Source organism: Vibrio sp. D401a (assembly GCF_030248515.1).
GTDB lineage: Bacteria > Pseudomonadota > Gammaproteobacteria > Enterobacterales > Vibrionaceae > Vibrio > Vibrio rotiferianus.
This window is the reverse complement of the sequence record NZ_JAHGAI010000024.1, coordinates 1-57,671: the sequence shown is the minus strand read 5'-3', so window position 1 is coordinate 57,671 and position 57,671 is coordinate 1. Positions and strand designations below refer to the sequence as shown.

Genomic DNA, 57,671 nt, shown 5'->3' with positions numbered 1-57,671 from the left:
TTTCAATGGCACTAATAATCGTGTCGTTAATGTACGCGCCGACTTCTCCTGGTTGAGAGAAATCGAGTAACGTCGTAAAGAAGCTCGCAGATTTGATACGCTTCTTCATGCGCTTAGCTGCGTAATACGCCACGGTGCTCGCCAGTACCGTACCACCGATGCAGTAACCCGCTGCGTTGATCTGCTCTTGACCTGTGATGTCTTCAATTGCAGTAACGGCTTTTGCGACGCCTTCCGTCACGTAGTCACCAAACTCAAACTGAGCTTGCTCTTTACCCGGATTGCGCCAAGACATCATAAATACACTGTGGCCTTGCTCTAGCAGCCAACGAACCATAGAGTTCTTCGCCGTCAGATCAAGGATGTAGTATTTGTTGATAAATGGCGGGACGATCAACAGTGGCGTTGCATTCACTTTTTCTGTCAAAGGACGATATTGAATCAACTCAAACAGTTCGTTTTGGAAAACCACGTCACCCGGCGTTGTAGCAACATCATCCCCCACGCGGAAGGCATTATTGTTGGTCATGCGCACTTTGAGAATATCGGCACTCGACTCAACATCTTCTTTTAGCTTTTCTAGCCCTGTCAGCAGGTTTTCACCATTTTGCTCAAGAGTGAGTTTAAGCAGCTCTGGGTTAGTCGCAATGAAGTTAGATGGAGAGAGTGCATTGATAGCTTGGCGAGAAAAGAAAGTAATACGTTCTTTCGTCTTCTCATCAAGACCTTCGATAGAATCGAGCGTCTCAAGGTATGTCTTGCTGAACAATAAGTAGGATTGTTTGATGAAGCTGTACATAGCTTCTTGTTGCCAAGCATCGTTTGAGAAACGCTTATCGCCCTTCTCTGCTTCGATGATTTGTGTTTGGTTGCCCGCTAGTGCCACGTTCTGCCATATTTGAAGCTGTTGCTCCCACCATTCGGCTTGCAGCTTTAAAATCGCTGCTGGCTGGTTTGCCGCTTGTTCGAACAGTTTAGCAGTATCTTCGAAGTTCACTTCTTGCATGGCCTTATTCAAAGGAGAATTCATGACTGCCTTGTTCACTTCGAAATCATGCCACCACTGATGATTGGTTTCCTGAAGCTTTACAAGATAGTCCGAAAAGAAGTGTTGAAACATAGTCTTACTCCTGTATTCGGAAAAAACAACGCCGCCCAAGATCTCGGGCGGCGATAAGCGGACGTATTACGCAGGAGTAACAGTCTTTAGGTTTTCCGAAGTCATTTGCTCAACGTCTTCTTTGAATTCTTTCGCGATAGATTGCAGCTTGTTGCTGTCGTCCATCATTTGCTGAGAAAGCTTAGTAAGAACAGCTAACTGTTGGCTGTTGAAAGCCGTTAGAGAAGTCACGTCTTTGATTTCAGACGCTGCTTTCATTTGGTTTAGGCCAACTTCACTGTAAGTGCGGATTGCGTTCAGTTGAAGCTCTGTAAGAACTTCCACGTTCTTTGTCACTAGCTTGTTGAACTTCAAGTATGGTTCTAGATTCTTTTCAGTTTGATCGCTAAAAGTTTTGAAGAAATCAGTGTACATGGTTTATCTCCTAGAGAAAGAATTAAAAATGTCCGTTTAAATAACTACTTAACTGCTTTTACAACCACAGCCGTGCCCATACCGCCGCCTACACAAAGTGAAGCAACACCGTACTGACCGTCTTGTTTGTGAAGTTCGTGTACTAGCGTAACCAGAATGCGGTTACCCGATGCACCGAGTGGGTGGCCCAATGCGATAGCACCACCATTAAAGTTGGCTTTATCTTGAATTGAGCTCACTGGTACTTGGTTGGTTTCTGCCAGTTTATGAATCACACCTAATGCTTGTGCAGCAAAGGCTTCATTCAGTTCATAAACATCAATGTCGCTGGTTTTCAGCTCGGCTTTTTGCAGCGCCTTGTTCACTGATTCCACAGGACCAAGACCCATAATCTTAGGATCCAAACCGGATTGAGCGTAGCTCACTACTTCAGCAATTGGCGTCAAACCATGCGCTTGAACCGCGCTTTCTGACGCTAAAATGATGGCACTTGCACCGTCGTTGATACCTGAAGCGTTACCTGCGGTTACTGTACCTTCACGGTCAAACGCAGGACGTAGCTTGCTCAAACCTTCTAGTGTCGCGTTCGCTTTTGGATATTCATCTGTATCAAATACCACAGTTTCGCGGCGCTGCTTAACTTCTACTGGGACAATTTCATCTTTGAACTTACCCGCTTCAATCGCAGCCACGGCTTTCTGCTGGCTTGAAAGTGCATATTCGTCTTGTTGTTGACGCGATAAGCCCACTTCCTTAGCCACATTTTCTGCGGTCACGCCCATGTGGTATTGGTTGTAAACGTCGGTCAAACCGTCAGCAATGAGGAGATCTTTCAACTCCATGTTGCCCATCTTGTTACCATCACGTACGACGCTAGGCACAATGAATGGGATTTGTGACATCACTTCTACACCTGCAGCCACAACGATTTCTGCGTCGCCACTACGAATATGAGAAACGCCATCCATGACGGTTTTCATACCACTGCCGCAAACCATGTTGACGCCGTATGCAGGGACTGACTCTGGAATGCCAGCAAACAATGCCGCTTGACGCCCAACACCCATGCCTTGCCCTGCAGCAATCACGTTACCAACGATCACCTCATCAACTTTCTCGCCAGATAGCGATGCGGCCTCAAGAGCACCTTTGATCGCAACCGCAGCTAGATCGCCTGCTGATGTGTTTTTTAAGCTTCCGCCAAACGCACCGATAGGTGTGCGTTTCGCTGCAACGATAAATACTTTTTCCATCATCCCACTCCTTAGCTCATGTATAGGCCGCCATTCACTGACAATGTCTCGCCAGTGATGTACGCGCCGGCATCACTCACTAAGAAGCTTACTGATGCTGCAATTTCTTCAGGCGTAGCTAAACGCTTCATTGGAATTTGGTTAGTAATAGACTCAAGCACTTCCGGCTTCATCTGTTCAACCATTGGCGTGCCTGTGTATCCCGGAGCAATCACGTTAACGGTTACGCCAGAACGAGCACCTTCGTACGCCAATGCTTTAGAGAAACCAATCATGCCAGCCTTAGCCGCTGAGTAGTTTGCCTGACCGAACTGGCCTTTAAGGCCATTTACAGAAGAGATGTTAATGATGCGACCACCACCCTTTTCGCACATCGTTGCGAATAAAGGCTGTGTGACATTGAATAAGCTGTTGAGGTTGGTGTTGATTACATCGTTCCAAGCTTGTGCAGTCATCTTTTTAAACACGCCATCACGTGTGATACCTGCATTGTTGATCACGACATCAACGGTTCCTTCTTCCTCAAGCAAAAGTGCTAATTTTTCAGCACATTGCGCTGTGTTGGTTACATCCAATTCAAAAAGGCGTACCTGATCTTTCGTAAACCCTTTTTCATTAAACCATTCCAAAGCACATTCATAATTACCGGTATAATAAGTAGCTATTACTCGATAACCATCATTCACTAATTGAGAGGAAATAGCAGAACCAATTCCGCCTTTTGATCCAGTGATCAAAGCGACTTTCTTCATTGAAGACTCCATTCTTAACGGCATTTAAAAAGCAAACTAATACACTGGCGAAATGATTCGCCAACTGACGTGTTTATTTATTCTTTCGACAGTAAGTCCTCTACTGCCTTTTATTTAAACTTAACTTAGAAATGTTACATTTCAAATAAAAAACTTATTTGTTTGCATAAGATTGATTTAGATCTCAATCGCAGTGAAATGTTATGGAAACGTTAACTTAACATAAGCTCATGTTTCAAAAGAAAAAACCTTAACTACAATGTCATTATTAAATTTAAAAAACACTGCTTATTCAGTAAGTTGCACGCATTTTTATGTGCGTTACATTGACTAAGAGTTTAAGATCATCCTTCTTCAATCAAGTAATAAATTGCGATTAAATCATTGGAGCAATACTTCTAACCGACTTACTAATAAATATGAAATATATCATTTGGTTAGCATTTTATTGAGTATTTAATTTATTAAAACAAACGTCAATTGGTGATAAATTTGTTTATTGGGAAAATATTAAATATCACGTAAACATTCTTTTAACCTTAATTCCAATCAGCCACGTTTATTTATAAATGTCATTCTTTGGTGCAATGTCGCACTAATATGTCGCATGCATTTAATTACTATTTAAGTTTTATTAAATAATTGAATGTTAACTCTATACTGGCGCGTTCAAGATTGTTTAGAGGTGGCATCTCTTCTCCTTTTGCACTATCTTTGTGGCCTAGTTGTTTACTTATACAATCATCAATATTCATGAATACAGCCTTGTTAACCATGTTCATCCCCACCTTCTTTTTTGTCTCTATTACGCCTGGGATGTGCATGACGCTTGCTCTAACACTAGGGATGAGTGTCGGATATCGACGAACCCTATGGATGATGGCAGGCGAATTAGTTGGTGTTGCTCTCGTTTCTGTCGCAGCAGTACTCGGTATCGCAGCCATTATGCTTAACTACCCTTGGTTATTTACCGCACTTAAATTGATTGGTGGTGGTTACCTACTCTACTTGGGTATCGAAATGTGGCGCTCAAGAGGCAAACTCGCGATCAATGTTGAGAACGTTGATGTCCCTACCAGCGGCAACTGGGAGTTGGTCTTGCAGGGCTTTGTTACCGCTATCGCGAACCCGAAGGGCTGGGCGTTTATGATCTCTCTTCTGCCTCCTTTTATCGATCAGAGTGCTGCTCTTGCACCTCAGCTTGTCATACTGGTTTCTATTATTTTGATGTTTGAGTTCATTTGTATGTCTCTTTACGCAACGGGCGGCAAAGGATTGAAGCGTTTACTGGGGCAATCAAAAAACGTACGCTTAATGAACCGAATCGCTGGCACCTTGATGATGGGTGTGGGTGTATGGCTATTAATGAGTTAGAAAAGCCTAAGTTATGAAGAACATTTTAAACAAGCTCAAGCAATCTATTGGTGAAGTGTTGGATTTTCAGGCCCGAGTGTGGGTTGTCAACGTCTACGCCGGTGAACATAAAGGAGAGTCTTATGTCGTCAATGAAGACAGTTTTTCTGAGCCATTACAATGGATGAAAAAGAAAGGGTATAAAGAGGCGATGCTTACCAAAGTTGAATCAATGAAGCGTTCGCAAATCATTGAATTTGATTTAGGTGCAGTCAAACATCGCTTGATGCGCGTGAAATAGCCCCTCTTCTATTTTCTATTTCGTTTCTCGTTTCTCGTTTCTCGTTTCTCGTTTCTCGTTTCTCTAGATAAAAAAGCGCCACTCAAATTGAGTGGCGCAAGCACTTTTACCTTAAACACCAAGCATTATGGTGCAGTGTCGATCTCTACTGGTAGGTAGTGTTTTGGTTCTAGCTTCAACCATTCAGGAAGCACCGTACCAATCGAGATGGATGACCACGTACCTGAAAGTACGCCAATAAACATCGCTGTTGAGAAGCCAGCCAGAGCCGAGCCGCCCATAATCCACAACGCCCCAACAGTGATCAGAGTCGTACCTGATGTCACCATTGTACGAGAGAACGTCGCCAATACCGCTTCGTCGTTGATTTGCTCTGTTTTCCAGCTTTGCTTAGCCACCAGCAGTTCACGAATACGGTCTGCGATGATGATCGAGTCATTGAGCGAGTAACCAAGGATCGCCAGAATCGCCGCAAACACCGTTAGGTTGAACTCCATTTGTGTAATCGCAAAGAAGCCTAATACCAAAATAACGTCGTGGGCTAATGCGAATAGAGAACCACTCGCTAAACGCCATTCAAAGCGGAAACATAAGTAACCAAGAATCGTTAGTACCGATACTAATAGTGCCAAACCACCTTGATCGAACAGGTCTTGACCCACTTGAGCACCAACGATGCTGTTACTCACCACATCCACTTGGTGTGAAATAGGCTTAAGCACATCAGCTACGCTCGGTAGTGTTTGACCTTCTGCAGGCGCGGAGTAGCGAATCACCCAACGGCCATCTTCACCTGAGCGTGTTACTGATGTTGACTCACCAAGCTTAGGTTGAAGTGCGTTAAGCAGATCATGGTTAGTCAGTTGTTTATCGACTTTCACTTCAGTAACCATACCGCCAGTGAAGTCTAGACCTAGGTTAAGCCCTTTCATACCAAGAGCAACCAGAGCAATAATCGTTAGAATTACCGATACTACAGTCGTGAAGTAACGAATCTTGCGGATATTTTGTTTTAGCATTTCGACCATGATTAAACCCTCACATCACGACGGCCATCGCGGCCCCAAATTAAATTGATCATTGCACGAGAAGCGAATACGCCAGTAAACATACTGGTCATCAGACCCAAGCCTAGCGTTAGCGCAAAGCCTTGGATCGGACCGTTACCAATCGCGTATAGAATCACGGCAGTGATCATGGTGGTGATGTTGGCATCAAGGATAGTTGCGAATGCACTGTCGAAGCCTAGGTCGATCGCTTGAGCGAAACTGCGACCTTCACGCATTTTATCTTTGATACGTTCAAAGATGATTACGTTGGTATCTACCGCCATACCGACAGTCAGAACCAAACCGGCAATACCAGGAAGCGTTAGCACGGCACCAGGAAGCAGTGCGATTAGACCAAGCAAGCAAAGCATATTTGCGCACAATGCTACGTTTGCTACCCAGCCTAAACGACGATACCAAAGCGCCATAAATAGAAGGGTTAAGCCCATACCTAGCGCTAGTGCTGCGAAACCATTTTGAATGTTTTCTGCACCAAGCGATGCTCCGATAGTGCGTTCTTCAACAATAGTCACTGGCGCAGTAAGCGAGCCAGCACGCAGAAGTAGCGCAAGCTGTTGTGCTTCATCCATGCTGCCAGCACCTGTGATACGGAATTGGCTACCAAGCTGAGATTGGATGGTTGCAACACTGATTACGCGTTCACTACGCTCTGTCATACCGCGTTCGTTTGTTTTGTACTCGCGGTAGACCGTTGCCATTGGCTTACCAATGTGAGTTGCAGAGAAGTCGCTCATCTTCTTACCACCAGCGTGATCGAGAGAGATGTTCACTTCTGACATACCCATCTGATCGACACCCGCGCGAGCATTCACAATATGCTCACCAGTAAGAACCGGACGCTTTTGCAAAATAACGGTGCGACCATCGTTATCTTTAAGAACCAAATCTTGGCTAGTGCGCGCTTGGCTCGCATCTTTTACTTCATAGAAGGCAAGACTTGCCGTTGCACCAATAACGTTTTTAGCTTGTGCAGGGTCTTGAACACCTGGTAGCTCAATACGGATGCTCTCTTTACCTTGGCGCTGAACCAATGCTTCAGTAATACCTAGCTCTTCGATACGTCCACGCATGATCTTCAAGTTTTGTTGAAGTGTCGTAGTTTGGAATTCTTGGATGTTCTGTTCGCTTGGTTGAAGTTCGAAGCCGCGGTCAGAGCTGGTCATTGTCCAACCAGGGTAGTTTTGACGAATGAACTGGCTCGCCGCTTTTAGACCTGCTTCGTTTTCGCTGTTTACTGCGATATGGTTGTGCGCTTCTGCACGAACTTGAACGCCACGAACACGATCTTCACGAAGGCTTGCTTTGATCTCGTCTACTAATGCATCACGTTGTTCTTCGAAAGCTTTGTTCACATCTACGTTCAGAAGGAACTGCACACCACCGCGAAGGTCAAGACCAAGTTTGATAGGGCTAAAGCCCATTTCGTTCAACCACTCAGGTGCAACAGAAACGTAAGAGAACGTAATGTTGTCATCTTTGTCTAGCTGTTCGTTAAGCAATGCACGCGCTTTACTTTGTGCGTCTTCACCATCAAAAACGATGGTGGTTTTGCCGTCTTTCTCAATGATCTTAGACGCAGGAATGTGGTGCGTTTTCAGCAATTGGTCTAACTGAACCACAGACATTGCGCTGTTGTTTTGGTCAGCAAACGTCACCTGAATAGAAGGCTGCTCACCAAACCAAGTTGGAATAGCACTTAAGGTTAAAATGATAATGGTCGTGATAAGTACGACGTATTTCCATGCTGAGTAATGATTCAGCACTTTTCTGGTTTTTTGTGGTTTTGGTGTTTTCTTCATGTAAACATCATCCCTTCACTAAACAGTGAAGTTTTCAATAATTGGATTCAAGACACGACAAAACGCTCACCTGATTAAAAATGCAGGTACAGAATGCCCAGAGCTTCAATCGCTCTGTCGAAGAGTTGTCGTGTTAAGAACGCACAAGATGTGCAGAGTGATGGTGCTTACGCAGAAAACTGACTATTGAGGGCGACGTACATGGCATTGGTTTCTTTCCAGCCGGAAAGACGATGGTCGCTAACGAAGTGATTAAACGTAGAGCGGTTTTGACGCCATACTGTAGTGTGCAGTCCGTAAGCGTAGCCTGCATCGGCGTAAAATGGCGAGGTTAAATCGGAAACACTATCAACATGTTCATCATCGATATTTTCTCTTAGATGCGACGTAAATCGTTGATAGTTAAAAATAGCGTAGGAGTCTTGGCTGACATGCCCTTCAGATACTGGAGATTGAACAGGCTCTTCTTCTGTCAGCTCTTTAAAATCAACAGGTTGGTTAACTTGATTGGAGACTACAGGTTTTACTTTGATTTTAACGTGGCTTGGTACTGAAACCTCTGTATCAGAAATTGCTGCATATGCAGGCACAAACGCCATTGCACAAAGCAACAAAAAGAGGTGTCTAATGAAATACCAAGGCATAACTGCTCACTTAAAATAAAAGAGTCGAACTCAACCAGTCCGACCCTTGAATAATATTCTCATCGTGTATAGTTAACAACTAAAAAATTCTAAATTCATAATTAAGCTAGAAACAATACTCTGGGAATGGCTCATCGATAGAAAATATCGCCGTTATCGACATCAAGATAGATTTTGTTCTCTTGCTCTATCCCACCACAATATATGAAGTAAACATTACGTGTCTTGTAAGTCACCGAACGTACCCATCCACCTAATTCCTCAAAGTCTTCTGGCTTGCAAGTACCGTCTTTTAGTAGCCTCTGAGTTGTGCTGCGAAATACTTTTCGATGTTCTTTCAAGTCATCGGATTTACCTAGGTAGCTGTCCAGAATCTCAAGACGCTCTTGCTCTTTAATGACAGGGGCGGCATCTGAAAGCCCTTGAGAATCTATCCACTCTGCGGTTTCTTCACCGCCTTCATGATAAACAATGTAAGCAGAAATTCTGAACCAGCCATCTTTTTTTTCGAGAACAGAGAGCTTTTCTCCCTTGTATAGAGAGTCAACGATTAAGCCATCTTCACTTGGTTCGTTATAAACACTGATCTTTCTTTCAATTACGTAGTATTCCGTTATTTCCTTAGGTTTGGCTTCTAAGTCCATTATAGGCTTAGGTGCCTCAGTGCTCTCAGTGGTAACAGGTACAGGCTCAGCAACAGTAGCTTCCGGCTCATCACTCTGCATGAAAAAGAAATAATAGCCCGCGCCTGCGCCGCCTAATAGAAGCAAAATGAACACAGCAATTATGATTTTCTTCATGTTCTTTCCCTGTAATGTTTTGGCTAATGAGCGACATTAAAGATGCATCCTATAATGGAAGGAGCGCCTATTGCGAAGTAGCTCATTATGCATTCACTTTTTTCACAATGGTTAGTCATATCATCAATAACGTGTTGTTCTTTTGCTCTATTCGCGAAAGAACAGCCTCAATGTAATGAAAATTCATGGAATAATAATCTTACCCAATTCAATAGATTAGAGTCTACCTACAATCGACACGCAACCACCTACAACCAACTTCTAAATGAACACAAGCAGCGCCGCTTATTAACGCAAACCTTCTCAGAGTCAGATATTTCGCTGCTATGGCAGTCAGAAAGTAAGAAAGCCTTATTAAAAAATCAACTGAATGCCGCTCGACTTTTTGTCAATAAAGTCAAAGAAAACGCTAACCTCGTTCGAAAGCTGTCTGGCGTTTTAGTTAGTAACGCTAACAACTGGCAGAAAATCGCATTGGGATGCCAACAAGAGCAATACCAAGTAAACCAGATCGTAGCTGATTGGTATCACACGCAAGCGTTAGAGCTAGGTTCACAAATCAACCAACTGACAACTCAATTTGATGCGCTCAAAGCGCAGTACGACAGAGAAGTTGCTACCTTATTACGTGTACAAAACCCATCCAATTGAATCTATTAACGGTATTTTACTCCCCCTTCCAATTTACGGTCAGAATTCAACCAATCAGACCTAAAATTAGCGACACACGTCACAATAATGCTTTACTTACGTCCACTTTTTGGGTACTTTATCCATTAACAAAATTAAATAAAAAGTCATATTTGGCTGGAGATAATGCAAACCATATGATTATCAATCGTTTGAGTAACATGGATTGTCCTAATGCTACTAAAGCCAAGTTTTTGTCAGTAGTTAGGCACGTTAAACAATTCGGTTCAATCAATGATTTGGACTTGTGTAAAATCTTTGGAGAAACAATTTGGAGTGACGGTAGGGAATACCATTCAGCTGCATTTTCATTCAAGGTAGACAGAATGACTGGTGATTGTGAGATATCACAATATAAGAACCAATAAGGCTTAAAAGTTCTTAGGCGGAGTTAGGAAACTGACTCCGCTTTTTTGAGCATAACCACTGTAAAATCATGATCAGAATACCCCTCTATCAAATAACTCTCCGGACATAAGAGTCTACAATACCGAAGTACGCCCTCTTTATTATGTGATGCCAATAGCCTCATCGCAGGTAGTTTCTCTTGATCGAGCAAATTGAAAACACACGCAACATTCGCTAAATCATACATTTTACTGATCATATCTACGGTGTGATTCGCATTACTCGTTTGATAGTTCAAAGAGCCCGAGGCAAACACAAAATCATATTTTCTGAGGATCATCTTGCTGAAGTCTCCTTTTAAGAAGGTAGATTTTGTAAAAAACTCCCTCTTCTTAGCCGCAGACACAAAACTTCGCTTCAAATCAACGCCAGTATAAGCTCTAGGAAAGCGCTCTGTAGATTCCAAGTATGCGAGTAAATCACCGTATCCACATCCAACATCTAAAATGGAGCGGTCGCGGAAGCAAAAGCCACCACATAATGCTTCAAATCTAGATATCTGACTATTTAAATCCTGCCACCCCAAAATCTGAGAGTGCTCACCATCAAACTGCTTCTCACGTTTATGATGGTAATGAGAGATCCTAAGTTTATCTATAAATTTCACACTAGTTCCTGGTCAGTCGTTCCGAGGGCAAAAGGCTATGATGTTTTATCAAATGGCAGAGCTTAGAGAAAGATAGGTAATTCCCCACTCCCCTTTACTTGGCGGATGGCAAGATGTGTATGAATATCTTTTACATTCTCTAACCGCTGAAGTTTTCGAGTAAATACTTCGTAGTTTTTTAAATCTTGACTGACGACCTCTAGCAAATAGTCATAAGCGCCAGAGACTACGTGACAAGATATTACCTCTTGCATTGAAAGTATCGCTACCTCAAATTCGTCTATCGAATGCGCCTGATGGTTATTTAAGCTAACTTCTACAAAAACAGTCATTGCAATGCCCACTTTTTCTCGCTCAAGCATCGCATAATAGCCGCTAATATACCCTTGTTGCTCGAGGCGCTTCAGCCGCCTTGCACAAGGTGATGCCGAAAGCCCAACCATATCAGCCAGCTCTCCCGTGGTTAGCCGCGCATCTTGCTGTACCAGTGATAACAGCTTTTTATCGATCCTATCCAAAGAGCCCTCCTTGACGATATACACCAAAAATGTGTCAAACATTAGCAAAAGCAACCAACCAACACTTAAAACACGCTCAAGTTTGCCACCATTCGTCCCTCAACACACGTAATAATTACAATTCATTTACATTAACGGATTTCTACCATGATGCTTGGTTATTGCGCTATGTTTGCAACGCTCCTAGTCTGGGCTAGTTTTTTCATCTCTTTGAAATTTGGCGTACATTCACAGCTTGAGCCTGCAGATATCGCCATCACTAGATTCATTATTCCTAGCTTGATCCTCATACCATTTGTTGTGAAGCATTTACCTTCGATCAGCGCCGTACCAAAGCGATATAAAGCCGGTCTTATTATTGGTAGTGGGCTGCCTTACCTAATAGTTGCAGGAACAGCAATGCAGTTTGCACCCGTTTCACACGGAAGCGCACTAATTCCGGGTACTCTACCCATGTTTGTCTCTGCAATCGCGGTCTTGTTTTATAAGCAACCATTATCCAATCATCGCGTTCTAGGGCTCTGCGCAGTTTTATTCGGAGTGATACTTTTTTTGATGTCTAACATTGGCGACGAGTACAACTGGCAGCAACTCAAGGGCCATACCCTGTTCTTGCTAGGTAGCCTTATGTGGGCCGGTTTTACAATTAGCGCTAGAGTCAGTAACCTTAACGCTTATGCCTGCGCTGGATTTGTCTCTATTTCTTCTCTCGTTCTATTAAGCTTGGCAATCACCTGCGGGTGGCTAGAAAGTTACTTGATGAAAACCCCTATGACGCAATGGCCTTGGCGCGACGTAGTGTGGCAACTGATGTTGCAAGGCATCGGTGCCGGGCTCGTTGCTTCATTCACTTTTCTCTATGCCGTTAAAAAAATTGGGGCGGAAGCTAGCGCTGCTTTAGGTTCACTAACTCCGGCTTTAGCCACTCTACTTGCCATACCTTTGCTATCAGAAAAGCCTGATATAGTGACCATAAGTGCATTAGCATTTGTCACTATCGGTAGTATTGTCGCGAGCAATGTCTTGATGAAAAAACACCACCAAGACACTTATCGGCCACCGCAATTTTCAAGCTCAAAACGAGCGCCTTAGTAAGCCAACCATCCGTGATATCTTGCACAAAATGAGATTTGGCCACGAAACAAAGCGCATCGCTGATAGTGTTGCGCTTGAAAAGAACCAAGCTTTAAGTAATCTTTATTTATCAAAGACAAAACAGCCATAATTATGCCATCGACTCACACTAAGGAAGACCTGAACAAGTTCCTAATAGGTGGAATCAAACTCTCCGTCACATTAGAATTTGGGCCAATTGAGAAGTACACCTACCCAGCAACCTTCATCGGCTTAAAAGAAGGTGCTTTTTTACTCTTGGATGTCCCGATTCGACTTATTGAAGAGCAAGCACTACGAAAACTCGACAATATTGATGTAGTAATTCGAGGTATTTCAAAAACCGATTTAGGGCATGTTATTGCTTTCAAGACGACGGCGTTATTTGTACAACAAAGGCCATCTCCTCTTCTCTTTTTAAGAATTCCAGCGTCTTTTGTTTCAAAGCCTGTTAGAGAACATGAGCGCTATAAAATAGAGCTAGACTGTACGCTGAAACATGAAAATGACGTGTATGAGGGAACGTTGGTCGATTTTTCAATTTCAGGATGTGGGTTTACTAGCCTTGTTGAGCCTGAGTTTGAGGTGGGCGATGTAGTATCTATTTCATCACCGCTTGATGAATACCTTGAAGCAGAGCACCCTTGTTCCATAGCCAATATCAAAAAACTGCATAAGGGGTGGATGATTGGTATTAAGTTCACTTCAGAAGTAACACTGAGCAATGAGCTTAAAGTTCAGCTTTTGGAATATTCATTTGCATCAGGTAATTTGTAAAGACAAACAATGTCATCGTTATGATTCGAATCATGAAGCCAGCAATCCAATCATAACGATTTATACCCAAGTCATTCTCGATGAACCAAGCATCTTGCGGTTACTTGGGTATACCTATCCTACGCCTCTTCCTCGATAAATCGATTCTTGAAGTCCGTAAATGCAGCATGCAGCGCCTTTTCTTTAATTGGCTTAAGCAAAACATAGTCTGCGCCTGCTGCCATAAATGCTTCACTTGTTTCTTTCATCGTATCTGCGGTACAAGCATAAATTGGTGTTGCAATCTTAAGGACGTCTCGAATGGTTTTGGTTGTCTCAATACCACCTAAATGCGGTAGTTGATTATCCATTAGAATCAAATCATAGCGATGCTGTTTTACCTTCTCAATCGCCTCAATTCCGTCTTTTGCCCAATCAACTTCCATCTGATATTTCTTGCAAAAAGCCTGAAGAATAAAGGCATTAGTATGGTTATCTTCCACCAGCAACACTCTTAACGCATCGCTAAACAGCTTTTCTGCTGGAAGCCTTAGTGTTTGTGTTAATTCCTCGACTTGTCGCAGTCGGTCTTGCACCGGGATGGTAATAACAAAAAGTGTCCCTTTACCTTTATCACTCCTAACTTGAATATCACCCTCAAGCATTTCAACTAAGTTTTTAACAATGGTTAAACCTAGCCCACTACCACCGTATTCACGTGTTGTTGTTGCCTCTTCTTGAATAAACGGCTCAAACATTTGGTCTAGTTTATTTGAATCAATCCCGATCCCTGTGTCTTCAACTTTTATCACGAGCACACTGCTATCGTGACCATGGAAATGCTCAAGTGCTGAGATAATCTGGATGCTACCCGCAGGGGTAAATTTCACCGCATTACTAACAAGGTTGAAGAGCACTTGGTTAAGTCGAACTTGATCCGTAAATATCTCAGTGTTTTCTTCAACCTCATTATCAATAATCAGTTCAACACCTTTTTTTCGGCAGATAGGGCCGTAGATATTAGCGATAGTGCGCATGGTATCGGCAAACAAAAACTGATGTTTTTGAATATTAAATTTGCCTTGTTCTATCTTGGAAAAATCCAAAATATCATTCAGCACCGCGAGTAGATGCTCTCCGCTGTTACACAACACATCGACTTGTTTACGTTGTTCATCATGTTCAACAGAATCTTTAAGCAATTGAGCGACACCTAAGATCCCATTGATGGGCGTGCGGATTTCATGGCTCATTTTCGCCAAGAAATCGGCTCTGGCTTGGGCAGATTTTTCTGCTTCTCGTCGAGCTAAGGTGCTTTGTTTCTCAGCTTCAATCAGAGTTGTAATATCTTGTCCCTGAACGATGATTCCACTGATCCCTCCATCAACACGAATTGGTGATAAATTCCAGCGAAATACCTTGCCATCGATTGGTACATTAACCCCCGTCAACGTAGCGCCTTGCGCCGACATCTTTAAGTGAGGTGTCAATTTCTCTTTAAACTTTTGGAATACTGGGTGCATGGCCTCAAGACTAGTATTGCCTTGACCAATCACAAGCTCGCGCTTTGCTGCAGGGTTCATTTGAATCAACACTGCACTCTCAGACCAAACCATAATCGGTGATAATGCAAAGTTAAACAGATCTCGGAATGACTTTTTCTGCGAATCCAGCTCTTCAAACGTACTTTCTAAAGTTGAGCCGATATGGTTGAACTCTTCGATATCTGAACCAACGAATCGTTTAAACCGGTCCTCGTCGCTGGCTGATTTTGTATAGGACATTAGCGTATCGAGCGCAGCTGCAACCTTGCTTTCCATCCACTCTTTTGCCATCAATGCGATCATCAGCAAACCAATGATGGATGCTAGCATTGCCAGAACATGTTGAATTTGTAGAGATACAACGCCTTGGTTGTCTTGAACCGACAGTAAACATAGCTCAGTCATCGAAGCATTCACCATGATTGGCGTTTCAATAACCAGCAGTTTATCTAGCCTTTTTGTCGATCCACGACGCGCAATAATATCTGCCGCTGAGTAGTCCTCTTCATCATCAAAAGAGTTCGCAAGCATTTCATTATTTGCAATCAAAAGGACGTTATCTACATTGCTCTCACTTTTCAGTTTTTCCATCAATGAAAAGTTATTATCTAGAACAATCGAAATAAATGAGTAGCCTAAGACTTCACCAGTGGACGTATTGATCACTGGTACACGCCTTAGCAGCATATGCCGCTGCCCCATCAGCGTACGTACATTCATATAGTACCAGTTACTGCTAAAAGATATTTTCTTCGACATCTTCTCTAAGATAATGTCATTCACACCATAAAAGTGAGCATTACCATCATCCCAAATAATACCGTGGTGATCAGTTAGGAATCGAAACTCTGGGGTATGTGAAGGGTCACTTTGATCAATGCCCAAATAAAAGTAATTGAGCATTTCAGCATTTCTATCGGAATAGAAATCGCGAATGGGTTCACTTTTGGAATTGCTGTCGTGGTGAATTTGAATCGCCGCAAAATGGTTATCAAAGATATTATGGATCAACGAAGAGGTTTGCTGTTTGTTGCGATCGACCTCCTGCCAAATAATTTGTTTGGAGAAGTAATAGCTCTGGACGAAAATACCAAAGATAATCGGCGCTAGAACGACGACAATTATGCGGGTTATCAGCGTCGCCAGAGAGCGACGCTTGGTTGAGTTTAACTGAGCTGACATCAATTATCTGAGTATCTAAATGCGCGTTTCTTGAGTTGTTCAATTCGTTCAGGTGCGTCTGACTTAGTCACCACCTCAAAATCACCAGAAAATACGGTTGGTACAGACTGTCCTTCTAAATCCCACTTTATCGCTTCAGCCATTGCAATACCTGTATCATCATTCATTCGCATAACAGTAAAATCAAGCTGACCACGTTGAATAGCATTAAGCTCCGCCGAGCCGCCACCCCAACCATTAATCATAATATCATCGCGACCAAGATCATCTAACGCTTCAGCTGCACCAAGTGCCACGTCGGTTGAGCAGGCATACATAAAGTCAATATCAGGGTACTTTTCTAAGCTCAGTTTAGCTGCTTGATACCCGGAAGATTTTGTCGCTTTTGTATAGAAGGCCGACTCCAGGGCAAAACCATTGTCACGAGTAACCTGCTCAATAAACGTATCCCCTCGGACATCACTAATGTATCCCTCAGAGAAATACAACACACTGAATTTACTCTCTTTTTGGAATCGTTTTCCAAACTCTTTGGCTAGTGCACGACTCCCTTCAGCATGATCAAAACCAACATAGAGAAATGGCTGCCTTTTCTCCCACTCTCTCACTGGTGTGGTGATGTTCTGCAAAATGAGTTTGGTTTCTGATGAGTCTAGAACATGCTCAATAAATTTACGATGGCGAGTCGTATCAAGCGTAAAAATCAAATAGTCAGATTTACTCTTGAGAGCTTCCATTAATGACATGCTTTGCTGCTTGATATCAGCATTTGGCCGCGTAAAAACCTGGTTAATCTGGTAGCTAATCTTCAGCTTATCTAGCCTTTTCTCAAAAGCTTCAATATTTCTCACCCAGTAATCAGAGACTTGTTGCCCAGGATAAACAACCGATATTTTGAGAGGGTGTCGTTGCTCTGTTTTGAGCGGAACCGGATAATTTCTAACAGCATCCCCCAACTTTTCAGTGAGAGCTCGCTGGTTTGGATATTGTTCTAAATACTCCTGATATGCCCAGTACCCGTCTAGTACCTGGGTTGAGTAGGCGTTTGAAGAAACACCAATTAAGGAGAATAGCGAAAATATAAGCGCTTTTTTCATTCTATGCTCTTGTTATTTTGCCGCCATCATTGTGGGGCTTAATTCTTAGTACCTAGCCAAGCATTCCATTTCGAAAGTACGCTGTATCCATATAACGCAAGACAAATTCCATACTTATATTTGATAAATTTTTGTGAGGAATTTGGTTTCTATTATGAGCTAGAGTCCAATAAATTGGTACCTACAAACAAGAAAAAACCGCCGTATAAGGCGGTTTTGTTAGCTAAGTAAGGTAATGTACACCTAAGTCATCACAACTGAGAGTCGCGTCCCCTATCACGATTTTTTCTTTCTTGTTTTTAGGTAACTGCTTTATGAAATATTCGACTTTCATTGCGTATATTTTTGACTCAAAGCTTTTTGACCATTCCAACACCAAAGGCCCTTTCCCTTTTAAAGCTTTGGCTCCTTTGCCACTTTGATGCTGGTTAAAGCGTCGTTCAATATCATTGGTAACACCACAATATAAGGCATTGCGATTATTCCGAATCAAATAGACGCTCCAACTCTGCTTAGCGGTGTCACTCATGAAAGTAGTGATTCGACCTGTTCTTTTAAGGCTGCAAGTTCTGCTCGAAGTTCTGCCACTTCTTGCTCTAGTTGGGTGATGCGCTCTGAACCCGCAGAAGATGGTGCAGCACTTGCCACAGCCAATTCACTAATATCCACCTCTCCGCAGAATAGGTGCATATAACGTGATTCTCGCTTGCCAGCTTCACGAGGCAATTTGACGACTAACGGACCCTTTTCTTCACTAGCAAGGTGTTCGAGCACATTTTCAACTTCTTTCACATCATTGAATGCCGCTAAGCGGTTAGTGCGCGTACGAATTTCACCCGGCGTTTGTGCGCCACGAAGCAGCATACAACATACGATGCCCTTCTCTTGTTCCGTTAACTTCAAGTCGCCAAACTCAGTGTTGCAGAATCGGTGTTGGTATTTGCTTACGCGGCTGTTGAAGGCACTTTCATCGCTGACAAGACGACGTTCGATGAGTGCATCAACCGCGTCTAACACGTCTGCTTCAGACAATGACATGACAGGCTCGCGGTTGCTTTTTTGATTACATGCGTTAGTCAGCGCGTTAAGGCTTAGAGGGTATTGGTCGGGGGTGGTGACTTCTTTTTCGATTAAGCAGCCAATTACTCGTGCTTCAATTGCCGTTAGCTCAACTTTCATAATGCATTTCCTTATTATTTTTGCATTTGAATTTGGGTCTCAGGCTAAAGCATAGTGCATGGACCTGACACCCTTTGCGAATCGGGTTAGGTCTCAATGCTCTGATAAAATCGACACTTTGGTCATTTTTCCATTCTCATCCACCACCATTATTTTCGACCGATTAAGTTCGACTTCGGTGATTTCGAGTTGTGTTCTTGCGTCTACGTACGCCGCTTTTAGTTTCTCAGCCAAAGATTCATCCTTTGTTTCAAGGTCTTGGCTTTCAGCCGGCTCCGCAATAGTCCCAGAGTTCATTTCGAGCTTCATTATTTGTAGTAATTAACACAGATGATATAACCAGAACTTCACTATGACAACGCATCTCACTGCTCAAGTGAACAACAATCGTGCTTTTTCGCCGTGTTTGTTAAAGCCACATCAGAATTGATGAATAAATGTTCAAGTCAACGTGGCGTTTGATCTTAAGACTGTTATGCCACGGGATGTTGTGCTTTAATCGAATCAGATATTCATAAATTAGGAAAGGGAACCATGAGTAGCGTATTTGAAATCGTGAACCAAGCTCGTCGTAAAAACAAACTAAAACGTGAGCTGCTTGATAACGAAAAGAAAGTTCGTGACAACCGTAAACGTGTAGACCTACTAGAAAACCTACTAGACTACATCAAACCAGAAATGTCTCACGACGAAATCGTTGCAATCATCAAAAACATGAAAGCAGACTACGAAGACCGCGTTGACGATCACATCATCAAGAGTGCAGAGATCTCTAAAGCTCGCCGTGATATCAGCCGTCGTATTCGCGAACTGACTGAAGAAGACAAGCAAACTAGCGGCAAAAAATAAGCGCAACTAGTTCAGTTTTCCAACCCCGAGCAGGGACACCTTGCTCGGGGTTTCTTTTTGTCACTTTGTTGTACAGTGTGTACAATAAAATCAACTTTTGTTCCCAAAACACGCAACATTCCTATGCCTTCGAACTCTTCTAACGCACAACCAACGCTGGCAAAACAGCTGTTTACTATGACATGGCCAATGCTGTTTGGTGTGCTGTCGCTGATGAGCTTCCAGCTTGTCGATAGTGCTTTCATTGGCCAACTCGGTATCCTGCCTCTTGCTGCACAAGGCTTTACGCTGCCACTGCAGATGGTGATCATTGGTATCCAAGTTGGCTTGGGTATCGCCACTACTGCAGTCATCTCCAAAGCGCTGGGTGCAAACGATACCCGATACGCGAAACAGTTGGGTGGCTTGGTGCTAATGATCGGCTCCGTTGGCGTAGCCATCTTTGGTCTGCTTATTTGGTTTCTGCGCTACCCTATTCTTTCTTTACTTAGTGCACCAGAGAGTGTCATGCCAATCATCGACAGCTATTGGCCTTGGTGGCTAATAAGCTCATGGGTAGGTGCCGTGCTGTACTTCTACTATAGTATCTGTCGCGCGAACGGTAACACTATGCTGCCCGGCACTATGATGATGGTCACCAGCGGCGTGAACTTGGTACTCGATCCACTGTTTATTTTCACTTTTGATTTGGGCATTAATGGGGCTGCAATTGCGACCATTATCGCTTTCAGCTTCGGTATCTTGGTTGTCGCACCTCGCGTGCAGAAGAACCACTGGGCCACATTCCAATGGCAAGACTTAAATGTACTCAAGAGCGTGACATCGATTGGCAACATTATGGGGCCTGCGATGATAAGCCAATTACTGCCACCGCTATCCTCTATGTTAGCAACCAAGCTGCTTGCTGGCTTTGGTACAGCTGCGGTTGCCTCTTGGGCTTTGGGCTCGCGCTATGAGTTTTTTGCCATTGTATCGGTATTGGCGTTGACCATGTCGATGCCCCCTATGGTCGGACGTTTATTAGGAGCGAAAAACTACACCGATATTCGTGCGCTAGTATCTATTGCCGTTAAGTTCATCCTTGGTTTCCAGCTATTGATTGCACTATTGACGTTTGCCGCCGCTAATCCGCTCGCCTTACTTATGACAAGCGATACACAAGTAGAACAAGTCTTGCGCATGCACTTAATGATCGTCCCAATCAGTTTGGGTTCGCTTGGGGTGTGTATGCTGATGGTGTCAATTTGTAACGCGTTAGGAAAATCTTATACCGCACTGACAATCTCTGCCTTGCGCCTGTTCTTGTTCTTTTTACCTTGTTTATGGGTCGGTGCTCAGATGGGTGGCATTCAAGGGCTACTGATTGGTGCCAGTATTGGTAATCTGATGGCTGGGTTCTCGGCTTATATGACTTATCAAAAAACGATTCGTAAGCTAGCTTCCGCTCCAGTAACAGCTTAAAAAAACACATATAACAAAGCCCTCGTTGTGAGGGCTTTGTCGTTTCTAAAGTTAAGAGATCAAGTTAGCGAGATAAAGACATCTCGTCAGCAGGGAAAACCACGCCAGTTTGTCTTCTTACTTCGGTCAACACTTTTGCGACGGACAATGAGCGCTGCTTCATTTGCTGATCAATCACACCCATTTTAAGTTGTTTCGCAAACGCCTGCGCTTCATAGAACATATGGTTCTCTTCTTGAGGTAACGTCAGCACTTCTTTGTCCTGCCCTCGCAAAATACGTTCTACACCACGCCCTGTAGCGATCATGTCCACCAGCACGCTGCCCTGTTCACCTTGAAATTCACTTGGGATGAGTGAATCGCTCACCTTCGAATGCAATAAATTCACGTTGAAGCCATCGTAAACCAGAGTCACGCTGCCACAACCATCAACACCAGAAGGCAAAAGATGAGCACTTGCTTGTACGCTGTTAGGTTCACCAAACAGCTCAACAGCAGAACCCACACAGTAGTAGCCAATGTCCATGATAGAGCCATTGGAAAACTCTGGATTGAAGGTATTTGGGTTCTCACCGTTCAGGTATTTCTGATAACGAGAAGAGTACTGGCAGTAGCTAATCGTTGCATGGCGAAGAGGAGCAATCGTCAATAGGCTCTCTTTCAACACTTGGAAGTTTGGCGTGTAGGGCGACATGAAAGCCTCAAACAACACGACATTATTCTCTTCCGCTGCTTTAAACATGGCTTGAGCCAGAAGAACATTTGACGCCATCGGTTTTTCACAGATAACGTGCTTGCCATATTCGAGCATTTTAATAGCCTGTGGCGCATGCAGCGAGTTAGGGCTTGCGATATACACTGCATCAACGTCTGAGTCTGCCCCTAAATCATCAAGGCTATCGTAGTAAGATACCGCATTGTAAGGTGCGCCAAATTCACGCGCTTTCACGACATCACGTGAATAAACCGCTTGTAGACAAAATTCTTTAGTCTGAATCGCCGCTTCAACAAATTGTTGAGAGATCCAGTTTGTCCCAATCACAGCAAGTTTGAACATGTTACTTCCTTTCCTTTATCGTTCTAAAGCCGGAGAGAGTCCGGCTTTTAGGGGCGATTTAAGCAAGCTTTAGCTCTTTAAACAACTCAAATAACTGATGCGATTTATAAGGTTTTGGTAGGTAAGCGTCCATTCCAGCTGAAAAACACTTTTGTATGTCCTCTTCCAAGACACTCGCAGTAAGCGCAATGATTGTGGTTTTGTGTTTTTTCGTTTTATCTTCCCAACGGCGAATCTCTTCCGTTGCGGTCAAGCCATCCATCACAGGCATCATGCAGTCCATCAATATTGCATCAAATTCTCCACCTTGAGTGATCGCATCCAAGGCTTCTTTGCCATTACTCGTGATAAGATAGTCATATCCCGCCTTTTCTAGGAAAAAGCTCGCGATTTTCTGATTCATTAAGTTATCTTCGGCGATGAGAATTCGTTTATGTTTACCAGCAACATACTGATCCAAAGGCTGTGCGTTTACCGCTATTTCTGCAAGAGATTGAGATTTTCTCAGTTGGATTTCCGCCAACTCAGAGATTGCTGCCTGGAAACGCTTTCCTAAAAACGGTTGAGTTAGCAGGGCATGTACTCGATCTAAACTGATATGTGTGGAAAACAAATGATGCTGACAAACAACAACCTTTTCGAGTGGAAAACGAGCCTCCAACTGTTCAAGATCTTTATTGATGTTTTGGTGTAGGCTGTAGCAATAAAATACGACGTCGAAATCATCCTTTAAGTCGCAAGCACCTTTTGCATCATCAACACCCTTTAGTTCAATGCCTGCTAATCGACATTCTCGTTCAAGCTGAGGCGAGTAGCGATAATTGTCAGAAATGAGTAGACCACGCTTTACGACTTGTGAGCGCCAGAGCTGGCGGCTTACTATTTCAACCTCAACAGAAAATTCAAAACTACTGCCATACCCTTTACTAGATTGAGCTTTAAGCTCTCCCCCCATCATTGAGACAAGCTGACGACATATAGCTAGACCCAATCCAGTCCCTCCGAATTGACGAGTAATACTGTCATCTTCTTGGGTGAAAGGTTTAAATATGTTGCTCAATTGACTTTCATCAATACCGATGCCAGTATCAGTGACTTTAAAATGTAACTCCCCTTTAGAAGCACTCTTTCGCTGATATCCAACATCTACAGATATATACCCATCGTCCGTAAACTTGATCGCATTACTAAGTAAATTGGTAATGATTTGTTTGATTCGATGATCGTCTGCTTTCACCAAAGCCGGGATACTTTCATCAAGGTTAACGTGAAGCTCAATATTCTTGCTGGTCGCTTTTGAATGGAACAGAATCAATGACTGGTAAATAACCTCTCGAATATCAGCTTCTGTCAGTGAAAGGTTGAGGTTACCGGATTCAATTTTTGAGAGATCTAAAATATCATTGAGTAGAATCAGTAATGAATGCGATGAAGTATCAATGTTTTCTAGGATCTCTTGCTGGTGACTGTCTAACTCACTGTGCGAAAGGATCTCTGTCATCCCAATAATGCCATTAAGTGGGGTTCTGATTTCATGGGACATATTGGCAAGAAAAACAGATTTTGCTCGATTCGCTGCAATAGCTGACTCGCGAGTTTTAACCAGCTCATCTGTTTTCAAACTTTGCTCTTCAATGATGTTATTCAACTGCCGTGCAAACTCGGTAAACTCATCATTACCGTCTACCGTGATTTTTGCACTGCTGCCTCTTTCATCCCTCCCACGAAGAGCATGAAGTATTGCCCCCAGCTTTGAATGGACGCGAAACCAAGTTGTTCCTCCCAAAAAGCATAGTAAGGTCACCACCAACAAGACAGTAACATTGATGATCACAAGCTCTCTTTTTTCATACTCTACTGCAGACATCAAACGCTCTTCCGCTTGAATAGAAAAACCTTTGATCAACAGAAGTAGCCGTTGCAGCCGGTAATCTAAATCCACAAGATAGAACTGAAGTTCGACTTGAGACATTTTACCGTCAATCAACTGAGAACGACTCTGTACATTCTGCCGGTAGCGAGTTGATTGAAAAAAATCGAGTAACTTGAAAACTTGCTGGCTATCCGCCCCTAAAAGCAAAAAGCTATCTAGACTTTCTTGCTGTTTATCGACCACCTTGATAAGAGTGTCCCTGTTCGGTTGTGTGTAACCGCTGATTGCAAGGGTATAGGTTAGCCATGCTTCTTTTTGCGTCCAGAAAGACAGCTCAGCCAAATGGGCTATGATGTCTTGAGTCCATTGAGAATCATCGCTTTCTAATTGGTGGTATTCCCGATTCACCGACTTGAGCATTAATGCCATCATTTGATAGGCAATATCACCCGATTCAACGACTTCATCCAGCGGAGATGAAAACACATTGAGCGCTTCTTCTTTCCACTCTAAAGCAAAATCACGTGTATTTGGGTTACGAGCAAACTGGTTATAAAACTGCTGAACTTCTTGCTGATGTAGCTCCAACTCAACAGAAAGCACATCTGTTTTTTGATGTTGTCGCTCTCGCACAGAGCGATATACAAAGTTGGCCGCATCCGAGATAGTCTTTAACGTATGAATATTGTTGACTGTTAGGTTCAGTCTTTCCACCTGCTGTGTCGTATGTGAAAACTGGAGCAATGCGAACCATGTGATAACCACGATAGGCATCATTGTTAGTAAAGCTAAACGACTCTTTATTGATAATTTCGTTATCATTTGGCTTTGCGAACCGAAAAAAAACTGACGTTCTAAAATACTAGTCCAGTTTCATACTGTCGTCGTTTTGGTCGAGTCAATCTAGAGTAAATTCTTTGTTTTGAAACACCTAAAAGCCCACTCTCTCAAGAAATCTGGTGTGGTGCAGATTTGTGTGACTTAACACAAATTTTTGAAAACCTATTTTCCTACTTGATGCCCTGAGCGACTTGTACTTAAGACTCTCTAGGAATTTCTTTGTTAAGCCCGACTTATGATTACTATTTTTGTTTACAAACAGATTCGCATCTCCTTTTTACTGAAACGGGAAATTGCATCCATCAGTTCAAATAAGACTTAGATCGTTATCATCACGAATTAAGTATCTAATTTTACTAAAGTCAATATCACTAATTGCTATACAAATCACCCTACATTCAACAGTAAATACCTAAGAATGCGGTGATTTATCTCATATTATTTTTCCTAGCAGAATAAGAGGTCACACCGTACAATTCGCACACAAAATTATTACAACCACATTACATAACAAACTCTCACACTTTACCGGTGAGGTAACAGAAGAGAGTAAAGTCAGCCCCAAAACGTGAAAGGTCCAAAACAACAATGAGTCCAGAGAAATATCTCCAAGACTGGCAAACAAGCCAAACGATTGCCGAATCTATTTCCCCTCTTATCGGTAAGCTATATCGTCAAAAAGGCATTGAAGTCGTCCTCTTCGGTAAAACACTGATCAATGCAACCACCATCGACATTCTCAAAACTCACCGAATTGCCCGCCGTTACACTGGTTCTCCCCTCTCTCTAGAACAAACCATGCCGATTATCCAAGCGCTTTGCGAAATGAGCATTTCGTCTTGTCGTGTGGATGTAGGTCAATTAGCAAATATGTACTGGCGAGATCATGATGATGCGTCCGCACTTGAAGATTTTCTTCAAACGGCGCTAAACGGCGCACGTGATGCAGATTCATCCCTCGAGGCCCGTGACGTCGTGCTTTACGGTTTTGGGCGAATTGGTCGTCTACTAACCCGTCTTTTAATCGAGAAAAGTGGCCCTGGCTACCCGCTGCGCTTACGTGCAATCGTTGTTCGAGGTGGTAAAAAAGGCGATTTGGAAAAACGTGCTAGCTTACTAAGACGTGATTCTGTTCATGGTCAATTCAACGGTAGCATTGTGGTAGATGAAGAGCGTAAGGCTCTGATTGTAAACGGCAACTACATCCAAATTATTTACGCTAACCAACCAAGCGATGTCGACTATTCAACTTACGGCATTCACAATGCACTTGTGGTTGATAACACTGGTGTTTGGCGTGATGCAGAAGGCCTAAGCCAGCACCTAGCATGTACAGGTGCTGAGAAAGTACTGCTTACCGCCCCAGGAAAAGGTGACATCAAGAACGTGGTATTTGGTGTAAACGAGTCCGTAATTAAGCAAGATGACACTATCATCTCAGCAGCAAGCTGTACGACCAACGCAATCACACCTGTGCTTAAAGCGCTAAACGATAAGTACGGCGTGCTTTCTGGTCACATTGAAACGGTTCACTCTTACACTAACGACCAAAACCTAATTGACAACTTCCACTCTGGAGATCGTCGTGGTCGTAGTGCATCTCTAAACATGGTTCTGACCTCAACAGGTGCGGCGAAGGCAGTAGCAAAAGCCCTACCAGAGCTAGCTGGTAAGCTAACGGGTAATGCTATTCGTGTCCCAACACCTAACGTTTCAATGGCAGTTGCCAACCTAAACCTCGGTGAAGATGTCGATCGTGATTCATTGAATGAGTACTTACGAGGCATGGCGCTCAATTCAGAGCTATCCGCTCAAATCGACTACACAGACTCAACGGAAGTTGTGTCTAGTGATTTGGTAGGTTCTCGTCATGCTGGCGTAGTTGACGGTCAAGCAACTATCGCACAAGACAAGCGTTGCGTACTGTACATATGGTACGACAACGAATTCGGTTACAGCTGCCAAGTCGTGCACTGTATGGAACAAATGATGGGTGTTCGTTACCAGACTTTCCCTCAATAAGGTCAACTTTGCTCCACAACGTTAACCACAATGTGTAGCGATCTATCACCTCATTTGTTGTCAAACAATAATAACTATTATCCCCCGTTTATACGCCTGATGACCCTCAGGCGTTTTTTCTTTTTTGGGCGGTTTGACATTCCTCAGACAAATCGATGCGAAATTGAACGTTAGATACCCAAATGACCTCAATATTCAGAATTCAGAGCGTTGTTACTAGCGCTAGTTCAAAGATAAATCGCTTGCGTAATAGTTCACTATTGCCGAGGGATTTATCAAAGAAATGGCGTTAGTAACACGCTCCCTAGGGCAAGTTGTCTTGGCTCGAATACTTTGTTGACGATTCTCGATTTAGAATCACTAGAACTTCAAATCGTCGCCGCGTCTACGAACCAAGACAATCTTGCTGAAACTAGAATTTTGAGGTTATTTGGGTATATTCATGTTTCGTTCATGTTCAGATTACTAATATGAACCCATAGATTGAAAGAGAGGTCATGATTATGAATCGAATTATCGTTACTGCACTAGCACTGATTACTGGCTTTTTTACTTTGGTATTTAGCCTAATCATGGCGATTCCATTGACCATCGCAGCACTGATTACTGGTAAACGTATTGAAAAACGCGTGAAGCAAATGCAACAAGAAATGCATGAAGAGTATGAATTCAATACGGGTAAGTCCGACGCAATTGAAGGCGAGTTTGAAGAAGTTCGTCGTTAACGCTTCTGAAGGTTTCACACTCCCCCTATGTTCCTGAGTAACCTTCCTTGCTGACATCCTATCTCGTTTAGAGCTAGGATGTTTTTTTGCTATATACAAAAAAGGCTACCATCTCGGTAGCCTTTCTGCTTTTTATATAATGCGTTCGACTTGGTCAAATCGTCACAACCACTCGCACTGCTAATAGCATTAAAACGATGCCAGACAGACGGTCAATCAGCACCGCTTTTGAACGAATACGATCAACGACACGTGAGTTGGATAATACCAACGTGATAAAGGTATACCACAGACCATCGACAACAAATGGCGTAGCCACGATGATCATTTGATTACTGAGATCATTTCCTAGTGCCACAAATTGGCTAAATAGTGCGATAAAGAACAAAGCAATTTTCGGGCTTAAAATCGAAATAAGAAAGCCTTCTCGCGCCGATTGTAAAACTGTCGTCTCTTCACCGGATTCGAGCTTCGCTGCCACACCACCTTTTGAGCGCAGTGCATTAAAACCGAGATACGCCAAGTAAGCAGCACCTGCCAAACTGATAGTCTTAAATAGCAATGGGCTTTGTTGAAGTACCACTGCCAAACCTATCAAGGTAATGAACGCATAAATACCGATACCAAACGCGTGCGCCCATGCGGTTGCCAAACCATTCATGCGGCCACCAGCTAACGAGTGCTTAGCTACAATCGCTAAACTCGGACCTGGCGACATTGCCCCCAATAAACACACGGTAAAAAGTGATAACCAAACTGTTAGTGTCATAAGAATCTCCCCTCTTTGACGCTAATCTATCAACGGAACAGGTATAATTAGAAATCAAAGTTTTTCATACTAACCATGATTTCAAATCATAACCTAATAAGGCATTTATTATCGGATGGAATACTCTGAAATCTGCATGACTGAACGAATCTCTTCGCGCACCCATTTATGCGCTGGATCGGTATCGTATTTTGGATGCCACATTAACCAATACTGATGAATAGGCGTTTCGAGAGGCAGTGCTTTATGGGCTAAGTCCCAGTGCTTCGCAAGATTGACCGCAATATGTTCTGGAACCACCATCAGATGTTCACTAGAAACTAAGCGATTGATGGCAGCAGAGAAGAAAGGCACTTTGAACGTAATATGACGTGTATGCCCTAGCTCTCTTAAGGCTAAGTCAGTGTAGGAATCTTTGTCCCCACCACCTGTAACTTTAATGTGGGAGTAAGAAATTAAATCTTCAACACTGATACTGTCTTGCTTTGCTAACGGATGAGAAGCTTTCATCAAACAAACTGATGAGTCTTCACCAATCTTCACACTGGATACACCTTGAGGTTTCTCTGGATACATGGAAGACGCGATATGAATACCAGTCTCGTGAAGCTTATCGAGAAAGTCTGGCTGCCACAGTCGGTACGCCATATCTAACTGAGGAGCAAAGCCACTCAAATGAGAGGCAATGTCAGGGAGGACGTATTGAGCGACATAATCACTTGATGCAAATACTAACTCCGCTTTCCAATCCTCAGGTTCAAAAGGCTTGTCATCGAGAAGGTGATCGAATTCCGCTAATAAGTCATCTAACTTCTCTTTTAGAAGCAATGCTCTTGGTGTTGGAATGAGTTGGTTACCCTGTCGAACCAATAAAGGATCGCCGCACAATTCACGTAGCTGAGCCAACTGGCGACTGACAGCCGACTGCGTAATGTGCAACCGCTCAGCCGTTCTACTTACATGGCACTCTTCGAGTAAAACATGCAAAGAACGTAATAAATTTAGGTTGATATTATTCAGCACGCTCGACCCACTTTGAACGCCACTGTGCTGCAGCGTACTCTTCTGGCCAGTATTCGACTTGCTTGCAAATCAGCCCCTCACGCACAGTGTGGAAGGTAATTGCTCGATCGGTTCGAACACCATCACTCACCACCACATCGGTAACCACTTGCTCGCCATCCGCCAAAATACGTTCAATGGTGAAGGTCCACTCACCTTCTGCGGGGTATGCAGAATTGAGCTCCGCAAAGTTCTTTCTGCCTCGAATCACTTCTTTTGTTAACGGCCAAATCACTTCACAGTCTGGTGTGAGGCACTCCGCCGCCGCAAAGAAATCATTACCCTCCATCGCTTTCCAGAAGTTGAGGACGATTTCTTTCTCTGTCATTTTACGAACTTGCTCCCTGTGGTATTAAAAAACTCAGTCAGCACAGTATGTGTCATGACATTACGAAGTTCTGGGTAACGTTGAATATGATCTCGAATCTCATTAAGGCGGGCAATATTGGGCACTTCAACAAACAGCATCATATCCGTTTCACCGCTAATGGCATGACACCACTTGACCCCATCGATTTTATACAACTCATTCGCGTAAGCATCACAATGGTGGCTGGATGCAGATGTATCAAATTTCAGCGCCAGATACGCACAAATCGTCGATTCTTCCGATGTCGCTATATCAGCGTGATAACCGAGGATGACTTTATCGGTTTCTAACTTTTTTATTCGAGCCGTGACTGCCGAGCGTGACAAACTCACATGCTCCGCTATCTCTGTAATTGAGAGACGGGCATTTTGACGTAATAGATCTATGATTTGATGATCAAATTTGTCCATAAACTCACCAAGCTTTCCTTAATTTTTCCATTCTACTCCATTACAACTTATTGAAAACCGACAATTTGAAGGTTGTCAGCATAACAACCGTCATTTTGACGGTCGACAACATCATATTGTTGTGCAGAATTTAGCTATGCTTGTCACTCGCACCATATGGAAGTTCGAGGCAGTTATGGAACAACTCAACAAAGACATCACTCTGATATCAGGCATTGGCCAACTCTCCACCACGTTAATGGGAACGGGGTTATTTATGATTCCGGCAATTGCAGCTGGCATTGCTGGGCACTTTTCTCTGTGGGCTTGGATTGTATTGTTCGTGGCTATCTGCCCTATTGCGCTTACTTTCGCACAACTTGGCAAGCGCTACCCCAACGCTGGAGGCACTGCCTTTTTTGTCCGTAAAGCCTTTAGTCCCAAATTGGAAAGCAGCGTAGCGTGGTTATTCGTTAGCGTGATTCCTGTCGGTGTTCCTGCCGCCGTTGCTCTGGCTGCGGGCTTTTTGCAACAACTGTTACCAGAGGCAATCAGCAACCACCGTTTCGCACAAATTATTACGGTCGCTCTCTTAGTTTTTGTTAATTTGCTTGGTACTAAATCATCCGGACGTCTGCAAACCATTATTGCATTGAGCATTTTTGCATTGGTTGGCGCGTTTTTATGGAAGGGCGATGTTGGAACTGCCGATCTTACGATGCCTGCAATCACTATGGATTCCACTTGGTCGATTGCCGCAGCTCTTGGGGTAATGTTCTGGTGCTTTGTCGGCATAGAAGCCTTTGCACACATGGGAGAAGAATTTAAGAATCCACAACGAGACTTCCCTATTGCTATTATCGTTGGCTGCTTTGTCGCTGGCGCAACCTACTGGGCATGCTCAGTGGTGATCCTAAAGTTTGGCGCATATGGTAGTACCGAGTTAGACAGCGCTTCCATCCCTTGGTTAAGTGCGCATCTTTTTGGTGACCATGCCAAATGGCTAATTAGTCTAATAGGTTTCTCAGCATGTTTTGCTAGCATCAACCTCTACACCCAAAGCCTAGCTCGTATGGTATGGGCACAGGCAAGGGAGTACAAACCAGCAAGCGCCATTGCTCGCGTATCGGTTCGTGGCGTGCCTGCTAATGCCACGATGATCGTTGGCGCTATCTTGCTCGCATCTTGCCTATTGGGCTCACTCTCTGGATTGGATCTGGAATTTTTCCTTAAGCTTGCCAACGGAATTTTTGTTTTGGTTTATCTACTTGCCATGCTCGCTGCATATAAATTACTGCAAGGAGCAGGCAAACTTCTCGCAGGAGTTTCGCTACTCTTATGTACCGCAGTGTTTATCTGCTTAGGCTGGTCCATGTTGTACGCCATTACTATTTTTGCTGTCCTTTCATTGCCATGGAAACAATGGCGAAAAAAGAATCATGACCAGGTGATAGAGCAGAAATAACGTTGTTTCTGCCCCATTTCTTGATAGTGATACGACTCGCCAGTCAGCCACAGCTATGCTGTTCTTATTGAAGCTAGAATCAGAATCCATTCAACTCGCGTTCTGTTAATAAACGAAACGCTTGCGAGTAAAGGGCTAGGTATTCCAACTCGTCGATTTCAAGTTACCGAATAATTTTCATCCCATTCGAGTAATAAAGGTTTGATCATCATCCACAAAAGCTACAAAGCCGCCGTGATAAATAAACACCCGACCACGTCCCTCAACTAGGCACGCTAGCTGTGGGTTCAAATCTTCTTCGTTATCCTGGCTTTGAAAAGTGCCTGTATCAGTGATTACGCCGCTGAGTGTAGGCAAATATCCATAAGCACGTTTAGCTTGATCAATCAGGCTCAATTCGCTGTCAGTAGAGAAGCAAGAGGGGATCTTACCAGCGTCTTCGATGAATATAGGTTTCAGTTCTTCAAAAGCTGTAATCACCAGCCAGTCGATGCCGTTAACATGATGGATAAACATAGAGTTTCTCGATAATTCTGATGCGGAGATTCTATCACTATCAGTTGTAGAGCGTAGTAGAAATTTAGTTACTAAAGGCGGTAATTCTCTACCAATTCCAGACACTCTCTAGGCAACTTGAAACACCTTTCTGTCCAACACCTTATTTCGGTTATATTTCGAAGCTTATACACCACTCACTTAAAGATACTCTCCCCCGTAAAGAAAGAAGGAGCCAAATGGCTCCTTCTTGAGTTTTCACTGTAGTTTATGCCGCCTCTATTTTTACGCGGAAGAAAATGGCGTAAAACAGCGGAATGACGACCAAAGTAAGAATCGTGGCAAACAGTAGACCAAACATAATGGTCACCGCCATACTCTTAAAGAATGGATCAATCAGCAGTGGGGCAACACCCAAGATTGTCGTGAATGCGCCCAGTAAAACCGGACGGGCACGGCTTAGTGCTGCATCAATTATCGCAGTATATGGCGATTTACCTTCACGAATTTCAACATCCGCTTGGTCAACCAATACAATCGCGTTTTTCACCATCATACCAATCAAGCTTAAAAAGCCGAGAATGGCCATAAACTCGAACGGTGTTTGGAAGATGATAAGCCCCACGGTGACACCAACAACCGCTAGCGGTGCCGTTAGCCAAATCACCAGTGGCTGACGCAGTGCGTTGAACATAAAAATTACCGAAAGAATCATCGCAGCAAACCCGTATGGTGCTGAAATTACAAGTCCCTCGTTGGCATCTTTCGACGCTTTATATTCCCCATACCACTTCAGCTCATACCCTGCTGGCAGCTCAATGGCTTCAATTTGACTGCGAACTTGCTTGAATGCGTCTGCCGTCAATACACCCGGCGCTGGATCCGCTTGCACCAGAATCGTCGGCATGCGATCAATTCGACGCAAGATGGCGTCTTGGTATACCATATCAACAGAGTTCACGAGTTGACTTACTGGAATATAAGCACCCACTGTCGGACTGAAAACTTCTGTATTTTCAATCGCGCGTTGGTGGCTTCGCTCACTTTCCGGCGCGCGGACAACGATTGGGATCAAATCATCTCCCTCTCGATATACACCTACATTCCGACCCGTTAAGGTTTGCGCGATAGCTTGGTTAATCTCCATCGTAGTCAGCCCATATCGCTGGGCTTCTTCTGCAGAATAGACAGGGCGAAGCACAGGGACTTGTTGACGCCAATCATCCTGAACCGCAATCAAGTTACTGTCCGCCAGCATGATGGCTTTCGCTTGCTCTGCCAGTTGGCGCAACACCGCGCTATCCGGGCCTTTGAAACCGGCTTCAACCTTCTTACCGCCTCCTCGACCAAGCATGAACTTCCACACTTTGATTGACGCATCTGGGTATTTGGCTTCTAACTCACTTTGTAGCTCACCCAGTAGCGGAGCGATCTTTGTGTAATCGTCGATATCAATCAGCAGTTGACCGTAACTTGGGTTACGAGCTTCTGGCGCGTAGGTCAGCATAAAGCGTAAGCCGCCACCACCAATAAAACTGGTGATGTTCGTAATTCCCTCTTTGGCTTTCACATCTTGCTCAATACTCGCGACCACAGTTTCAGTACGTTTGATATCAGAGCCTTGCGGTAAGTAAACATCCACAACAAATTGTGGGCGTTGAGATTCTGGCATGAAGCCAGGTGGCACAAACTTCACCCCCCAAATCGCTGCTGTCATCATTCCCAGCAACAGTGCACAACTGATGATGCGGTATTTCAATACCCATGCGAGCAGTACTTTGTAACTAGCCACTATGCGACTAGGTTTCTTATCAGCATTTACCGCTTTTACTTTGAGGAAATCGTGACACAGCATTGGCGTTACTGTGACTGCAAATACCCAACTAAGAAGCATTGAGTAAAGGATCACCCAAAACAGAGAACCTGCGTATTCCCCCATGTCCGAAGGCGATAAACCAATCGCACTGAATGCACAGATACCAACGACAGTTCCCCCTAATAAAGGCCACTTGGTTGCATCAACAACTTCAGACACCACAGCGTTGCGATCGGCGTCTGGATCTTGTTGAAAACGAACTAAGATACCGTCGGTCACTACAATCGCATTATCCACCAGCATACCCAAGGCAATTATCAACGCCCCAAGAGAGATTCGCTGCATTGCAATATCTTCTATGAGCATGATGCATAGCGTGCCTGCGACCGTTAGTAGAAGAACGAATCCGATAATGACGCCCGAGCGTACCCCCATAAACAGTAGAAGCACGACGAATACAATGCCAACCGCAGCGATCAAGTTGTCGATAAAGTTCGCTACCGATGCGCGCACAGAATCTGACTGCATCGAAATCACATTCAGCTCCATCCCCAATGGACGCTGACTTTCCAACTCGGCCAAACGTGCTTTAACTGCGTCTCCCATATCCACAACGTTACCGCCGGACACGTTGGAGATACCAAAGCCCACAGCTCGTTCACCGTTGAAACGCATCAACATAGTTGCTGGTGTTTGGTAACCGCGAGTGATGTCCGCAATGTCACCTAAACGAAGCACAGTATTGTTGTTACCCAACCCGACTTGTAGGTTTTTGAGGTCGGCAACAGAGTCAATATTGGAACTCGGGATCACGGGAATGCGCATCGCACTAGTTTCGATGCTACCTGCTACTGTGACTAAATTTTGCTTTTGCAGAACTTGAAACACTTTCTCAGCAGAGACACCGAACTCGGCTAAGCGCTCACTTGAAATCTCAACGAAGATGGTTTCTTGTTGCTGCGCCAATGTCGCTGTTTTCGCCACACCCGGAACAAGTACTATTTCACGGCGTAAGCTATCGACATAATCTTGCAACTGCTTATCACTGAAACCTTCACCTGTAACAGCAAAGAACAATGCATATACATCCGCGAAGTCATCATTCACAATAGACGGCCCTGCTCCCGGAGGAAGCAGTCTCTGTGCATCGGTCACTTTACGACGCAGTTTATCCCATACTTGTTGTAGCTCAGCAGCGCTGCCTGCAAACTCGAGTTTAATCTCGACCGTTACCTCGGACATTCCTTGCATCGAGACGGATTTCACTTCTTTGACTTCTTGCAAAGCCTGAACGGCGCCTTCGATAACATCGGTCACTTCGTCAGAGACCTCCTGCGCTGTCGCTCCTGAGTAAGGTGTCGCGATCACTGCCTGACGAATAACAAACTCAGGGTCTTCAAAACGACCTAGTTTGAGGTAGCTGATGTAACCACCTAACAGTATTAGAGCAATAAGCACCCACACACTTGTACGCTTAGCTATGGTATAACGTGCAATGTCCATCATTGTGCTCCAGCGCGATCATCCGTGTAAGGGCGAACTTCCATGCCCTCTCTCACACTTGATACCCCAGCAATGATCACCTTCTCACCCAACGAAAGATGTTCGGTAACAATAATGCGGTCTTTGTTGAGTGCGCCAATCGCCACATAACGCTTCGTTGCTTTGTCGTCACTGCCAACGACCCAGACAAATTGCTTGCCTTGGTTGTCGGGGACAATTGACGTCAGAGGTAAGGTAACTTGTTGATTCTGAGTGTTGCCTGAAGTGGAAACAGGCAGCACTTTCACCGCCATTCCCGGCAATACGTGGAAACCGTTTAAGTGCTCAAAACCCAACACGACCGGATACGCCTGAGAAACAGGGTCTGCAACGGTCGCAACCGTGCGCAGCTTTAAAGGAAAAGATTGCCCAGGAATGGCTGAGATTTCAGCAATTGCTTTCGTCCCCTCTTTACCGGAGAGCATCACTTTATGTGGAATATGGATGACCACTTCAAGATCATTAATATCATGAACGGTCAAGACAGGTGCATTAGCTTGGACTTGAACGTAGTTATCAACCAGCTTGCGTCCAACGATGCCATCAAAAGGAGCAAAGATTTGGGTGTATTCTAGATGACGCTTTGCATCTTCAACACGTGTTCGAGCAAGATTATAACGTGTCGTGATCGTATCTAAGTCGGCCTTTGAAATTGCTTGGCTTCTCTTAAAAACAGCTTGAGCACGCTCATACTCACGAGACACATTCTCAAACTCAAGTTGCGCTGACACCAATGCATTTTTTGCATCTCGATCATCTAAGGAAGCAAGCAGTTGCCCCTTGCTTACTTCATCTCCTTCCTTAACGAAAATATTGGTCAGTTTTCCACTTACTCGGAAAGCGAGATCTGCACTATCTGCAGCACGCACGATGCCATTAAAGCTGAGCTCCGTTGCTGACTGGGTTGTAACGACTTCAATAAGTGCAGGTTTGATTAGTGGTGCGACGTCTGATGCCTCACTTTCATCAGAACAACCGGTAATGCTTAAGGAAGAGATGAGCAGTGCTGAAATAGCACTCAGTTTAAGTGTGTTTTGGCCAAATTTAGTTGCGACCATATTTTCTTTACTCCAAGAGCGTGACCCATTATTGAGTAGTCACTATTGAACTTTACGCACAAGCGCAGAAGTAAACTTCGGAGTTTATTTTAAAGTCAATCTAGCTACAGGTAAACTCGAAAGTTTACCAATTATCTATTCTTGCTAGATCTAGCACAAAACAATGGCAAGCAATTAAGAGTGCGGGGGGGGGGGGGGGGATCAAGCTGATCCATCGAGGTTTTCACTTTCATTAATCCTTCAACTCAAACATCAACGCCAGCTGCTGCATCAAAGTCTCAATATTCTCTAGCGCAACATTGCCGTAGCCTAAAACCACCCCATTCCAATCACGGGTTTTAAATTCGGGATGTTCGTAATAACTCAACGGACGCAGCACAATACCTTTCGCTTCAGCACGCTGTGTCCATTGATGTTCATCAATGCCATATCGCCACTTCAACGTAATGTGGAGACCCGCCGCTTGACTGATAACACTCACTTTATTGCCAAAATACTTTTCAATCGCCGAGCACATCCGTTCATGTTTACTTTTGTATAGTCGACGCATCTTGCGAATATGACGAAGTAACCCTCCTTCCGTTATGAAATCGGCTAACGCTTCTTGCGTATGTGTAGGAGAATCACCGCTTAACGCATCTTTAACCACAAGACAGTCATCGACTAAAGATTCAGGAACGACGAGATAACCTAGGCGCAAACCGTTGAACATGACTTTACTAAACGAGCCAACGTATAAAACGCGATCATCTCTGCCCATTTGAGCCGCTAATCCCTGCAAACTAGTGTATGGCCGATGCGCAAACTGGAATTCACTGTCATAGTCGTCTTCGATTATCCAATGCGCTCTCTGTACTGCCCAGTTAATGATCTTGCTTCGTTGTTCTATGTTGAGCGTCGTCCCCATAGGGTATTGGTTACTTGGCGTGATATACAAAGCATCCACCTGACTCGATGTCACCGTTTCCACATCAAAGCCTACCTTCTCTTGCACGTACAGTGGCTCAAAATGATATTGCTGGAAATGGATCAATTTACGCATTTGTGCATATCCCGGTTGTTCCATCAGCACCGTATCGCCTTGTTTTAGTACGCTCATAGTGGCAATAGCCAACGCTTGCTGCGCTCCAGATGTAATGATGATCCGCTCTGGCGAACAGTTGACTGAGCGGCTGGAAGCAAGGTAGCTAGATAAAGCGCAACGCAATCTCCAACTGCCTTGAATATCTTGATTACCGAGTAAACACGTGCGGGATGAGTGGCGCGCAATCAGTTTCTGCCACTGTGCCATTGGAAACGCATCTAAATCTGGAACACCTGGAGCAAACGCTCGGTTTATATCGAAGCCAGCCTTAGGATCCACCCCTTCTTCAGGTGCTGCGGGTTCTGGTAAATACTGCTCTGGCAACTCCACCGCCACATAAAAGCCGGAACCTTTTTGACTGCTCAAGTACCCTTCAGCGACCAACTGTTCATACGCTGCAATCACGGTGTTTCGACTGATATCGAGTTCCTGCGCAAGCTTGCGTGTTGAGGGCAACTTTCCGCCCTTTATCCACAATCCTTTCACGATTTTTTCTCGAATAGCAAAGAATAGAGCTTGCTGGCGAGTGCCATCATGCTCATTTAAGTTCAAATCACCAACAACAATTAAAGACAAAACTGGATCCATACATAAGTTAAAACTGGCTCTCTTTAAGCTACCAGTTAATCGATACATTGCAATCAGAGATAGAGAAGCAAGCGCTCATTATCGTAAGAGCTTAAGGAGAGAAAATGTTATCCAACACCAATCGAACTGAGATTAAAAAAGGCGCGCACAAAGCAGTCTCTGATGTCGATAAACTGCACGCCATCATAGATGAAAGCCTGATCGCTCATATTGCGATAACAAACGAGTCTGGCCCTGTGGTCATCCCCATGCTGGCATGGCGCGTAGATGATTACGTGTACGTCCATGGAGCCAACAACAGTCGATTGTTGCGCTCACTTAAACAAGGAGTGCAAACGTGCCTAACCTTTACTTTGTTTGATGGTTGGGTACTGGCTCGAAGTGCGTTTCATCATAGCGCACATTATCGCAGTGCCGTGGTCTTCGGGCAGTTTGAAGTGGTGGAAGATAACCAACAGAAAGACAAACTGCTGAATCACTTTATCGAGCAAATCGCGCCGGGAAGAACGCAAAATATACGCTTGAGCAATGAAAAAGAACTCAAAGCGACCATGTTGTTACGTATTCCACTCACTGAAGCATCAGTGAAAATCAGCCATTTTGGGGTCAATGATGATGAGCAAGACATGGATCTCCCCGTTTGGGCAGGTGTCTTACCGTATAGAACGATTGTCGGCCCACTTGAGGCATATGACGGTTTATATGAAGGTCTTGCTACGCCTGACTATAGCAGCGCTTATCCTGATCGTTGGCAGGAATGAGCACAGTAAAGCGCGCTCCACCTAAGTGACTTTCCCCAACCGATAGTTTCCAATCCAATTGCCTCGCCGCACTGGTTGCGATAGCGAGGCCCAATCCAAACCCTTTTTTGTCTGCATTTCGGCTTTTATCTAGTCGGGAGAATGGCAAAAACACTTCGGAGTGCTTTTCAATCGGGATTCCGGGACCGTCGTCTTCTATATCGATCACCCAATGCTCTTTAACACGATGAATGGCTAGGTAAATATCTTTTTCTCCATATCGTGCGGCATTTTGAATTAGGTTATCAATAACTAAGTTACCAAGGGTCTGCTGAAAACGCACTTGCTCACTGTTGCATTCGATACAGCTTTCAATCACCACTTGATTTAGACCATGATAAGCAAGCCTTTCACGAGTCCATTGAAGCAGGTTAAGTGAAGTCGTCGCGTGTCCTTCTCCCTTTTTCTGAGAGCTTAGCCGAGATAGCTTTACAATATCCTGAGTAAGCTCATTGATCGAACCAACATAACGGTCGATATCATTAAACAGCTGCTCTTGCTGTTCAGGTTTACTTAACCGCGCAATATCAGTCGCAAGTTGAATCCGACTTAAGGGAGTACGCACCTCATGAGGAATCGCCTGAGTCAAAATATGGCTCTGCTTGACTCTCCTTTCAATGTCTTCCGCCATATCATTAAAGCCTTGCGCCAAACTCCCCAAAGAGTCTGAATAGGTTTTAGGATCAACTCTGCATTGCAACTCACCTGAACCAAACTCGTTATGCGCTTTCGATAGCCTTATGATTTGGCTTTCAATCGATCTGACTGGTATGTAAATCATCACCCCCAAACTGGAGAAAACGACGATAACAAGGCTTAAAACAAAAATCAGCTCTGAGTCCTCATGCCAATCAACATCTGGCCGGAAAAAATCTCTCTTTTCTTTGAACAATAAGCTTTGAGTACTATTCGGCAGAGGAAAGACTGCACCATATAAGCTGTCTTCAATGAGGTAAACCGGAATAGACTGCAATCGGTAGATCTGCTTGCAGTCATCGCAAGGCGGAGTTTCGTCCCAATGATCAAGCAGTGCAAGTTTAAATATATAAAAGTCTTGCTGACCAGTTTGAGTGAGCTCTTTATAGAGTGAACTTTCAGTACCTTTCTGAGCGATGTACTGATTGGCGAAGTATGCACCATCGTTCAGAAATATCTCTACCTCCGTCTTACGCATATATTCGTCACCTAAGAAAACAAAAAGTGACACGGTCACCGTTAGGCCAGTGATAATTGCAATGTAAAGACGAGTGAAGGTAGAAAACATATACTTACTTGCCTGTTAGCATATAGCCACGATTTCGGACAGTTTTGACGGTCGCAGATTGAACACCAGCTTTGACAAACTTCTTACGCAGCGAAGAGATCCTCATATCAATGGAACGATCGGTAATACAGTACTCAATACCTCGCGCGAGACGACAGCATGACTCTCGAGACACTGGCTGATCGATATTAGACATTAGCAGTTCTAAAATCTCAAATTCTGAATCAGTTAAATCAAGTACAGTACCTTGGTAGCTGGCTTTATTTCTCCGAGTGCAAAGCTCAATGCCGTACCCATGGACTGTTTGATTCGAATCGGTGTAAGGCTGTCTGGCATAGCGACGCATAACCGCTTCTATCCTTGCTAACAGCACATTTCCTCTGATTGGTTTGGTAAGGTAATCATCAGCGCCAAACTTAAATAAACTCACCTCACTCATTTCATCGTCGGTTGCCGTCAAAACGATGATCATGCCATCAAAGAACTCTCTCACCTCTCGGCAAATTGTGGCTCCATCTTTGACTGGTAACATCAGGTCAAGTAATACAAGGTCGGGGTGTAATGAACGGATACTTTCGACAGCATTTTCACCGCTATTGATAATAGTTACCGAGTGCCCCTCTGCTTCGAGGTACATTTTTGTTAAACGCGCTATCTCGGAATCATCCTCAACCAATACGATTTTATAACGACTCATACCCATTCACTCTACTTATAAAACGGGAGCAGTATATCGTTCAGAAATGTGAGTGCAAGCTACGCTCATTTGATACATCGAAGCACTTACAATCACTTACAAAGGCAGGGGTTCGACCAAATTTAGGGTTAAATACCCACAAGGACAGCATAATGCACTGAATTGCAAAATATTTCATAATATAAGGCCGTAAACATACAAACCACTGAAACCAAACACTATAAAGAAGTAGTTTGAGTAATACGACGTGCCGACAAGGCTACATTTCTAGGCAATAAGCATCTAAGTGAGTATATAGACAGAGCGCTTTATGACATTTAAATTTGTTATTAAATTTATAAATAACAATCAGAATTATGATGTCTCGTTTTAAGCTATCCTCACTTACCCTTGCCAGAATTGCGTTGTTTTCAGCTTGTGGTAATACGGCTTCTGGTTTTACCTCGTCTTATGCTAACAAACCGACACAATCAATACCGAGTGCTGAAGCTATTTCTATCCAACATTCTACGTCGACACCTTTAGCGGCATTAGCAGAAACATCAATGATTGAACCTGGCACTCCGAGCGGCCACAAGTCATTTAATATCAAGCAGTCGCTCACTCGTTGCATGGATAAAATCAAACGCATACGTTAGAAAACCTGAGCTTCATTCTACGTACAGGGGAAGCTAGTTTTCAAAGCGGGCTATATACTGTTTTGGGGTCACACCGCGATGTTTTTTAAACATACGGTTAAAACTTGCGACATTGCTATAACCCAACCGTGCGGCAATATCTTCAACGCTCACCTTGGAGCTCAATAATCCAGCTGCGACATTACTCAGTACATAGCCACAGACGGTAGAAAAGTTCAGACCTAACTTATGTAGTCGACGTTGAAATTGCTGCTCAGATAAACCTAACAGCGCAGAGACTCTGTCTAATGTTGGTAATCCATAGTGGCTGCTGTAGTTCACTACTTCATAAATCACTTTAAGTTCATCCTCAGGATCAGGCATGTTCAATAGATCATCCAAATCCGAGAAATTCATCGCTAAACGGCTCTCCTCACGATGACTGACTTGACGAGATGCTAAGCGATCATCACCATGAATCCAAACCTCGGTTTTAGGTTGGCTCCACTCCACTTCACAGCCAAAGTACTCTCGATACAAGTCATGGTTTTTTCTTGAACCAGAGATCATCACTCTAAGTGGGCGATAATCCTTTCCTAAGAATTCGCGTAATATCTTTATCATGAACACCGCACTACGAATGCTGTCATGTACTTTGATCGTCGTATCAATGAAAGGGTTGTGATAAGTCCACTTAACTATCTTTCCAGACTGCGCGCCAGCAAAAAAAGCGCCAGATTGCAGATTACTCACACCGTAATTCACACGTCGAATTGTGCTTGCTAGGTCATTGCCTGAAAACAACCATCGCCCAACAGGCCCTAGTTTTTGCAGATCAATCCCTTTGCTCAAATTCAAAATGACATCTGGGTCGCCGCTTAAGCACTCTATGCGACGAAACCATTCAGAAACGGCGGTGAGAGGTATCAGCGTCATCGGGTTATGAAATACTGAAGCGGGAATACCTAGGTCATCAGATGTCAAATTGTACTTAGATAACGCGAGGTTATGCATATTTAATATGCCCATCGCGCGAATGAATCGAACCGTTTTCATAACCAATCACATCAAATTTACTCTCTGAGTGATTGAATTTGTCACAAAAGCTCATCCATTTCAATTCCAGATCACAATACGCCAACAGCTTGATAGAGGAGTGTTTAATGAGTTTACTTAGTGTCCCATTTGTCGGAACAGGCGCAGATACGGCATTGCACGTTGTCGCTGCTGTCGTTTTAATCGCGAGTGTCGCTGGCGCGTGTTACGGCTTTTGGAAAATCCATGAGTTGCCAATTAATAAGGCACACAGCAAAGACCATCACCAGATAGGGCTTATCACCGCCCTCACCTGGATAGGATTTGTCTGGCACTGGGTATGGGTGCTAGCCGTGATCTTTGCATTCGTTGATATGGAAAAAGCCATCATCAATCTGCGTGATACATGGAGAAGTAAACCGCAAACAGAAACACAGCCACAAGAGGACGCATAATGTTAGAAGGTTTAGCGGTATGGGCACTCTTCATCTATCTACTCCGTTTAGTCGGCATGCCTTGGAACAAAGCAACCAAATCCTTTGCTTACCTTGGTGGCTTGGGCTGGCTAATGTTCGTATGGGTGGGCTTGATTAACTTTACGCCTATGGACATATCAGGTGGCTCTGTAGTGCAATCGCCGCACATTCAGCTTCGTCCTGATTCAACCAATGTAAAAGGCAAAGTCGACCACATTTACATCAAGCCGAATCAACAAATTGAAAAAGGTCAGCTCATTTATGAACTCGACCCAACGCAATATGAGATCGCATTGAATCAAGCAAATGTGTCGGCAGACTCTGCTCGAGTGGCACTAGCAACCGCGCAAGGTGATATCGAGATTGAAGAAGCGAATCACCAAGCATTAGTGCAAGATCTAGAAACTTCAAAGAGCCAATTGGAAGCTGCAAAAGTTGACCACAAATTGCAGAAAAAGATGCTAGATCGTTATATTGAGCAAAACCGAGTGGTCAAGAACACCATTACAGAAAGCGACATCGACAAGCAATCGAGCGCGGTTGATATGGCTCGACATAACGTGTTAACCCTTGAATCTCAAATCAAGAAGAAACAAGTCGATATATCTCGCGCAAAACTGGCAATTCATAAAGCAGAGCTCGCAGTTGAAACCAAACAGGCAGAGCTGCGCCAAGCAGAAGAGCAAATTGCAAAAGCGCAATGGGATTTGGACAGTACGAAAGTTCATGCTCCAGCAGATGGCTTTGTGACTAACTTTATCTTGCGTGAAGGTCAACGTGTTTCGATGATGCCGCGTATCAACATGTACACTAATGAAAAGTACGTTCTGATGCGCGTGAACCATCAAGCAATTAGAAACGTTAAACCAGGTCAACCAGCGGAGTTCGCCTCTTCAGTTTACCCAGGCAAAGTCTTCTCTGCTACGGTAGAAGGTATTGTTGAAGCAACAGGTGAGTCACAAGGTAACTTGCTGGGTTTGGATGATTCAGTACGTGTCACCACTGGTAAGAACTTACAGAACAAGCACCACTTTGTTCGCCTGAAAATTGATGAACCAGAAGGCTACGATATCCCGGTAGGCTCTGTAGGCTTAGCATGGGTGAGTGGTGAAAAACCAATTGGCTTCTTAGCCTTCTTGGATGCGATTCGTGGCATCATCATCCGAATGAAGTCTCAGCTGTACTTCTTCTACTCTATCTAGACTAGGGTCTGTTGACCTTTTGAGCTGATTTTTGCAGCAGTTTGTGGGTTCTTTATACAAGGCAGAGGCTTTGAAATGTAGTTGCCCTACCTGATAAGCCGATAACGCAGTAGAAAGGAGCCACAAACACTGCCCGAAGGGTTCGGCTAAAAGCGCTTTACTCTTTGTTGAGAGGATTTTGCTTAGAATAACTAGGCTACAAACCTCTCGCCGCGATTAAAACGCTTTTATCTCGAACAAAATTTAACCGCAAAAGGTCAACAGACCCTAATAAACCGCCAGTTACGCTGGCGGTTTTCTTTTCATTTGTATCCAAGCACGTACTTTTCCCGTATAACAAATAGTTAGTAAATAGCGGAGAAGATTCATGTCGGCAAAGGAAAGAAGCCTACCAACCCATCGTATTTCAAGATTCAGCAAGTTCGCATCACTCGCTACACGTGTTGCAGGAAACGTAATTGCGGAAGGCACGAAGCAGATCGCCAAAGGCAACAAACCCAAAGCGAAAGACCTGTTGCTGACGCCGCAGAATATCGCGCGCTTAACCGACCAACTCGCTCACCTACGAGGTGCTGCGATGAAACTTGGTCAAATGCTCTCGATGGATGCTGGCGATGTTTTGGAACCAGAGCTCGCCGATATTCTTTCTCGACTTCGTTCTAATGCTGACCCAATGCCGGCTAAACAACTGAACAACGTGATGGAAACCTCGCTAGGTACCGGATGGAAAACTGAGTTTCTTTCCTTTAACTTCAAACCAATTGCCAGTGCCTCAATCGGACAAGTGCACCAAGCCTACAGCGACGGGGGTGATAACCTAGCGGTCAAAGTACAATACCCAGGCATTCGAAAAAGCATCGATAGTGACGTCGACAACGTAGGAACGCTGCTTAAAGTGGTTGGTTTGATTCCGGAATCCGTCGATTACAAAGGGTTGTTGGAGGAAGCGAAGAAACAACTCCATGACGAAGCTGATTACGCGCGCGAAGCGCAATTTGCTATTCGCTATCATGACGCTTTGAAAGATCACCCTCATTTTGTGGTGCCGAAGATTCACACCGAAAGCTGCTCAGACTCCGTTCTCGCGATGGAATTCATTGATGGCAGTCCGATTGAGCAAATCGAACATTATGATCAGAGTACGCGAGATTTTGTCATGCACAGCCTACTCGAATTACTGTTTCGAGAGCTGTTTGAATTTAAGATGGTACAAACCGACCCAAACTTCGCCAACTACTTATATATCGAAAACACTCGTCAAATCGGCTTACTAGACTTTGGCGCAACTCGAGAATACAGCGAACGGTTCAGTACCGGCTATCGCCAAGCCTTTGCATCTGTCGTTAATAATGACGAACAAGGTTTGAATGATGCGCTCGAGCAAATAGGCTTCTTCAGCCAAACCATCATGCCAGCGCAGCGCCAAGCGATTCTCAATTTGGTGAAAATGGCGTGTGAACCTATGTTGGTTGATGAGCCATATGACTTCAAAGCCAGTGGCTTAGCGCAGAAACTCCGCGAGGCTGGTACCATTTTAAGCTTGGAGCAAGACTACTGGCATACACCACCAGCCGACGCCCTTTTCCTACACCGAAAAATTGGTGGGATGTACTTGCTTGCGGCTCGTATTGGCGCAAAAGTGAACATTCGCCAATTGGTCGCCCCTTACCTACGGATTGTTGACGAATAGCCTATTGTTTTTCTGCTATTTTCGAGTACCTTGATCAGCTGCCTATAAGAATAATCTGACTGTCGGGGTGCTCGGTGAGTAAGTTTCAAGACCTCTCCACTCTAATCGAACAAATTGTCCAAGCAGACGAAGCGGATCAAGTCACCGCTTTGAATGATTCTATCGAATGTGGTCTCGAGCCCGGCGCCGTTGCGCTGATCCTTGAAGCCTTCCCTATCGATGAACGTGTACGCTTGTGGCGCGCATTACCTCTTGAATTGCATATTGATGTGCTCACTGAAATGCGTGCGGACGTACGCCTTTCTATCATCGAAGCACTTTCGGAAATCGAACTTAAACTCACTCTCGCTAAACTTGATAACTTATCCCTGATAGAGTGGGCCGACTCTCTACCAGAAGAGTTCATCAATGAAGCACTAGAGTTAATTGAGAAAGATGAGCTTGAGCTTTATGACCAAGCAAATGAATATGAAGACGAACAACTCGGACGTTGGGCTGAGCGTAAGATCATCACCCTCCCTTTTAATATTACGATTGGTAAAGCTCGACGCTTAATGGAGCGTTACAGCTACGATACACCGCAACAAGTATATCTCATCAACCGCAAGAAACAGTTCCGTGGCGCGGTGAACTATTATGAGATCTTACGTAGCGATCCTGATATACGCCTTAGCACCTTAGCCATTGAAACCGTCAATGTGCTCGACAGTAAGATGGAGCTTCCTGAGGCGGTAGAAGCACTTGAGCACAGTGCGCTTCCAGCGCTTCCTGTTACCGATTCTGACCAAACCTTAATCGGTGAAGTGGATTGGCAGTTTGCCTTGAGCACGCAGCGTGAAATTTACGAAGCACGTTTAATGGCAGGTACCGGTATGGATGAAGGCGATGACTTGTTCGCCCCCGTTCTAAAAAGTTCACAAAAACGCGGCGTCTGGTTAGGGATCAACCTGCTCACCGCCATTTTAGCATCCGTGACAATTGGGCTATTTGAACATGTGATTTCGCAGGTGGTTGCCCTTGCGGTTCTAATGCCGATTGTTGCCTCAATGGGTGGTATTGCTGGTAGCCAAACCTTGACCTTGATGGTTCGTGCGATGGCGTTAAACCAAATCACACCTGGTAACCGCTTTGCCCTATTAAAAAATGAGTTGGGCATCGGCTCACTCAACGGTTTGCTTTGGGCACTGATCATCGGTGGTTTAGCAGGGCTTTGGTTCCAGTCTCCTGTATTGGGTGGCACCATTGCACTAGCGATCATAGTGAACATTATTACAGCAGCACTATTTGGTGTTTTAATCCCTATTGTTTTGGATAAGCTCAAACTAGATCCCGCACTAGCAGGCTCAGTTATTCTGACCACAGTAACGGATGTCGTTGGCTTCTTTGCCTTCTTAGGCACGGCAAGTCTAGTGATGCTTTAAGTGATAAATTAGTTATTATAATAAAACAATCAGTAGCATATTAAACACGCATTGCAATACGCAAATGCAATTTGCAAAGAATAATTCACATTAGGCAACTAAACTCACAGAAACTGGGGTTTTTAGGTCATCAAAAAGTTGGCACGTATGCTGCATTATCTATAGTGACCCTTCTTAAGCCGAGGGTCACCTAGCCAACTGACGTTGTTAGTGAACTCGATTTTTGTTCACAAGTATATAAGCCAATCGCAGCTTTTGCGGTTGGCTCTTTTTTTATCTAGCCCTTTCCAAATTTCCCTATTTACTTTCCCCACCCTCTTAAATCAATTTGTTTGATTTTTTACAATCGATTACATACATAAAAACCCAAAGTTAACCACAACAAAAGAAGCTCTCACAAAAACAAATTAACAAAAGCCACAAAAAACAAAGAAAACAATCGTATTTATGTTCAAATAACGAACAACACTTCCCAGCAAGCATAAGAAAACGTTTGCCAAACATCATTCAAATCAATCATTGTGCCATTTTATAAACAAACCATAGAAATATGATGAAATATAACAGTAAGACCAATGACACCGATTTCATTACACATAACAGGTCAAAAAGCCCATCAACAGCCAAACTTTTTTGACTTTTAAAAAATCAATAACCATATGTTTTTAAAGAAATATAAAAACACAAACCTCACAGTAAACGTTCAAGTGACAAAAAACTCATTGACTATGAGATTTACATCACGATAATACGCGCCGTTTGCCCAGAAATTGGGTTCTATAATTCATTTTAATTTTCTTTGCGGAGGTAAAAATGGCTGCAGACAATAACTACAGTCTTGGACCGGTTCCTAACACTGCCAGAAAGGGGGTTGCATCATTAACCATGGTTATGTTGGGACTCACTTTCTTCTCCGCAAGTATGTGGACGGGCGGTTCGCTCGGTACTGGACTTTCTTTTGATGATTTCTTCCTCGCTGTTCTCATTGGTAACCTAATCCTCGGCATCTACACTTCTTTCCTCGGTTACATCGGCGCTTCTACTGGTCTCTCTACTCACCTCCTCGCTCGTTTCTCTTTTGGCTCTAAAGGCTCTTGGCTTCCTTCCGCTCTTCTTGGCGGCACACAAGTTGGTTGGTTTGGTGTTGGCGTGGCGATGTTTGCTATTCCAGTAAACAAAGCAACAGGCATCGATACAAACACTCTCATCATCATTTCTGGTCTATTAATGACTGCAACGGTTTACTTCGGTATCTCTGCGCTTATGGTGCTATCTGCGATTGCAGTTCCAGCGATTGCGTTACTCGGCGGATACTCGGTAGTAGAAGCGGTAAACAGCGTGGGTGGTGTGGCTGAGCTACAAAAAGTACAACCAGCACAACCAATCGATTTTTCTGTAGCGCTTGCAATGGTCGTTGGCTCATTCGTCAGTGCAGGCACACTGACTGCGGACTTCGTACGATTCGGCAAAAAGCCAAAAGGTGCAGTGATGGTCACTATGGTGGCGTTCTTTATCGGTAACTCACTGATGTTCATTTTCGGCGCAGCAGGCGCTGCGGTAACTGGCCAATCAGACATTTCAGAAGTGATGATCGCTCAAGGTCTTCTAATCCCAGCTATCATCGTGCTTGGTTTGAACATTTGGACAACCAACGACAATGCGCTTTACGCATCGGGCCTAGGTTTCTCAAACATCACTGGTTTGCCAAGCAAATACATCTCTATGGCGAACGGTTTAGTCGGTACTTTGTGTGCACTATGGTTGTACAATAACTTTGTAGGCTGGTTAACTTTCCTATCGCTTGCAATTCCACCAATTGGCGGCGTAATCATTGCGGACTTCTTCATGAACCGTAAGCATTACACAAATTTCGCAGCAGCAGAGTTCCAAACGGTTAACTGGGCTGGCATTATCGCAGTGGCGATTGGTGTTGCAGCTGGTCACTTCCTTCCGGGAGTGGTACCTGTAAACGCAGTACTGGGCGGCACAATCAGCTACCTTATTCTAAATCCTATTCTTAATAAAAAGACACTGGCACAGCAGCCAGCGTAAGGAACCATCATGACAACACTATTGATCAAGAACGCAACGCTTAAGGGACAGGAAGGTCTCCAGCAAATTTTGATTGAGGATGGTCAATTCAAGCGTATTGAAGACAATAATGTAGAACTAAATTACACAGGTGATGTTCTTGATGCGGAGGGCGGCATGGCTGTCGCACCTTTCTGTGAGCCGCATATTCACCTAGACACTACCCAAACCGCCGGTGAGCCGAGCTGGAACATCTCCGGTACGCTTTTCGAAGGTATCGAGCGTTGGGCTGAGCGCAAAGAGACGCTGTCGATTGAAGACGTGAAATCACGCGCTAAGCAAACTCTGAAATGGCAAATTGCAAACGGCGTACAACACGTTCGTACCCACGTTGATGTTTCTGACCCTACTCTAATTGCTCTAAAAGCAATGGTAGAAGTTCGTGAAGAAATGAAAGAGTGGGTAGACATTCAAATCGTTGCGTTTCCGCAAGAAGGCATTCTGTCTTACCCGAATGGTAAAGAGCTGCTAGAAGAGGCGGTTCAGCTGGGTGCTGACGTTATTGGTGCGATTCCTCACTTTGAATTCACTCGCGAGTATGGCATTGAGTCTCTGCACTACGTGTTCGAGTTGGCACAAAAATACGACCGTTTGATCGATGTGCACTGTGATGAAATTGATGATGAGCAATCGCGCTTCGTTGAAACGCTTGCAGCACTAGCGCATAAGTTCAACATGGGCCACAAGGTAACCGCAAGCCATACAACGGCGATGGGCTCTTACAACGGTGCGTACGCATCTCGCCTATTCCGTTTGCTGCGCATGTCTGGTATCAACTTTGTTGCAAACCCATTGGTCAACATCCACCTTCAAGGCCGTTTTGATGATTACCCGAAACGCCGTGGCGTGACTCGTGTGAAAGAGATGCTGAATGCCAACATCAACGTATGTTTTGGTCACGATGACGTCTTCGATCCTTGGTACCCACTGGGCACAGCAAACATGCTACAAGTGCTGCACATGGGTCTGCACGTATGTCAGGTAATGGGTTACGACCAAATCAACAACTCACTTGATCTGATCAGCACCAATTCAGCACGCACACTGAACATTCAAGACAAACACGGCATTGAAGCAGGTAAACCAGGTAGCTTACTTATTCTTCCTGCGGAAAATGGGTTTGATGCAGTTCGTCGTCAGGTACCAGTTCGTTACTCAGTTCGTCACGGTAAAGTGATTGCAGAAACACAACCAGCAACAACACATATTCACCTTAGTGAACAAGAGCAAGTGACTTTCAAACGCTAGAGTCTTTGCCTAAAATACAAAAAAGGGTCTGACTTAAATCAGACCCTTTTTTTTATTTCTTCACGCGTTGCGTTAGCTGTCTACGGCAACTAATGACATTCCTTAGCAACGAAGGCGAATTGCCTATATAAACAACCTCGCCATCTTCATCAATAATTGCTGGCACAACCTTTAAGCCTTTCATATCCGCGCCGCATTCCACCAACTTACGCTCTAGTTCATAAAGATCCTGCACACTCAGGCCCCAATTTTATAATATTTTGTTCGGCCGCATCCTATCTCCGCATGCATAAACAAAGCTTGATACAGATCATAAAAAATAAAGGTATGTCTTTTCAAAAATAGGACAACACAAACCTAGTTAAAACTTGCCGTCATGACTGTTTTAAATGAGTTTAACTCCTTTACCATGGGCTCGAAGAAAAGGCAGCTCAGTTTAAGGCAGAAGAGTTTCAACTAAGCAAGTGTGACTCGGCATCACGTACTGATAACCAGTGGTTATCAGCGAGATAAGTAGACGGACAATGAAACAGTGTTCAATAATAGCTTCGAACCAAACATCTCGGAGCAAACACATGAACATTTTTAACAAAACTACTTTGGTTGCGGCGCTATCTCTTCCCCTACTTGCAGGATGCGTGACTCCGGGAGAAGACGATCCAAACGCATTAACAAAACAGGGGGCAGCCGGTGGTGCACTTCTAGGCCTTACTATGGGTGCCCTTACGGGCGATGCTGATTTAGCACTAAAAGGAGCTATTGCTGGCGGTGTAACTGGAGGAGTAGCAGGTGCAAGTGCTGATATTCAGAACAACCGCGAGAACATCCGTCACGACAGCCGTAACGACGCGATTGGTGGCATCAATAGCGGTCAGAACACAGCGGCCACCAATGCGCCTCAACAATGGCAAGAGATCGACAACTTTGTTGGTGATTGGAGCGTAAATATCCAAAACCACAACCGCGATTTTAAAGGTTTAGAAGGTTTGCATGCACACGGCTCTCTGGCAAAAACAACACAAGCGAATGTTAAAGTGACCAACTCACAAGGCGTTGATCTTAATGCAGCATTCACGTTCACCCCACAAGCGGGCTACCAGTTAACACTGACGAACCAAGCAAAAAACGTCTCGGTCGCTTTTGCTGGGGAGCAACAGTCGCAAAACAATCGCTACAACTTCTACCCGATGAACATTAATGACGTTATTTACCAAGGTATCCCTACCGGTGATGTGCGCGTAGAACTCGGTTTTGCGGGACCAAACGTCTGGACCATCGACAGCTACGCCTACATCGATGGAGCAGAGCAAAGAGTACAGACATTCCGTTTCACCCGCACTCAATAAAACAACGAGACTTTCTTGTAACGTCTCAATAACAACGTCTCATTTGGCAATTTAATAAAGGCTTAGGCATACTCTGTCTAAGCCTTTATTTTTAGAAGAAATCCATGTCTCAACTTACCTCATCAGACCTAAGCAAATTTGAGCCTCAGTTCCTACAGTTTATGCAGCAAGAGATGCAAACCGATGCTGCTCATGATCTAAGCCACGTCCAACGCGTAGTGAAAACTGCCCACCAGCTTGCCCAAAAAGAAGGTGCTGACTTAGCTGTCGTATTACCTGCGGCGTATTTACACGATTGCTTCACCTACCCAAAAGATCACCCAAATCGCAAGCAAAGCTCCACGATTGCGGCAACCAAAGCCATTTCGTTCCTCGAAAGCATCGGCTACCCCGCTCAGTATCATGACGCCATTGCTCATGCGATCGAATCTCACAGCTTTAGTGCTAACATTACGCCGAATACTTTGGAAGCTCAGATCGTCCAAGATGCTGACCGCTTGGACGCGCTTGGTGCGATTGGTGTTACACGTTGTATTCAAGTCAGTACTTTATTTGATGCCGCCTTATATAACGAACAGGACATGTTTGCAGAACATAGAGAACTAGAAGATAAACGATTCACCATCGATCACTTCCAAACCAAACTGTTTAAAATTGTAGAAACCATGAACACCAAAACGGCGTATGAAGAAGCTTTGAAGCGTAAAGCGTTTATGCAATCTTACCTAGAGCAGTTACGCCAAGAAGTAGAAGGTTAATATGTCGGAAAGTCACGACCTAATTAAAGAGCTCAAACGCCAACTCAAACTGTCCGGTTTACACTATGTCGACATCGCGCAACATTTGGAGTTGAGTGAAGGCTCTGTTAAACGTTTATTGGCAGAAGGCAGTCAAATTAGTCTCGACCGATTGGAGCGTATCTGTCAGCTGATAGGTTTAGAGATGGCAGAGTTGTTTAAGCTGGCAGCAGCACACAATAAGGGGCTGGAATCACTGACATTAGAGCAAGAAAAGCAACTCGTCGACGATAAAGGCTTATTGCTTGTTGCTGTATGTGTAGTCAATGGCTATCGTTTCGATCAAATTGTCGAGCAATACACCTTTGATGAATTGGAGTTGATACAAAAGCTCGCGCAACTCGACCGTCTCGATATCATTGACCTGCTGCCAGGCAATAAGATTCGTCTACGCATTTCCCCAACTTTCCGTTGGCATACTGGCGGCCCTATCCAGCGCTTCTTTCAGCAACAAGTGCAAGACGCCTTCTTCCAAAGTTACTTCTCTGCTGAAGATGAAAAACTGGTGATGGCAACAGGCTTAATGAGCTTGCCAACCAATAAGAAGATGCAGGCTAAGCTACAAAAGGTCATTGATGAGTTTTACCAGGTTTGCCAAAGCGACGAGTCACTAGACATGAACGAGAAGCACGGTACCTCTCTGGTGATTGCGATGCGTCGTTGGACGTTCCCATTATTTAGCTCTTGGGAACGCAAATAGAGGATATTCGATGCTCGATAAACTCAAAACATTTTCCATCAAGCTAAGTCCTATCCAACCTCTGTTCTTGTTCATTGCCCTTGGTGGGTTTGCGGTATTTCTCACCACACTCTTCAAGCTCTCCGACATGGTCAAAGAGTCTTATCTTATTCCGAGTGGTGTGGCAGCGCTATGGGCACTCTCGGCGTGGGTGATAATCTCTACTTTTCAGCATGTTCCGGAGATCACTCCAAGCCTCGGCATTTTCAAACGGACAAAAGATCGCATTGTCCGCCTGTTCTTTTATCTCATCACTTTGGGTTTTATTGGGCTATCTGGATTTATTCTGTTTGTCACATTGAGAATGTTCAGTATCTGGTACCGATATTAATTGCATCTTCGTAACATATAAAAGCACCAGACCTTGCAGGTTCACCATTTTGTGAAACTAAAAGTAGCATCAAGTGTTACTTTTGGTTTCTCATAACGTAACTCTTACCGCCACGCTGGCTTCCTTTAGCTCAACCTTTAAAGTGCTCTCATCTCAACGCGACTTTGCACTTATGGAGCCAGCATGTTTCTCACTAAACGATTCTTCCCCTATTTCGTTACTCAGTGTTTAGGCGCACTGAATGACAACATCTATAAAAACGTTCTTTTACTGATGGTGACATATAGCCAAATTGACTCACTGCCGATGTCAGTCGACCTTTTTGTTAATCTTGCTGCAGGCTTGTTTATCCTTCCCTTCTTTCTATTTTCTGCCCACGCAGGTGCGATTGCTGACAACATGGACAAAGCCAAGCTGATCCGCCGATTAAAACTTATTGAATTAGTGATCATGAGCTGCGCAGCAACTGCCATCATGACGCAAAGTGCTATCCTGATGCTGGTTCTACTGTTCATGACAGGAACTCAGTCGGCTTACTTTGGCCCGGTTAAATATGCATTGCTTCCTCAAGTACTGAAATCTGAGGAGTTAGTCAAGGGAAACGCTTGGGTTGAGATGGGCACATTCCTTTCCATCCTTATTGGTACATTGAGCGCAGGTTTGCTGCTTGCAATACCAAACGGCACATTTATCACCTCTTGCATTGTCATTTCACTTTCTCTTATGGGCTTTTTAAGCAGCGCTAACATCCCTTCTCTGCCAAGTAAGAAAAGCGATAAGGTTAAGTTCGAACCAATTTCAGGCTTAAAGAGAACGCTCAAGCTAGCACAAAAACAACGCGGTATTTGGATGTCAATTTTAGCCATCAGCTGGTTCTGGTTTATTGGCGCGACATACCTAACTCAGTTTCCTAATTTTGCTCGCGAGCACCTATTTGCAGACAGCACTGTGGTGTCTCTACTGTTGGCTCTGTTTTCTGTTGGTGTTGCAACGGGTTCATGGTTGTGTGAGAAGTTATCATTTAACCAAGTTGAGCTGGGCATTCTTCCATTTGGTATCTTGGGTTTAACGATTTTCAGTGCTGATCTACTCTGGGCAGTGCCCGCTATCGAGTCTTTCCCTGCTCATTACTACGATGTACAAAGCTTTGTAGCTCAGTCTTCTCATATTCGAGTAATGATCGACTTGTTCTTAGTTGGCGTAAGCGGCGGTGTGTTTATTGTACCTCTTTACGCTTTCATCCAATCACGCTCAGATGAAGGTGAGTGTGCTCAATCAATTGCAGCCAACAACATCATGAACGCACTGTTTATGGTCGCTTCTGCTGCTGTTTCCATACTGGTTTTGAGTGTTTTAGATTTCTCTATTGTTGAACTGTTTGCCATTTTAGCGATAGGTAACTTCATGGTGGCAATCTACGTTTACCGCCAAGTTCCTGAGTTTACCCAACGCTTTGTTAGTTACTTGCTAAGCCACTGTTTGTACAGAGTTTCCGTGACAGGTCGTCAGCATATCCCGGAGCAAGGCGCTGCTTTGATGGTGGCGAACCATGTAAGCTATGTAGACGCTCTGATTTTAATGGGCACATCAACCCGCCCTGTTCGATTCGTTATGGACAAATCAATTAGTGAGCTGCCTGTTCTTAAGTATGTTTTCCGCCATGCGGGCGTGATCCCAATCTGCTCTCCACGCAAATGCGCAGAGACTTATAAAAAAGCTTTCGAACAGATTGAGCAGGCGCTTAATAACGATGAAGTAGTTTGTATCTTCCCTGAAGGTCGTTTGACCTCAAATGGCGAACTAGGCGAGTTCAGACCCGGGGTCGAAAAGATTTTGAAGCGTACACCGGTTCCTGTAATCCCGATGGCACTAAAAGGCTTGTGGGGTTCTTTCTTCAGCCATAAAGACGGACATGCGTTAACGAAGCGCCCTACTCGTATTTGGTCTCGAATCGAAGTCAATATCGGTGAGTTATTACAACCAATGAAACTGGATCGCCATTTGTTACAAAAAGAAGTGCAAGATTTGCTAATTCGCTGACAGTAGTCGAGTACAGAGTTTAGTAGAATGAAATCAACGTCATAAATCTGGGAGGTATTATGAAAATCATCATCTTACATGGTCTTTATATGCATGGGCTGGTCATGCAGCCTCTTAGCCAAAAACTGCGAAAGCTGGGTTATGAAACCCAAGTACTGAGTTACAACACGGTCTCTATTAACGAAGAAACACTGTTTGATTCGATAGATAAAGGCCTGAACCTTAATACGACCAATGTGCTGGTTGGTCATAGTCTAGGTGGTTTGATGATTAAACGTTACCTTGCGAGTAGAAAGCCTGCTTCTAGCCTTATCTCTCACGTCATAGCGATTGGTTCACCGCTTAAAGGGGCGTCCATCGTTTCTCGTATTCAAGACCTCGGCTTAGGCGCAATACTTGGCAACTCACCGTACCATGGTTTGAACCAACACGACGATGTCTGGAGCTTTCCACAGAAGCTCGGCAGCATTGCGGGCACGATGGCAATTGGCGCACGCCCTATTCTGATGCACAGAGACAACACCATGTCTGACGGCACCGTTACCGTCGATGAGACTCGCTTAGAAGGCATGCAAGACCATATTGAGACTAAACAAACTCATACAAGTCTTATCTATAACACCTATGTTCCAGCGCAGATCGATCACTTTATTAAAACTGATCGCTTCAACCGATAGCGCACTTTTCAATCAAGTAGTTGCAATCTACTTTTCAAGCTAGATAGTTCACAGTACTATCTCTACTCCGACCACTCATTTGAGTGTCGGAGTTTTTTACTTCTGACCATATAGGTTGGATTCAATGTTCTCAGGGCGGGGCGAAACTCCCCACCGGCGGTATACTCTTTTGAGTGAGCCCGCGAGCGCTCGATTCGTCGAGGTCAGCAGATCTGGTGAGATGCCAGAGCCGACGGTTATAGTCCGGATGAAAGAGAATAAGAATACATCAGCGTGTGTCCTCAACATTTTTTTGTTGATGAACTCTGATGCGCTTCTTTTTAGATCGCGTTTTCTACTGCGCGGGTTTATGCCATTCTCAGGCAGATAACTCGTTGTGCAATTAAATGCAACGATCTCTCATACCGCCCTGATTCTGGTGATATTTAGGAGTTAACCATGAATCAGTCATCACTACTTGCCGAATTTGGCGACCCAATTTCTCGCGTTGAAAGCGCACTTATCGCGCTAAAAGAAGGTCGCGGCGTACTTCTTCTTGACGATGAAGATCGTGAAAATGAAGGCGACATTATTTATTCCGTTGAGCACTTAACTAACGAACAAATGGCACTAATGATCCGTGAATGTAGCGGCATTGTTTGTCTTTGCCTAACCGATGCTCAAGCAGATAAACTTGAACTGCCACCAATGGTTGTGAACAACAACAGTGCAAACCAAACCGCTTTCACGGTTTCTATTGAAGCGAAGCAAGGTGTGACAACTGGCGTTTCTGCTGCTGATCGCGTAACAACCATTAAAACAGCTGCAAACCCAAATGCAAAACCAGACGACTTGGCTCGTCCTGGTCACGTATTCCCGCTGCGTGCTCGTCCAGGTGGTGTAATGACTCGCCGTGGTCACACAGAAGGTACTATCGATCTGATGCAAATGGCAGGTTTGCAGCCTGCTGGCGTGCTGTGTGAGGTAACAAACCCAGATGGCACCATGGCAAAAGCACCAGAGATCGTCGCATTTGGTCGCCTACACAACATGCCGGTACTAACCATCGAAGATATGGTCGCTTACCGCAATCAGTTTGATTTGAAGCTGGCGTAATCAACACGTACTTACTCTAGTAAAAGCCGCTGAATTCAGC

The 57,671-nt window shown here is 44.2% G+C and carries 53 protein-coding genes and 1 riboswitch (1 of these 54 running past the window's edge); of the genes, 24 read left to right on the top strand and 29 right to left on the bottom strand.

The window, feature by feature from the left end:
* From phaC to KIV41_RS11780, 4 genes are all read right to left on the bottom strand, one after another.
* Positions 1–1,120, bottom strand: partial view of a class I poly(R)-hydroxyalkanoic acid synthase gene (gene phaC, locus KIV41_RS11795; protein ID WP_285336477.1) — the 5' portion only. 656 nt of this gene lie to the left of the window's left edge; 1,120 of the gene's 1,776 nt are visible here — the first part of the coding sequence; its start codon is at positions 1,118–1,120; the stop codon falls past the left edge of the window.
* A 66-nt stretch (positions 1,121–1,186) separates the two neighbouring features.
* A complete protein-coding gene (locus KIV41_RS11790) occupies positions 1,187–1,534 on the bottom strand; it encodes a phasin family protein (RefSeq protein ID WP_005435289.1) in 348 nt (115 codons plus the stop codon).
* Positions 1,535–1,578: 44 nt separating this feature from the next.
* Positions 1,579–2,787 (bottom strand): acetyl-CoA C-acetyltransferase, encoded by a 1,209-nt coding sequence (locus tag KIV41_RS11785; RefSeq protein ID WP_009704755.1) that lies wholly within the window; start codon positions 2,785–2,787, stop codon positions 1,579–1,581.
* A gap of 11 nt (positions 2,788–2,798) precedes the next feature.
* Positions 2,799–3,539 (bottom strand): SDR family oxidoreductase, encoded by a 741-nt coding sequence (locus KIV41_RS11780; RefSeq protein WP_005435287.1) that lies wholly within the window; start codon positions 3,537–3,539, stop codon positions 2,799–2,801.
* A 753-nt stretch (positions 3,540–4,292) separates the two neighbouring features.
* Here KIV41_RS11780 and KIV41_RS11775 point away from each other — a divergent pair.
* Together KIV41_RS11775 and KIV41_RS11770 are read left to right on the top strand one after the other, a co-directional pair.
* On the top strand, positions 4,293–4,913 hold the full coding sequence (locus tag KIV41_RS11775) for a LysE family translocator (RefSeq protein ID WP_285336476.1): 621 nt from the start codon (positions 4,293–4,295) through the stop codon (positions 4,911–4,913).
* Positions 4,914–4,926: 13 nt separating this feature from the next.
* Complete coding sequence (locus KIV41_RS11770; protein WP_005435281.1) at positions 4,927–5,193, top strand: hypothetical protein; 267 nt, start codon at positions 4,927–4,929, stop codon at positions 5,191–5,193.
* A gap of 125 nt (positions 5,194–5,318) precedes the next feature.
* On the opposite strand, the gene secF is transcribed toward KIV41_RS11770, so the two are convergent.
* The 4 genes from secF to KIV41_RS11750 form a co-directional block, all read right to left on the bottom strand.
* A complete protein-coding gene (gene secF, locus KIV41_RS11765) occupies positions 5,319–6,221 on the bottom strand; it encodes a protein translocase subunit SecF (RefSeq protein WP_005442395.1) in 903 nt (300 codons plus the stop codon).
* A gap of 2 nt (positions 6,222–6,223) precedes the next feature.
* A complete protein-coding gene (gene secD / locus KIV41_RS11760; protein WP_285336473.1) occupies positions 6,224–8,062 on the bottom strand; it encodes a protein translocase subunit SecD in 1,839 nt (612 codons plus the stop codon).
* Between the two features lie 167 nt (positions 8,063–8,229).
* The gene (locus KIV41_RS11755) at positions 8,230–8,706 is read right to left on the bottom strand and encodes a hypothetical protein (protein WP_010451303.1); all 477 of its coding nucleotides are present in this window, start codon (positions 8,704–8,706) and stop codon (positions 8,230–8,232) included.
* 131 nt (positions 8,707–8,837) lie between these two features.
* Complete coding sequence (locus tag KIV41_RS11750) at positions 8,838–9,506, bottom strand: SH3 domain-containing protein (RefSeq protein WP_285336472.1); 669 nt, start codon at positions 9,504–9,506, stop codon at positions 8,838–8,840.
* An 87-nt stretch (positions 9,507–9,593) separates the two neighbouring features.
* Here KIV41_RS11750 and KIV41_RS11745 point away from each other — a divergent pair, with 87 nt between their 5' ends.
* A complete protein-coding gene (locus KIV41_RS11745) occupies positions 9,594–10,157 on the top strand; it encodes a hypothetical protein (protein WP_071234262.1) in 564 nt (187 codons plus the stop codon).
* A gap of 430 nt (positions 10,158–10,587) precedes the next feature.
* Here the strand turns inward: KIV41_RS11745 and KIV41_RS11740 are convergent, their stop codons facing one another.
* Both KIV41_RS11740 and KIV41_RS11735 read right to left on the bottom strand, forming a co-directional pair.
* Positions 10,588–11,211, bottom strand: a complete 624-nt coding sequence (locus KIV41_RS11740; protein WP_285336470.1) for a class I SAM-dependent methyltransferase — start codon at positions 11,209–11,211, stop codon at positions 10,588–10,590.
* A 62-nt stretch (positions 11,212–11,273) separates the two neighbouring features.
* Positions 11,274–11,729: an Lrp/AsnC family transcriptional regulator gene (locus KIV41_RS11735; RefSeq protein ID WP_029561069.1), complete on the bottom strand. Its 456-nt coding sequence runs from the start codon at positions 11,727–11,729 to the stop codon at positions 11,274–11,276.
* A gap of 147 nt (positions 11,730–11,876) precedes the next feature.
* Here KIV41_RS11735 and KIV41_RS11730 point away from each other — a divergent pair, with 147 nt between their 5' ends.
* Positions 11,877–12,821 carry a DMT family transporter gene (locus tag KIV41_RS11730; protein WP_285336469.1) on the top strand — a complete coding sequence of 315 codons (945 nt, stop codon included), beginning with the start codon at positions 11,877–11,879 and terminating at the stop codon, positions 12,819–12,821.
* Between the two features lie 135 nt (positions 12,822–12,956).
* Positions 12,957–13,619, top strand: coding sequence for a PilZ domain-containing protein (locus KIV41_RS11725; protein ID WP_045391311.1), 663 nt, complete (start codon positions 12,957–12,959; stop codon positions 13,617–13,619).
* Positions 13,620–13,738: 119 nt separating this feature from the next.
* Here KIV41_RS11725 and luxQ read toward each other — a convergent pair whose 3' ends face one another.
* The 5 genes from luxQ to KIV41_RS11700 form a co-directional block, all read right to left on the bottom strand.
* On the bottom strand, positions 13,739–16,324 hold the full coding sequence (gene luxQ, locus KIV41_RS11720) for a quorum-sensing autoinducer 2 sensor kinase/phosphatase LuxQ (protein ID WP_285336466.1): 2,586 nt from the start codon (positions 16,322–16,324) through the stop codon (positions 13,739–13,741).
* Positions 16,324–17,421: an autoinducer 2-binding periplasmic protein LuxP gene (locus KIV41_RS11715; RefSeq protein WP_285336464.1), complete on the bottom strand. Its 1,098-nt coding sequence runs from the start codon at positions 17,419–17,421 to the stop codon at positions 16,324–16,326. Before KIV41_RS11715 ends, luxQ begins: the two co-directional genes overlap by 1 nt.
* Before the next feature lie 223 nt (positions 17,422–17,644).
* The gene (locus KIV41_RS11710) at positions 17,645–17,950 is read right to left on the bottom strand and encodes a GIY-YIG nuclease family protein (RefSeq protein ID WP_010451282.1); all 306 of its coding nucleotides are present in this window, start codon (positions 17,948–17,950) and stop codon (positions 17,645–17,647) included.
* Positions 17,947–18,600 carry a YceH family protein gene (locus tag KIV41_RS11705; protein ID WP_143694108.1) on the bottom strand — a complete coding sequence of 218 codons (654 nt, stop codon included), beginning with the start codon at positions 18,598–18,600 and terminating at the stop codon, positions 17,947–17,949. Before KIV41_RS11705 ends, KIV41_RS11710 begins: the two co-directional genes overlap by 4 nt.
* Positions 18,601–18,693: 93 nt before the next feature.
* Positions 18,694–18,897, bottom strand: coding sequence for a hypothetical protein (locus tag KIV41_RS11700; protein WP_010451278.1), 204 nt, complete (start codon positions 18,895–18,897; stop codon positions 18,694–18,696).
* Between the two features lie 237 nt (positions 18,898–19,134).
* Here KIV41_RS11700 and KIV41_RS11695 point away from each other — a divergent pair, with 237 nt between their 5' ends.
* Positions 19,135–19,449 carry a DUF496 family protein gene (locus KIV41_RS11695; RefSeq protein WP_005453573.1) on the top strand — a complete coding sequence of 105 codons (315 nt, stop codon included), beginning with the start codon at positions 19,135–19,137 and terminating at the stop codon, positions 19,447–19,449.
* Positions 19,450–19,572: 123 nt separating this feature from the next.
* Complete coding sequence (locus tag KIV41_RS11690; protein ID WP_010451276.1) at positions 19,573–20,910, top strand: MATE family efflux transporter; 1,338 nt, start codon at positions 19,573–19,575, stop codon at positions 20,908–20,910.
* A gap of 64 nt (positions 20,911–20,974) precedes the next feature.
* On the opposite strand, the gene KIV41_RS11685 is transcribed toward KIV41_RS11690, so the two are convergent.
* The gene (locus KIV41_RS11685; RefSeq protein WP_285336461.1) at positions 20,975–21,967 is read right to left on the bottom strand and encodes a Gfo/Idh/MocA family protein; all 993 of its coding nucleotides are present in this window, start codon (positions 21,965–21,967) and stop codon (positions 20,975–20,977) included.
* Positions 21,968–22,025: 58 nt separating this feature from the next.
* Positions 22,026–24,659 carry an ATP-binding protein gene (locus KIV41_RS11680; RefSeq protein ID WP_285336586.1) on the bottom strand — a complete coding sequence of 878 codons (2,634 nt, stop codon included), beginning with the start codon at positions 24,657–24,659 and terminating at the stop codon, positions 22,026–22,028.
* Positions 24,660–25,268: 609 nt separating this feature from the next.
* Between KIV41_RS11680 and KIV41_RS11675 the strand changes: the two genes are divergently transcribed.
* Together KIV41_RS11675 and KIV41_RS11670 are read left to right on the top strand one after the other, a co-directional pair.
* Positions 25,269–26,702, top strand: coding sequence for a glyceraldehyde-3-phosphate dehydrogenase (locus KIV41_RS11675; RefSeq protein ID WP_010451270.1), 1,434 nt, complete (start codon positions 25,269–25,271; stop codon positions 26,700–26,702).
* Positions 26,703–27,205: 503 nt separating this feature from the next.
* A complete protein-coding gene (locus KIV41_RS11670; protein ID WP_005442428.1) occupies positions 27,206–27,427 on the top strand; it encodes a hypothetical protein in 222 nt (73 codons plus the stop codon).
* Between the two features lie 154 nt (positions 27,428–27,581).
* Here the strand turns inward: KIV41_RS11670 and KIV41_RS11665 are convergent, their stop codons facing one another.
* The 4 genes from KIV41_RS11665 to KIV41_RS11650 form a co-directional block, all read right to left on the bottom strand.
* Positions 27,582–28,196: a LysE family translocator gene (locus tag KIV41_RS11665; RefSeq protein ID WP_009704775.1), complete on the bottom strand. Its 615-nt coding sequence runs from the start codon at positions 28,194–28,196 to the stop codon at positions 27,582–27,584.
* 108 nt (positions 28,197–28,304) lie between these two features.
* On the bottom strand, positions 28,305–29,219 hold the full coding sequence (locus KIV41_RS11660) for a LysR family transcriptional regulator (protein WP_045417022.1): 915 nt from the start codon (positions 29,217–29,219) through the stop codon (positions 28,305–28,307).
* A complete protein-coding gene (locus KIV41_RS11655; RefSeq protein ID WP_252043042.1) occupies positions 29,209–29,586 on the bottom strand; it encodes a nuclear transport factor 2 family protein in 378 nt (125 codons plus the stop codon). The genes KIV41_RS11660 and KIV41_RS11655 overlap by 11 nt, the downstream gene beginning before the upstream one ends.
* The gene (locus KIV41_RS11650) at positions 29,583–30,038 is read right to left on the bottom strand and encodes an Lrp/AsnC family transcriptional regulator (RefSeq protein ID WP_010451258.1); all 456 of its coding nucleotides are present in this window, start codon (positions 30,036–30,038) and stop codon (positions 29,583–29,585) included. Before KIV41_RS11650 ends, KIV41_RS11655 begins: the two co-directional genes overlap by 4 nt.
* A gap of 175 nt (positions 30,039–30,213) precedes the next feature.
* Between KIV41_RS11650 and yjeH the strand changes: the two genes are divergently transcribed.
* A complete protein-coding gene (gene yjeH / locus KIV41_RS11645; protein ID WP_285336460.1) occupies positions 30,214–31,482 on the top strand; it encodes an L-methionine/branched-chain amino acid transporter in 1,269 nt (422 codons plus the stop codon).
* A gap of 177 nt (positions 31,483–31,659) precedes the next feature.
* Here the strand turns inward: yjeH and KIV41_RS11640 are convergent, their stop codons facing one another.
* The 4 genes from KIV41_RS11640 to KIV41_RS11625 form a co-directional block, all read right to left on the bottom strand.
* On the bottom strand, positions 31,660–31,998 hold the full coding sequence (locus KIV41_RS11640; RefSeq protein ID WP_010451255.1) for a hypothetical protein: 339 nt from the start codon (positions 31,996–31,998) through the stop codon (positions 31,660–31,662).
* 247 nt (positions 31,999–32,245) lie between these two features.
* Complete coding sequence (locus KIV41_RS11635; RefSeq protein ID WP_285336585.1) at positions 32,246–35,296, bottom strand: efflux RND transporter permease subunit; 3,051 nt, start codon at positions 35,294–35,296, stop codon at positions 32,246–32,248.
* The gene (locus tag KIV41_RS11630; RefSeq protein ID WP_285336458.1) at positions 35,296–36,393 is read right to left on the bottom strand and encodes an efflux RND transporter periplasmic adaptor subunit; all 1,098 of its coding nucleotides are present in this window, start codon (positions 36,391–36,393) and stop codon (positions 35,296–35,298) included. Before KIV41_RS11630 ends, KIV41_RS11635 begins: the two co-directional genes overlap by 1 nt.
* Before the next feature lie 232 nt (positions 36,394–36,625).
* Complete coding sequence (locus KIV41_RS11625) at positions 36,626–38,065, bottom strand: PLP-dependent aminotransferase family protein (protein ID WP_285336584.1); 1,440 nt, start codon at positions 38,063–38,065, stop codon at positions 36,626–36,628.
* A gap of 104 nt (positions 38,066–38,169) precedes the next feature.
* Here KIV41_RS11625 and KIV41_RS11620 point away from each other — a divergent pair, with 104 nt between their 5' ends.
* Complete coding sequence (locus KIV41_RS11620; RefSeq protein ID WP_285336457.1) at positions 38,170–38,826, top strand: pyridoxamine 5'-phosphate oxidase family protein; 657 nt, start codon at positions 38,170–38,172, stop codon at positions 38,824–38,826.
* On the opposite strand, the gene KIV41_RS11615 is transcribed toward KIV41_RS11620, so the two are convergent.
* The 3 genes from KIV41_RS11615 to KIV41_RS11605 form a co-directional block, all read right to left on the bottom strand.
* Positions 38,780–40,129 carry an ATP-binding protein gene (locus tag KIV41_RS11615; RefSeq protein WP_010451247.1) on the bottom strand — a complete coding sequence of 450 codons (1,350 nt, stop codon included), beginning with the start codon at positions 40,127–40,129 and terminating at the stop codon, positions 38,780–38,782. The two genes, KIV41_RS11620 and KIV41_RS11615, sit on opposite strands and share 47 nt — an antisense overlap.
* Positions 40,130–40,133: 4 nt before the next feature.
* On the bottom strand, positions 40,134–40,826 hold the full coding sequence (locus tag KIV41_RS11610) for a response regulator transcription factor (protein WP_285336456.1): 693 nt from the start codon (positions 40,824–40,826) through the stop codon (positions 40,134–40,136).
* Positions 40,827–41,497: 671 nt separating this feature from the next.
* A complete protein-coding gene (locus KIV41_RS11605) occupies positions 41,498–42,499 on the bottom strand; it encodes an AraC family transcriptional regulator (protein ID WP_029561065.1) in 1,002 nt (333 codons plus the stop codon).
* A gap of 107 nt (positions 42,500–42,606) precedes the next feature.
* Between KIV41_RS11605 and KIV41_RS11600 the strand changes: the two genes are divergently transcribed.
* From KIV41_RS11600 to KIV41_RS11575, 6 genes are all read left to right on the top strand, one after another.
* Positions 42,607–42,933, top strand: a complete 327-nt coding sequence (locus KIV41_RS11600) for an MFS transporter (RefSeq protein ID WP_285336454.1) — start codon at positions 42,607–42,609, stop codon at positions 42,931–42,933.
* A complete protein-coding gene (locus tag KIV41_RS11595) occupies positions 42,933–44,156 on the top strand; it encodes an HlyD family secretion protein (protein ID WP_010451240.1) in 1,224 nt (407 codons plus the stop codon). Before KIV41_RS11600 ends, KIV41_RS11595 begins: the two co-directional genes overlap by 1 nt.
* 367 nt (positions 44,157–44,523) lie before the next feature.
* The gene (locus KIV41_RS11590) at positions 44,524–45,846 is read left to right on the top strand and encodes an AarF/ABC1/UbiB kinase family protein (protein WP_285336451.1); all 1,323 of its coding nucleotides are present in this window, start codon (positions 44,524–44,526) and stop codon (positions 45,844–45,846) included.
* 74 nt (positions 45,847–45,920) lie between these two features.
* Positions 45,921–47,267 (top strand): magnesium transporter, encoded by a 1,347-nt coding sequence (locus KIV41_RS11585; protein ID WP_010451236.1) that lies wholly within the window; start codon positions 45,921–45,923, stop codon positions 47,265–47,267.
* A gap of 813 nt (positions 47,268–48,080) precedes the next feature.
* The gene (codB, locus tag KIV41_RS11580) at positions 48,081–49,319 is read left to right on the top strand and encodes a cytosine permease (protein ID WP_285336448.1); all 1,239 of its coding nucleotides are present in this window, start codon (positions 48,081–48,083) and stop codon (positions 49,317–49,319) included.
* A gap of 9 nt (positions 49,320–49,328) precedes the next feature.
* Entirely contained in the window at positions 49,329–50,606 is a 1,278-nt protein-coding gene (locus KIV41_RS11575; RefSeq protein WP_010451232.1) for a cytosine deaminase, read from the top strand.
* A gap of 52 nt (positions 50,607–50,658) precedes the next feature.
* On the opposite strand, the gene KIV41_RS11570 is transcribed toward KIV41_RS11575, so the two are convergent.
* A complete protein-coding gene (locus KIV41_RS11570; protein ID WP_010451230.1) occupies positions 50,659–50,841 on the bottom strand; it encodes a hypothetical protein in 183 nt (60 codons plus the stop codon).
* Positions 50,842–51,181: 340 nt separating this feature from the next.
* On the opposite strand from KIV41_RS11570, the gene KIV41_RS11565 reads away from it, so the two are divergent.
* The 7 genes from KIV41_RS11565 to ribB all read left to right on the top strand — a co-directional run bounded on the left by KIV41_RS11565 (position 51,182) and on the right by ribB (position 57,631).
* A complete protein-coding gene (locus KIV41_RS11565; RefSeq protein ID WP_285336444.1) occupies positions 51,182–51,952 on the top strand; it encodes a hypothetical protein in 771 nt (256 codons plus the stop codon).
* A gap of 104 nt (positions 51,953–52,056) precedes the next feature.
* The gene (locus KIV41_RS11560; RefSeq protein ID WP_285336442.1) at positions 52,057–52,710 is read left to right on the top strand and encodes an HD domain-containing protein; all 654 of its coding nucleotides are present in this window, start codon (positions 52,057–52,059) and stop codon (positions 52,708–52,710) included.
* A gap of 1 nt (position 52,711) precedes the next feature.
* Positions 52,712–53,449, top strand: a complete 738-nt coding sequence (locus tag KIV41_RS11555; protein WP_010451224.1) for a helix-turn-helix transcriptional regulator — start codon at positions 52,712–52,714, stop codon at positions 53,447–53,449.
* A gap of 10 nt (positions 53,450–53,459) precedes the next feature.
* Complete coding sequence (locus tag KIV41_RS11550; RefSeq protein WP_285336439.1) at positions 53,460–53,819, top strand: hypothetical protein; 360 nt, start codon at positions 53,460–53,462, stop codon at positions 53,817–53,819.
* 183 nt (positions 53,820–54,002) lie between these two features.
* On the top strand, positions 54,003–55,859 hold the full coding sequence (locus KIV41_RS11545) for an MFS transporter (protein WP_285336437.1): 1,857 nt from the start codon (positions 54,003–54,005) through the stop codon (positions 55,857–55,859).
* A 59-nt stretch (positions 55,860–55,918) separates the two neighbouring features.
* The gene (locus tag KIV41_RS11540) at positions 55,919–56,536 is read left to right on the top strand and encodes a triacylglycerol lipase (protein WP_010451215.1); all 618 of its coding nucleotides are present in this window, start codon (positions 55,919–55,921) and stop codon (positions 56,534–56,536) included.
* A 122-nt stretch (positions 56,537–56,658) separates the two neighbouring features.
* Positions 56,659–56,799, top strand: a riboswitch (FMN riboswitch).
* 175 nt (positions 56,800–56,974) lie between these two features.
* The gene (gene ribB / locus KIV41_RS11535; RefSeq protein ID WP_010451213.1) at positions 56,975–57,631 is read left to right on the top strand and encodes a 3,4-dihydroxy-2-butanone-4-phosphate synthase; all 657 of its coding nucleotides are present in this window, start codon (positions 56,975–56,977) and stop codon (positions 57,629–57,631) included.
* The last annotated feature ends 40 nt before the right edge of the window (positions 57,632–57,671 follow it).

Coding starts and splice junctions, on each gene's coding strand:
- KIV41_RS11630 (WP_285336458.1), bottom strand. CDS start 36,393: ATGGTCGCAACTAAATTTGGCCAAAACACACTTAAACTGAGTGCTATT.
- KIV41_RS11565 (WP_285336444.1), top strand. CDS start 51,182: ATGAACATTTTTAACAAAACTACTTTGGTTGCGGCGCTATCTCTTCCC.
- KIV41_RS11650 (WP_010451258.1), bottom strand. CDS start 30,038: ATGGACAAATTTGATCATCAAATCATAGATCTATTACGTCAAAATGCC.
- KIV41_RS11725 (WP_045391311.1), top strand. CDS start 12,957: ATGCCATCGACTCACACTAAGGAAGACCTGAACAAGTTCCTAATAGGT.
- KIV41_RS11635 (WP_285336585.1), bottom strand. CDS start 35,296: ATGGACATTGCACGTTATACCATAGCTAAGCGTACAAGTGTGTGGGTG.
- KIV41_RS11705 (WP_143694108.1), bottom strand. CDS start 18,600: ATGAAAGTTGAGCTAACGGCAATTGAAGCACGAGTAATTGGCTGCTTA.
- codB (WP_285336448.1), top strand. CDS start 48,081: ATGGCTGCAGACAATAACTACAGTCTTGGACCGGTTCCTAACACTGCC.
- KIV41_RS11590 (WP_285336451.1), top strand. CDS start 44,524: ATGTCGGCAAAGGAAAGAAGCCTACCAACCCATCGTATTTCAAGATTC.
- KIV41_RS11665 (WP_009704775.1), bottom strand. CDS start 28,196: ATGACACTAACAGTTTGGTTATCACTTTTTACCGTGTGTTTATTGGGG.
- KIV41_RS11615 (WP_010451247.1), bottom strand. CDS start 40,129: ATGTTTTCTACCTTCACTCGTCTTTACATTGCAATTATCACTGGCCTA.
- KIV41_RS11700 (WP_010451278.1), bottom strand. CDS start 18,897: ATGAACTCTGGGACTATTGCGGAGCCGGCTGAAAGCCAAGACCTTGAA.
- luxQ (WP_285336466.1), bottom strand. CDS start 16,324: ATGTCAGCTCAGTTAAACTCAACCAAGCGTCGCTCTCTGGCGACGCTG.
- KIV41_RS11540 (WP_010451215.1), top strand. CDS start 55,919: ATGAAAATCATCATCTTACATGGTCTTTATATGCATGGGCTGGTCATG.
- KIV41_RS11605 (WP_029561065.1), bottom strand. CDS start 42,499: ATGAAAACGGTTCGATTCATTCGCGCGATGGGCATATTAAATATGCAT.
- KIV41_RS11780 (WP_005435287.1), bottom strand. CDS start 3,539: ATGAAGAAAGTCGCTTTGATCACTGGATCAAAAGGCGGAATTGGTTCT.
- KIV41_RS11550 (WP_285336439.1), top strand. CDS start 53,460: ATGCTCGATAAACTCAAAACATTTTCCATCAAGCTAAGTCCTATCCAA.
- KIV41_RS11560 (WP_285336442.1), top strand. CDS start 52,057: ATGTCTCAACTTACCTCATCAGACCTAAGCAAATTTGAGCCTCAGTTC.
- KIV41_RS11750 (WP_285336472.1), bottom strand. CDS start 9,506: ATGAAGAAAATCATAATTGCTGTGTTCATTTTGCTTCTATTAGGCGGC.
- KIV41_RS11715 (WP_285336464.1), bottom strand. CDS start 17,421: ATGAAAAAAGCGCTTATATTTTCGCTATTCTCCTTAATTGGTGTTTCT.
- KIV41_RS11640 (WP_010451255.1), bottom strand. CDS start 31,998: ATGTTTATCCATCATGTTAACGGCATCGACTGGCTGGTGATTACAGCT.
- KIV41_RS11710 (WP_010451282.1), bottom strand. CDS start 17,950: ATGAGTGACACCGCTAAGCAGAGTTGGAGCGTCTATTTGATTCGGAAT.
- KIV41_RS11610 (WP_285336456.1), bottom strand. CDS start 40,826: ATGAGTCGTTATAAAATCGTATTGGTTGAGGATGATTCCGAGATAGCG.
- KIV41_RS11620 (WP_285336457.1), top strand. CDS start 38,170: ATGTTATCCAACACCAATCGAACTGAGATTAAAAAAGGCGCGCACAAA.
- KIV41_RS11790 (WP_005435289.1), bottom strand. CDS start 1,534: ATGTACACTGATTTCTTCAAAACTTTTAGCGATCAAACTGAAAAGAAT.
- KIV41_RS11775 (WP_285336476.1), top strand. CDS start 4,293: ATGAATACAGCCTTGTTAACCATGTTCATCCCCACCTTCTTTTTTGTC.
- KIV41_RS11785 (WP_009704755.1), bottom strand. CDS start 2,787: ATGGAAAAAGTATTTATCGTTGCAGCGAAACGCACACCTATCGGTGCG.
- KIV41_RS11675 (WP_010451270.1), top strand. CDS start 25,269: ATGAGTCCAGAGAAATATCTCCAAGACTGGCAAACAAGCCAAACGATT.
- KIV41_RS11655 (WP_252043042.1), bottom strand. CDS start 29,586: ATGACAGAGAAAGAAATCGTCCTCAACTTCTGGAAAGCGATGGAGGGT.
- KIV41_RS11770 (WP_005435281.1), top strand. CDS start 4,927: ATGAAGAACATTTTAAACAAGCTCAAGCAATCTATTGGTGAAGTGTTG.
- yjeH (WP_285336460.1), top strand. CDS start 30,214: ATGGAACAACTCAACAAAGACATCACTCTGATATCAGGCATTGGCCAA.
- KIV41_RS11690 (WP_010451276.1), top strand. CDS start 19,573: ATGCCTTCGAACTCTTCTAACGCACAACCAACGCTGGCAAAACAGCTG.
- KIV41_RS11670 (WP_005442428.1), top strand. CDS start 27,206: ATGAATCGAATTATCGTTACTGCACTAGCACTGATTACTGGCTTTTTT.
- secF (WP_005442395.1), bottom strand. CDS start 6,221: ATGGTCGAAATGCTAAAACAAAATATCCGCAAGATTCGTTACTTCACG.
- KIV41_RS11545 (WP_285336437.1), top strand. CDS start 54,003: ATGTTTCTCACTAAACGATTCTTCCCCTATTTCGTTACTCAGTGTTTA.
- ribB (WP_010451213.1), top strand. CDS start 56,975: ATGAATCAGTCATCACTACTTGCCGAATTTGGCGACCCAATTTCTCGC.
- secD (WP_285336473.1), bottom strand. CDS start 8,062: ATGAAGAAAACACCAAAACCACAAAAAACCAGAAAAGTGCTGAATCAT.
- KIV41_RS11745 (WP_071234262.1), top strand. CDS start 9,594: ATGCATTCACTTTTTTCACAATGGTTAGTCATATCATCAATAACGTGT.
- KIV41_RS11685 (WP_285336461.1), bottom strand. CDS start 21,967: ATGTTCAAACTTGCTGTGATTGGGACAAACTGGATCTCTCAACAATTT.
- KIV41_RS11730 (WP_285336469.1), top strand. CDS start 11,877: ATGATGCTTGGTTATTGCGCTATGTTTGCAACGCTCCTAGTCTGGGCT.
- KIV41_RS11600 (WP_285336454.1), top strand. CDS start 42,607: ATGAGTTTACTTAGTGTCCCATTTGTCGGAACAGGCGCAGATACGGCA.
- KIV41_RS11595 (WP_010451240.1), top strand. CDS start 42,933: ATGTTAGAAGGTTTAGCGGTATGGGCACTCTTCATCTATCTACTCCGT.
- KIV41_RS11575 (WP_010451232.1), top strand. CDS start 49,329: ATGACAACACTATTGATCAAGAACGCAACGCTTAAGGGACAGGAAGGT.
- KIV41_RS11555 (WP_010451224.1), top strand. CDS start 52,712: ATGTCGGAAAGTCACGACCTAATTAAAGAGCTCAAACGCCAACTCAAA.
- KIV41_RS11755 (WP_010451303.1), bottom strand. CDS start 8,706: ATGCCTTGGTATTTCATTAGACACCTCTTTTTGTTGCTTTGTGCAATG.
- KIV41_RS11625 (WP_285336584.1), bottom strand. CDS start 38,065: ATGGATCCAGTTTTGTCTTTAATTGTTGTTGGTGATTTGAACTTAAAT.
- KIV41_RS11695 (WP_005453573.1), top strand. CDS start 19,135: ATGAGTAGCGTATTTGAAATCGTGAACCAAGCTCGTCGTAAAAACAAA.